Genomic DNA, 57671 nt, shown 5'->3' with positions numbered 1-57671 from the left:
AGTGCCGCCGGGTATGTGAAACACGAGACTTGGGTGCTTCCCGAAAACCGAAGCCTGCTCAAGCAAATGGAGAAACAGCTACGCCAACCGATTCTGGCTGGCTCATTCATGTCGGAGAATTACATGAGCGCAGGTAATAACTGGAACATCGATCGCCTCTACAGCGCCCTCCAGGCCCTGGATGAAGTGGTCGCGAACGACATCACTCTTTCCCTCGTCCAAGGCTCCGAGTCCAGCATCAAGCTGGAAATGAATGACTTCGGTGGCTTGCCGATCTACATCGCCGTGGTGGGTGATCAGATCATCGTCGATACCGTCCTGGTGGACGTTGAGTCGATCAGCGACGTCGCGGCCTTCAACGACGCCGTGCTGCGCAGCCGGGAAATGTTCCCGCTGTCGTCCATCGGCATCGAGACCATGCCCAACGGCCAGGTGGTCTACAACATGTTCGGCGCGTTGAGCTCCGATTCCAGCCTGACCAACGTCGTGACCGAGGTCAAAACCCTCGTCGACAACGTCCAGCGCGCCAGCGAAGCCTTCGAACGCTTCTTCATTTAATTCGCCGAATAGGAACCATCCAATGACTCAGTCCATCTGGAGCAAGTTGTTCACCGCACTGCGTGGCGGCGCCAACGAAGTCGGCGAATCGATCGTCGACCAACAGGCCCTGCGCATCCTCGACCAGGAAATTCGCGACGCCGACAGCGCGCTGGCCAATGCCAAGCGTGAGCTGGTCACCATCATGGCCAAGCACAAGCTGGCGACTGATCGCGTGGGTGAATACAACGCCAAGATCAAGGACCTGGAAGCCAAGGCCCTGGCCGCGATCCAGGCCAACCGCGAGGACCTGGCGCTGGAAGTGGCTGAAGCCATTTCGACCCTGACCAACGAACTGGACGCCGAGCAAAAGCACGCGACCGAATTCGGCGGTTACGCGGACAACATGCGTAAAGACATCACCAAGGCCGAAAGCCGCATCAAGAGCCTGCGTCAGCAAGTGGACATGGCCAAGGCGCGCGAAAGCGTGCAGAAGGCCCAGGTCAGCGCGTCGATCGCCAGTGGTGGCGCCAATGGCAAGCTGGAAACCGCCGTTGGTACGCTCAACCGCCTGCAAGCCAAGCAACAGCAACGCGCCGCTGAGCTGCAAGCCCAGGACGAACTGGCCGAGGCTTCGACCGGCTCCGACCTGGAGCGCAAGCTGCGCGATGCCGGCATCACGCCGAACGAAGGCAGCGCCAATGCGATCCTGGAACGCCTGAAGAAAAAATCGGCTGAGTGATCGCTGAGCGCACCGAACCCGTGGCGAGGGAGCTTGCTCCCGCTGAGACGCGAAGCGGCTCCAAAAATGGGGCCTGCTGCGTAGTCCAGCGGGAGCAAGCTCCCTCGCCACAATAGTGTCCGGCACGCCATGGATTTAATTGTGGTTCAGGTACTTTTATCCAAGCGCCGCAACAGGTTTAATGCTGTCCGGCCACTACGCTCGAGCCCTCAGACGCCAGAGCGATGATCCCGCCAGGAACCAAGCCCCACGGAGTCAGGGACGAAATGTCGATTTTCCTTTTGTTGCGCTCGTACGCTTCGTCCTTCTTCCATCGGTTCGGCTGGGCGGGCCTGGCCATTGCGTTGGGCGTGCACCTGTCTACGGCCTGGATCGGGCTGGTGCTGATAGGCGAGCAACACCTGATCGCCGCCGCCACGTTTACCTACTTCTATCTCACCACCACGCTCACCGTCGGCTATGGCGATCTCGCGCCACAGACAGCGGCGGGACGGGTGTTCGTGGCTACCTGGGTCATGCTCGGGGGTATCGCGCTGCTGACGGCAGCCATCGGCAAAACCACCAGCAGCGTCATCGATGTATGGAGAAAAGGCATGAAGGGAAAAGGCGATTTCACCGGCAAGGTCGGCCACACGGTTCTCATCGGTTGGGAGGGCGCCTCCAGCGAGCGGGTCATTGAATTGCTGCTGCAGGACGAAACCTCCAATGACAACCTGATCGTCATCTGTGATTGCGATCTCGAAGAAAACCCCATGCCCGGCAAGACCTCGTTCATCAAGGGCGACAGCTTGTCCTCCGTCGCACTGCTACAGCGTGCCGGCGTGCCTGGCGCCGAACGCGTGCTGGTGCGAACCCATTCCGACGACCTGACCTTGGCCACCGTACTGGCGGTCAATCAATTGGGCCCGGTCGGGCATGTGGTCGCCCACTTCAATGACAGCGAAATCGCCGCCCTCGCCAGCGCCTACGCGCCGAGCCTGGAATGCACCTCCAGCATGGCCATCGAAATGTTGGTGCGTGCCTCCCAGGATCCGGGCTCGTCCGTGGTCATCAATGAATTGCTCTGTGTCGGGCAAGGCGCTACGCAGTACCTGATGAAACTGCCCGAGGCGTTCGAGGCGACGTTCGGCGAGCTCTATAACCGGATGAAAGAGCAGCACAACGCTACGCTTATCGGCTACCGCGCCAAGGGCGCCCGACACCCGTCGATCAACCCGCCCGGCACCACGCGTGTCGTGGGCGGAGAACTCTTCTACATCGCCTCCACGCGTCTGAAGGAAATTTCCCATGGGGTGGTTTAAACAGTTGATGGGGCTCGAGGCCCCGAACGCGAACACGACAGCTAGCCATGGCGCGCCGATCAGCGGGCCGCTGGGCCTGGCCTCCGGCAAACAGGTCATGTTCGATTCCACACTCAAGTTGTTGCTCGATGGCAACAGCGCCGTGGTCATTCCCGGTTCTCAACAGATCTGGAGCCTGGGCATCGTCGACCTCGGGCAATCGAACTGGTTGACGCGCTGTTACATGAACGACGAAGACTACTGGCTGCAAGTGCACACCAGCGGCGACGTCGCCGGGCAGGTCGAGTCGGTGATCCTGTTCAACTACCTCAGCTACGTCACCCTCAACAGTGAAGCGGAATTGCGCCGGCTGGCCGGCCCTGAAAGCCTGATCGGCCTGCCGACCTACACCCACAACGGCGTCGAGTACACCCGCGAATGGGGCACCGAGGCGGGCCAGACCGAACTGGTGGGGTTGAGCGAACGCGTGAGCAATCCGGACGAGTCCTACAGTGTCGAGCACCGTTCGATGCTGTACGCCCGCGATACCGGCCTGACGGATCGCCGGGAGTTCCTGCTGTTCTCCGTCGAAGAGGACGCCGAAGGCACCGTCAGTCTGAGCACTTCGCTGGGTATTTCGCTGTACACCACTGACCTGAACACTCTTTGAATAAGGAAGAAGTCCATGCTTGAAGCGCTCTCCATTTCCCTGAACAAGGCCGCCGTGTTCGGCTTCGTTTTGTATCTCCTCGGCGCCGCCGTGCTGTTCGCACTGTTTCAGTTCATCTACATCCATGTCACGCCGCACAAAGAGTTCGAACTGATCCGCTCGGGCAACGTGGCTGCGGCCATCGCCCTGAGCGGTGCCCTCATCGGTTTCGCCATCCCGGCCAGCAACGTGATTACCTACTCGATCAGCATGCTGGACTTCGTCGTCTGGGCGGTGATCGCCGCTGTCGTTCAGTTGTTGGCGTTCCTGGTGACCAGCCTGGTGCTCAAGGGCGCTTCGGCGCGCATCAAGAACGGTGAAATCGCCGCCGGTATCTACATCGCCGCCGTGGCCATCAGCGTCGGCATGTTGAACGCCGCGTGCATGACGCCTTCCACGAACTGATCGCGCCACGGAGAACCCGATGAAACGAAGCAAGTACGTTCAGCTTTCGCTGGCCGCGTCGGTCGCCTTGGCGATATCCGGCTGCGGGCCGACGGAAAAAACCTACAAGTTGCAGAAGAAGTACAACTTCCAGTCCGTGCAGCAATGTGTCGATGAAAAGCTGCCGGTGGACATTTGCGCCGACGCCTACATGACCGCCATGAGCGAGCATCGTCGCATCGCGCCGACGTACGCCAGCCAGGCTGATTGCGATGCCGACTTTGTCCCCGATTGGTGCCAGCAGGACTCGGCCGGCCAGTTCATCCCCAAGCTGGGTGGATTTGAGCTGAGCGCCGATGGCGAGGTCACGCAATCCCAGGTCGACGCCGCCCGGGCCCAATTGCCGGCTTCGGAAGCGAACGTCGGTGGTTCGGGCTTCAGCAACCTGCTGACCGGACTGTTGATCGGCAACATGCTGAGTGGCAACCGCAACAGCTATTACTCCGAACCGGTCTACCGTTACCGCGATGATCGTGGCGACTACGGTTCCTCGACGCTCAGCCAGCGGGTTTCCAGCGGCTCGACCTTCACCAAGTCCAACCAGGCGCGGTATGGCAGCTATACCGATTCCATCAAGAGCAGCAAAGCGATGTCCGTCGCTTCCTCCACGTCTCGCGGTGGCTTCGGTAGCAAGTCCAGCGCCCGCAGCGGTTGGGGTGGTTCGAGCAGCTCCGGCGGTTGAGGAACCAGCGCCATGAAGAAGATCCATTGCGCCGAACGTCATGACTGGAAACAGACCGCCGAACAGCTCGGCTTTCTGTTCCACACCATCGATAACGAACCCTATTGGGACGAAAGCGCGTACTACCAGTTCACCCTCAGGCAGATCGAGGACGACCTGGAAGACCCGACCACCGAGATCCATGACATGTGCATGGACCTCGTGGCCCGCGTGGTACAAAGCGAAGAGCTGTTGGAGCGCCTGAGCATTCCCTCGCCGTTCTTCGATCTGGTGCGCACTTCATGGCTCGAAGGCCACCCGCACCTGTATGGGCGCATGGATTTCTCCTACAACGGCAGCGGCCCGGCCAAGTTGCTGGAGCTCAACTACGACACGCCGACCAGCCTCTATGAAGCCGCGGCGTTTCAGTGGGGCTGGCTGGAGCAATGCATCGAGCGCGGTTTGCTGCCCAAGCATGCCGACCAGTTCAACAGCATCGACACCAAGCTGCACCAGGCCTTTGCCCAGTTGCAGCTCAAGGAACCGTTTTACTTCGCTTCGATGAAAGGCTCGGTGGAGGACAAAGGCACCACGGATTACTTGCGGCTGATCGCGGAGAAAGTCGGTATCGAATCGCGGCACATCGATATCGAAGACATCGGCCTCAACAGTGACGGGCGTTTCGTCGACCTGGAGGAGCGCTGGATTCCGCACCTGTTCAAGCTGCACGCCTGGGAGTTCATCTTCCACGAGCCGTTTGGTGAAGCGATTGCCCAGTGTGATACACAGTTTTTCGAGCCGGCCTGGAAGTCGATCATCTCCAACAAAGGCATCCTGCCGTTGCTGTGGGAATTTAACAAAGGCCACCCGAACCTGCTCGCGGCTCACTTGGATACCGACACCAGCAAAGCCGTGCCCAAGGGCTGGGTGCGCAAGCCGTTCTTTTCCCGGGAAGGCGCCAACATCGAGCTGCAAACAGCGGATGGCCTGATCGTCAAAGAAGACGGGCCCTACACCGACGCGCCGTTCATTCTCCAGGAATTCGCGCCGCTGCCGAAGTTCGACGACAGCTACACGCTGATCGGTTCCTGGGTCATCGGCGACCAGGCGGCGGGCATTGGCGTGCGGGAAGACAACAGCTTGATCACCAAGGATTCAAGCCGGTTCTTGCCGCATCTGATCCTCGATTAATACATGGCGAGGGAGCGGTGTGCCAGTGGATCAAACGCTGAACCCCTGTGGGAGCGGGCTTGCTCGCGAAGACGGCGGCACAGTCAACATTGATGTTGCTTGATACACCGCCTTCGCGAGCAAGCCCGCTCCCACAGGTTAATGCTTCCGCCCCGAGGTTTTCAGGTCCACCAGTACCGAACCAGATGGAAGAAGATCGGCGCGGCGAAGCACACCGAGTCCAACCGGTCGAGCATGCCACCGTGGCCTTCGATCATGTGGCCCCAGTCCTTCACACCGCGGTCGCGTTTGATCGCTGACATGACGATGCCGCCGGCAAAGCCCAGCAGGTTGATCAGCAAGGCGATGAGGAACGACTGCCACGGATTGAACGGCGTGATCCACCACAGCGCGCCACCGATCAGCGAGGCCAGGAAAATGCCGCCGGCAAACCCCTCCACGGTTTTCGAGGGCGACAGGTTCGGCGCGATCTTGTGTTTGCCGAACAGCTTGCCGCAGACGTACTGCAACACATCCGACAGCTGCACCACGATCACCAGGTAAGCGATCAGCAACAGGTTGCGTCCTTCGAAACCAGCGATGTCCAGGGTCAACAGGGCGGGCACGAAGGAGATGCAGAACACCGCGATCATCAACCCCCACTGGACCTTGGAAGCGCGCTCCAGGAAGTGCGTACTGTCGCCACCCAAGGACGCCAGGATCGGCAGCAGCAGGAACACGTACACCGGGATGAAGATCGAAAACAGCCCGTACCAGTCGTAGTAGATCAGCAGGTATTGCAGCGGCAGCGCCAGGTAGAACGCTGCCACCAGGGCCGGATAATCACTGCGCCGGGTCGGCGTCAGGGTGAGGAATTCCCGCAGGGCGTAGAACGACACCGCGTAGAACAACAGAATCACCGCCGCGTTGCCGAGCCAGAACGCAATGCCGATCACCAGCACCATGATCCACCAGGCGTTGATCCGCGCGTTGAGGTTGTCGATGACCGAGTTTGGCGCGCCTTTGGTGCGCAGCTTGAGAATGAAACCAATCAGCGAAGCCAGCACCAGAATCGCGCCGATCCCGCCAAATAACATCAGGGTATATCGATCCATGTCAGACGTGCTCCGGGGCCAGTGCCAGCAGCGCGGCGCGGCTGCGTTCAAGAAATTGCTCTTTGCTTTCACCTTCTTCGATGCACAGCGGCGCGCCGAAGCTGGTGGTGCATAACAGCGGCAGAGGCAATACCCGGCCTTTGGGCATGACGCGGTTGAGGTTGGCGATCCACACCGGGATCACCTCGACCTCGGGATGAGCCTTCATCAAGTGATAGATCCCGCTCTTGAACGGCAGCAAGCCTTCGTCGGGGTTGCGCGTGCCCTCGGGGAAGATGATCAGCGAGTCGCCGTTCTCCAGGGCTTCGAGCATTGGCTGCAATGGGTTGTACGAAGGATCCTTGCGTTCGCGGTCTACCAGCACACCGTTGAACACCCGGTTGATGATGTAGCGCCGCACCGGGCTGGTCTGCCAATAGTCGGCACCGGCGACCGGTCGGGTCAGCTTGCGCAACGCCGGCGGCAGCGAGGCCCAGAGCAACACGAAGTCACCGTGGCTGCTGTGGTTGGCGAAGTAGATCCGCTGCACCTGCGTCGGCGCACAGCCGAGCCACAGGCTGCGAGCACCGGTGACCATGCGGGCGGCGGAGGTGATGAGGTTGGCGACCACGGGTTCGAACATGAGGATTCCTTATCCTGAAAAGGCTAGCCAGGGACTGGCCAGGATGAAGCCCAGCGTCAAGACAACTTGTGCGGCCAGCAATCGCGACTGTCGACGCAGCAGCAACAACGCGCCGTGCCGGCGTTCGGTCCAGAGACGGCCGGCGCGTGCGGCCGGTTGCAGGCCCAGCGAGGTGAGGGCCTGATCCAAGGTGTAGGTGCGCTCGGCCAGGGATTGAGTGCTGTCAGCCATGCGCTGAAACAGATCGGCATCAAATGCCACGCGCAACGCCCAGTATTTTTCCAGCACACCGAGCACGATCAGTACGGCGCTCAACAGCAGCAACCACGGATCGATGACCCCCACCAACCACTGCCCCAACCCCAGCAGCACCGCCAGCAGCGTCAGCCCGGTGGACAGCTGATCCAGCGATTGACCGCGGCGCAACAGACTCGCCACGGTGTGCAGTTCCATATCAGTGATCATGGACATTCTCCCGGCTTGATAACGGCTCCAACGCCCGACGATGCGCCGCATGCAAGACAATGCGCGGGCGAACGCGCTGGATTTGCACGATAGCCGCATCAACATTCGCTGCCCGACCACTGTGCAACAACCAGGCGACCACGGCAGTTGCGCTACGGGAATAGCCCAAGGCGCAGCAGACCAGCACCGGCCCGCGCTGACGAAGGCTTTCGATGGCCTCCGCCGCTTTCAGGCATTGCTCGGTGGTCGGCGCCGTCAGGTCGAGCACCGGTAGCGAGCGATAGGCAACCCCCGTGCTGTCTATGGACAGTTCTGCGCAGAGGTCGAGCACCCCGCTAAACGCGCTGTCCTTCAGCTCCATCGGCGTGGGAATGCGCCCGAGCCAGACGTTATCCGCTACTTGATCCGGTTGCGGATGTTGGCGCGTCCACCAGCGGGAATTGATCCACGCCGCCGCCAGATAAGGCGCCAGCAACCAACGCGCCGCCGGGCTCAAGCGGCCATCGACACGCTTCTGGAAACCGTCGGCACCGAACACCAGGTAATTCAGCGCCACCATGAGCACCGCCACCGCCGGCCAGATCAACCAGAGCCACGCGCCGCCCAAGGCAAACGCCGGGATGAACAGCGCCGCCGCGCCCAAGCCATAACGCAGCGCCAATCGCCGGCGGGCAGGGTCCGTCGCCAGACGCGCGCTCAGCAGCGGGCTCGACCGATCCAACGGCCACAACCACACACACAACCAACCGGCCAACGCCCCCGTGGGCAGGTCAATGAAGTGATGTTGATAAGTGGTCAGCACCGACACACCAATCAGCGCGAACCACCCGTGCATCAGCCAGCGCCAGACCCCCTGCAGATGCCGCTGATAACAGACCCACAGCACCACCAGCAACGCGATGTGCAGCGATGGCGCCTGGTTGAACGGCTTGTCGAACCCCGCCAGCACCTCGAACAACCAACCGAACACCCCGTCCATTTCCGGCCGGGGGAAGGTAAAGCGTAGCGGCCAGAGCAGAAAGCAACTGACTGCAATCACCTGGGCCGTGAGCAGGCGCAAGGCGTGGCGCTTGAGTTCGACACGGCTGGTGGGCAACAGCAGGGACAGGCCGTACAGCAGATCGATCGACCAGTACGGCACGATGGTCCAGGCCATGAACGGCATGTGGCTTTCCCAGGCGAACACCAGCGTGCCGACGTCGTCACGCTGGGAGGTGACCCAGGTGGCGAAGCCATAGGTGCTGAAGAACAGCGGCGCCAGCAACAGCAGCCACAGCACTGCCGGTTTCAGCAGTGCGGGCTCGCGGGCCGGAGCGATGACGGCGCTCATTACTGCACTCGCTGGGCCAGCGAAACGCTGAAAATGCCCCACTCATCGACCCGCAGGGTGATCTTGCGGAAGCCCGCCGCCTCAACCAATTGATCCATCTCTGCCTGGGTACGTCGACGCATCACCCAAGCCTGCCCGGCACGGTGGCTGGTGAGGGCGCGGGCGATCAGTTCCAGTTGCGGGTGCCACGGCTGGCCGGTGTAGACCAGGAAACCACCGGGCTCTACCGCTTCGGCCAATCCGGCGAGGGAGCCGCCGACCATCTGGTTATCGGCAAACAGCTCATACAACCCGGACACCACGGCCAGGGTCGGTTTTGGCTGCAGCGCCGCCAGATCCTGGCGATCAAACGCGTCACCTTTGACGAACCGGGCGATATCGCCCAAGCCTTTTTCGAGGATCAAGGCACTGCCATCGCGCACGTTGATGTCGCTGTAGTCGCGCAGCAGGATCGACTCCGGCAACGGGCTGACACCTTGCAGCGCTTCCAGGATGTAGCGGCCATGCCCGGCGGCGATGTCGACGATGCGCACCTCACGGTCCTGCTCGCGCAACTTGCCCATGGCCAGGCGCAGCAGTTCTTCAACGTGCACTTTGCGCTGACGAATGCCGCGCCAGCCGATGGAGTTCAGGTAGTTCTGGTCAATCATCTTGCCCACGGCCGAGGTGCCGGTGGGGCGATTGCGGTAGACGTAGTCCAGGGTACTGCCGGAGTCGAACCCGGTGTCGAAGCCCAATTTCACGCCCGCAGACAATTTGCTGCCAAAGCGCATGCTGGCGCGGGTCATGCGCCAGTACAGGTCGCGCAACGAGTTGTGCGGCAGCGGCGTCGCCAGGGTTTCGGCTTCGGCGCAGGTCACGCCCAGGCGATCGGCGTCCAGCAGGGAAGGGCGCTCCAGCGGGCGGGCGAAGTTTTGCAGGATGAAGCGGCGGGCACTGGCGATGGCCGGCGCGCGGTTCTTCTCGCCGAGGGTGTCGTGGAAGAACCCCGGCAGGATGTGCTTCTCCTTGTGCAAACTGCCCAGGCGATCGAAGAACTGTTCCTGGGGTTTGCGGTGCACGACAAAGTCCGAGCCGGAGATCAACAGCTGCGTCGGCACCTGGATCGCCTGGGCGTCGGCCACCACGCGGTCGGCGGCTTCGTACAGGCCCAGCAGTACGTTCACCGAAATCGCCTTGGTGATCAGCGGATCGCTGTCGTAGGACGCCACCCGTTCCGGGTCATGGCTGAGGAACTTCGCCTTGACGTAACTGTTGACGAAAAAATTGCCGCGAAACTTGCGCATCAGTGCCAGGCCCGGACGAGCGAACGGCACGTAGAGCTTGACCTTGAACGCTGGCGAGGCCAGCACCAGCGAACGGATGCGCGGTGCGTAATCGTGGACCCAGGTCGATGCGATCACCGCCCCGACGCTTTGCGCGACCACGGCGATGTTCGACTCGTCGATCTGATGCGTGGCGCCGATGTGATCGCAGAAGGTCTGCACATCCCGCGCACTGGTGGCAAAGCTCGGGCTGTCACCGCGGGCGCCCGGCGACTGGCCATGGCCCCGTGCGTCCCAGGCAAAGAAGTCGAAGCCGGGCAAATCCAGCTCATCCACCAGGTGCGCAATGCGCCCGGAGTGTTCATGCCCGCGGTGAAACAACAACACGGCCTGGCGGGGTTCACCCGCAGAGGCATTGACAGCCGGCCAGTGCCGGTAGAACAACTCCACGCCATCGTGGGTGGTGAACGTCAGTTCCTGGGCTTCGCGCATTGCAAGTTCCTTTATGCTGAGGGAGCGTTTTCCTTCACTTGGCTCAGGCCGTGACGGACCCGATTGACCAAGGTATAAACCAGCAGGGCGGCAACCACCGCCATCACACCATCAACCCACAGCGCCCCGAGCCAACCCAGGGCAATACCGGTCGCCAACACGCCCAACACAAAGGCGCGATCACTTTTGCCCATCGGCCCGTCATAGCGCCGCGAAGCCCCGACCATCGCCCCCAGCACGCCTGCGTATTCGCTGAACAGCGCCAACAGCGTGACCAACAACACGAGCAACAGACTGGCATCGGGAATCAGTGCAAAAGGCAGGATCAGGGCAGCGTCGGCGATGATATCGCATAGCTCATTGAGGTAGGCGCCCAGATGCGATTGCTGACCAAACTCCCGCGCCAACATACCATCTACCGCATTCAACGCCATGCGCAGGAACATCCAGATCGGCACCAGGACGAAGATCCACGGATGGCTGGCGAACCACGCGATCACCGCACCGACCAAGACTGAAACGATGCCCGCGAGCACCGTGATCTGGTTGGCGGTGACGCCGTTGTTGTAAAGGCGTTGAACCATGGGGCGCAGCAGGTTTTGAAAGGCGGGCTTGAGTTGGTAGATGGAGGGCATCGGGGTGAGATCTCGGCCGGTTGCGGGGCTAGGGCTTATACAGGTGCGAGATTACGATAGGTTGAGGGGTTGCTGGCGGGTATTTCTTGAGAATGAGCGCGGGTAGGCATCTAAAACGAAATTGCCTGGGCAAAAATAGCCAATGTGTGCGGGCCTGAACCCATCCATCCAGATCGGCCGATGCCATTCTTGTGGCGAGGGGATTTATCCCCGTTGGGCTGCGCAGCAGCCCCAAGAGCACTTAGCTTAATCTGTCTGTAATACCGAGGTGTGGATTTTTTGGGGTTGCTTCGCAGCCCAGCGGGGATAAATCCCCTCGCCACAAGAGCAGTGGGTGGTGTGTCAATTCAGGATCAAACTACAAAAATCCTGTGGGAGCGAGCCCGCTCGCGATAGCGGTACAACCAGAACAGACCAGCAGCCTGCTGACACTCAACCCTCCCCAGGACAAATAAGGAGTGTTTCAAATGCCACAAATGGATTGGCTCGCCAACCACATGGATAAATGCGACCAGATGGCCGAGTGGCTCCATCGTGAATTCAGCTATGAATTTGCCCAGCAATCCCTCGCCAGTTGGCAGCAGGAGTTCGCCGCAGGGCAGCGCGATGGGCGCTGGAAGTGCCTGATCGCCATGGAACACGGCCAGTTGCTCGGTGGTGCTTCACTGGCCAGTCACGACCTGCCGGATCGGCCAGAGCTGGGGCCGTGGCTGGCTTGCGTGCTCGTCGCCCCCAGTGCCCGACGCAGAGGGATTGCAGCGCAGTTGATCGAAGGCGTCTGCAGCCATGCGCGGGAGGTGGGAATCATCACCTTGTTCCTGCACACCCACAGCCAGCGCGACTATTACGCCAAGCTGGGTTGGGAGGTGCTGGAGCGCTTTGAGGCTTGGGGGAAAGAGCAGTGGCTGATGGCGCGGTGTTTATAGCCATCAGCGGGGCTCCCACGCCAAGCGTTTAAATTTAGCGAATCGCCCTACATGCTTTATCCCCTTTCCCTGACTTAATTCCCCTGTCATCCCCGGCAGAGTCTCGCGTTCGTCCCCGCATCGCGAGATTCCTGCATGTTTGCCCCCGACAAGCTCCTGGCCCTGAACAACACCATTGGCTTGCTGGTGGTGGCGGCCATGGACCCCGAACAGCCGGATGTCGATGCGGTTTTCCAGGATTTTCGAGCCTGCCTGAACGACTACGACGCCTGGGCTGAGAGCTTCTGGGCCGGTTGGGCGCTGGATCTTGAGCAAGTGTTCAAGGTTGGTAACGAGGTGTCTCTCGCGGCACCGAAAAACCAGCACACACCCGTCAGCGCCACGGTGGTGGCTTGCCCGGCAGGCGGGCCGCTGACGCTGGTGCACATGTTCCAGGCGGCGCGCTTTGTGCCGATCGGCGATACACCGGTGATGCTGGAGCCGGTCATCGAAGGCGTGCCGGGGCAGGAGACTTTCGGCGAGCCGATCCACCACGTGATCGGCCCCAGCGGCATCCTGGAAGTTCCTGAGTGTTGGCGGGGCCAGCGTTATCGCATCACCTTTTTTCCCCATGTAACGGCCGATCACGTCAAGGCGCTGTACGCGTCTTACCAAGGCGTGATCGATGAACTCGAGGATTGGCTGAAAGCGGAGTGGGAGCAATTTCAACCGCTGTGGGCAGAGTTTTCCGACGCCGGCTTTCTTGAACGCTACGGCGTATTGCAACAAGCCGATTGGCGCGGCTTCGAAAACGCCCTGCATCAGCTGTGGGACGACGTTAAACAGGTTTTCGAGCTGCTGGCCGATCTGCAGGCCAACAGCGAAAAGCTGTTGGAGTACCTGACCCGCGTCGAGCTTGAACAATTACTGAAGGCTTCCTCTGAGGCAATCGCCAGAGGGTTGATGGTGTTGAGCGACGAGCCGTTGCTCTTCATCCACATGGCGGCGTTCGCCAGTTGGCTACGGATGTTGCCACCCCAGTACCTGGCTGAAATCGTCGGGGAGCTGCGCGCTTCGGTATTGATCAATTTCCTGCTGATGCGTTTGACCGGGGGGCTGGGCCTGGGTCTTCGCATGAGCGGTAAAGTCTTGGGCCAGGTTCGCTCGGAGCGGGCCCGGGAGTGGTTGCTGGCGTCGAGCCTGAGATTGGGTCAACTCAGCCCCGACCGGCTCAATCAACATGCCGATGTGCTCAAACCATTGGTGGTCAGCCAGCGTGCGCCTTTAAAACCGACGCCTGTCGGACCTTTGCACATCACCCCTGAACACTCTGCACCACTGTCCGTCAGCAATCCGGCCGCTGTAGCGCGGGAAAAGTCTCAAGGGGCCACCCGGCTAAGCAAACACGAACCCCACGACGACGCCCCAACCCAATCGAAAAACCCCAATGGCGACAGCGCCGATACCGCGGCCCAGACCCAGACCAGCGGCTGCCCGGTGTCGATGGTCACCGGCGAAGAACTGCTGACCCTCGACGACGGCACCCTCGATGGCCGCTTGCCGTTCGTCTTCACCCGTTTGTACCGCACCAGCGCCGCCGACCTGGACGTCGGGCTCGGGCGCGGCTGGAGCCATGCCCTGGCCCATCGCCTGGAGCTCGACGGCGAGCAGGTCGTCTGGGTCGACCAGGAAAACCGCCGCACCACCTTTCCACTGCCCAACGCCCAGCGCCCGGCGATCCACAACAGCCTGGCCCGGGCGGCGATCTACCTCGGTACCGAGTCGGACGAACTGATCGTTGCCCAAGCCGGTGCGGACGCCGCGTTCCTGCACTTTCGCGACGGCCACCTGGTGGCCCTCAGCGATCGCCACGACAACCGCCTGACGGTCCAGCGCAACATCCATGGCGACATCAGCCGCCTGGACAACGGCGCCGGCCGCGCCCTGCGCCTGCGCTACGCGCATCGTCACCTGGTCGCCGTCGACTACCAGAGTTTCCACCCGGCCATCACTCTCGACGAAGCCTGGCGGACCGAGCAGACGCTGGTGACCTACCGCTACGACGGACGTTTCCGACTGATCGAAGCGACCAATGCCGCCGGCGAAAGCGAACGCTACGACTACGACGACCGACACGTCATCCTCCAGCGGCAATTGGCCGGCGGGGCGAGTTTCTACTGGGAATGGCAAGGCCTCGGGGCGGCGTCCCGCTGTGTCCGGCATTGGGCCTCGTTTGCGCAGATGGACAGCCGCTACACCTGGGGCGAGGACGGCAGCGTCACGGTCCGGCACCTGGATGGCAGCCAGGAAGTTTACGTCCACGACGACCGGGCGCGGCTGCTGCGCAAGGTCGAGCCCGACGGTGGCGAGCACCTCAAGGCCTATGACGAACAGGGCCGGTTGATCGCCGAACAGGACCCGCTGGGGGCGGTCAGCGAATACCGCTACGACGACGTCGGACGGCTGGTGGCGCTGATGCCGGCGGACGAAGTGCCGACGTCCTACGAATACCGCAACGGTTTCCTGCACGCCCGTTCGCGTGGCCAGGCCGTGTGGACCTACCGGCGCAATGCCCGGGGCGATGTGATCGTGAGCATCGATCCGGATGGCCGGCGCACGGAATATGCCTACGACGCCCACGGGCAACTGCTGGCGAGGTATGACCCGGACGGCGGCGAACATCGGTTCGCCTGGAGTCGCCTGGGCCAACTGACCGAAGAGATCCTGCCCGATGGCGGGCGTCGGTGTTTTTCCTACGACGCCCTGGGACGTTTGCTCAGCCGCAAGGACGAACACGGCGCCCTCACGCATTACCGATGGGACGCCGTCGGCCGACTGCTGCAAGTGACCTTGCCCAGCGGCGCCACCCGGACCTGGAGCTACAACGCCTACGGCAAGGTCACCGCCGAGCGCGATGAACAGGGCCGCCTCACTCGCTACGAATACGCCGACGACCTGCACCTGGTCAGCCGTCGCCTGAACCCCGATGGCAGCGAACTGAAATACCGCTACGACTCGGCGCGGCTGCTGCTGACCGAGATCGAAAACGAATCCGGCGAAAAATATCAGCTGGACTACACGCCCAACGGCTTGATCCGACAACAAGTCGGCTTCGACGGCCAACGCACCACCTACGCTTACGACCTCAACGGCCACTTGCGGGAGAAAACCGAACACGGCGAGGACGGTTCGCAGTGGGTCACCCGCTACCAGCGTGACGCGGCCGGGCGTTTGCGGGTCAAGACCTTGCCGGACGGCCAGGCCATCGAGTACCGCTACGACGAACTGGGCCGGTTGGTCCACGTCAACGACGGCAGCGATCGTCCGCTGGCCTTCGAGTACGACGCCCAGGACCGGCTGGTCGGCGAGCACCAGGGCTGGGGCACCCTGCGTTATCGCTACGACGCCTGCGGGCGCCTCAACCACCTGCGCCTGCCGGACGACAGCCAGCTCGACTACCACCATGCCCCAGGTGGCGCGCTGACCGCCATCGACCTCAACGGTTCGCGCTTGACCGAACACCGGTTTGACGCCGGTCGCGAACGGCAACGCCAGCAGGGCCGGCTGCTCAGTGACTACGCGTACGACGAACAGGGCCGCCTCAAGGCCCAGACCGTGTGGCAGAGCCAACAGCAGCAACTGTTCTGGCGCGATTACGCCTACAGCCCCCGGGGCAACCTGCAGACCCTTTCCGACAACCGCAGCCGGCGCCGCTACCAGTACGACCCGCTGGATCGCCTGACCCGCATCGACTTTTCCCACAGCGAGCCGCCGGAACACTTCTGCCATGACCCGGCCGGCAACCTGCTGATGCAGGACCGCCCCGGCCCGACCACCCTCAAGGGCAACCGCCTGCTCAAGGAAGGCGACCGCTACTACGACTACGACGCCTTCGGCAACCTGATTCGCGAGCGCCGCGGCCAGGCCCTGGTCAGCGCCTACCGCTACGACAGCCAGCACCGCCTGATCGGCGTCACCACGGCGGACGGCCGCGAAACGTCCTACCGCTACGACGCCTTCGGCCGACGCATCAGCAAGACCGTGGACGGCCTGACCACGGAGTTTTTCTGGCAGGGCGATCAGTTGGTCGCCGAAAACAGCCCGCGCCACCACCGCAGCTACGTCTACGAACCGGGCACCTTCCGCCCACTGGCGATGCTCGACGGCGAAGGCCTGAACGCCTGCCCGTTCTACTACCACCTCGACCACCTGGGCACGCCCCAGGAACTGACCAGTTACAGCGGACAGATCGTCTGGTCGGCGCGCTACAACGGCTACGGCAAACTCACTGAACTCAAGCACGGCGGCGGCGAACAACTGGAGCAACCCCTGCGCTTCCAGGGTCAATACTTCGACCCGGAAAGCGGCCTGCACTACAACCGCCACCGCTACTACAATCCCGAGACCGGCCGCTACCTGACACCCGACCCGAGCAAACTGGCGGGAGGGCTCAATGGGTATCGGTACACCCTGAACCCGACGGGGTGGGTGGATCCGTTGGGGTTGGTGGATTGTCCGGGGAAGGGTGGGTGTCGGCCGACGGTTGGGGAGCAGGATCCGGCGGCGAAGGTAGCTGTTGGTCAAACGGAACCTAAGCTACCTATTCCTAAAAAAGAAGAGGATTTTCTATATCGCGGTGATGAGCGAAATCCCGAAGATGTTTTTGAAAACGGTTTTAAAAGCAAAGGAAAAAGCAAGAATCTTTTCTTGCACTCTATGGATAGTGATTGGCCTCCTAGTTACTATATTAGTACCTCCTATTCAAGGGAGGTAGGAAAGAAGTTTGCCACCGGTGATTATACGAGAATAGGATACTTGTATACATTGCAAAAAATTCCAGGGCACGATTTGAAAAAAGAGCTAGGGGCTTCATATTTGTTCGGGGCTGAAAAAGAGATTGCCATTCCAGATCGCATAAAAAATGAAGATGTGCTTGGCGCGACCTTGATACTTGATAATGGAAAAGAGTTTGGCTATTCCATACCTAACCCTAATAGGAGAATAAAAAAATGATTTCTAAGGTGGAGGTGTGTGTGTCTAGGGGAGGAAAAAAAGAAAGGCTTTTTCTTGTGTGTGATTCTGAAAAAATTGCAATAACTTTTCCTGCGGCAGATGGTGTTGATAGAACTTATGTGGGCGGTAATTTTTATAAGTGTTTTGCGAGTCTTCGGCGAGACAATCCGGATGTGATATTTTTTTGTAAGGGTGCTAAGAAAAATGTTCATCCGTCCGGTATGTCGGCGCAGATGTCGCTTGGGCTAAAAGCGTATGAGTTGAATGTGGGTGTCACTCCATCTCTCGATGATGTTGTTTATATATTTGATTACGATGATAGCAACTTGGCGAGCGATCCGAGTGAGCAAGAGGTTTTTTTTAAAGAGTGGGTTGAATCTCGTTTGTCGTAGTTATGGATATGAGGGGGAAGGTAATGGTAGGTAAGGGTGACATGGTCAATATTTTTGATTATGAAGATAAGGACTTAACCAACGATATTACAGAGCAGGCTGATTACCATCGGCACTGGTTGCAGTCTTTGAGCGCTGGTTCGTGATTTGCTCCCGTTGGGCTGCGAAGCACTCTCTATCGATTTTCAGCGCCATGACACCTCGCGCCCTCCCGCACAGCAAATCAACGCCACCCCCGGTGCGGGAGCGAGCTTGCTCGCGATAGCGGAGTATCAGTCACCCTCAATGGCAGCTGACCCACCCTCATCGCGAGCAAGCTCGCTCCCACAGGTTCATCACTGACTTACACGTCGCTACTTCGTACTCAGCCATTAAAAAAACCACCCCTTTGGCACCGATAACATCGTTTCTCGGGCCGGCGGCTTTTCCCTATATTGGCCCCCAGATCCGGTGAATGGCTCAACGTTCACCCCTTGAGTGCGAGTAGTCCCAATGAACAATAAACCTGACAGCGCAGGGCTTGAAAATGCGGGAGCGGCGACCCGGGCGGTGTGGGGCGGGGAGCAAGTCAGGCATCCCTATAACGCCACGCAAACCCCAATCGTGGTCAGCGCCGCGTATGGCTATGACGACATCGATGTCTGGTACGACGTCGCGCTGGGCAAGGCACCAGGCTTTATCTACAGTCGCATGAGCAACCCCACCGTCGAGACCCTCGAAGCCAAGATCTGCGAGTTGGAAATGGCCGAGTCCGCCGTGGCGTTCAGCAGTGGCATGGCGGCGATCAGCAGCGTGCTCTACACCTTCCTGGCCCATGGCGATCGAGTGGTGTCGACCAAGGACAGTTACGGCGGCACCAACAAGATTTTCGAAGAATTCCTGCCGCGCATGGGCGTGGACGTGACTTTGTGCGAGACGTTCGATCACGAAGAGATCGAGCGGGAAATCGCCAAGGGTTGCCAGTTGGTGTACCTGGAAACGCCGACCAACCCGACCCTGAAAATCCTCGACATCCCACGCTTGGTGGCAGCAGCCAAGCGCGTTGGTGCCGTGGTGGTGGCGGACAATACCTTCGCCACGCCTCTCAGCCAGAACCCGCTGGCCTTGGGCGTGGACGTGGTGATCCACAGCGCGACCAAATTCCTCAGCGGCCATGGCGATGTGCTCGGCGGCCTGGTCTGCGGCAGCGCCGCCTTGATGGCCAAGGTTCGGCACTATCGGGAAATCAACGGCGCATCGCTCGATCCGTTCTCGGCCTACATGATCATTCGCGGCATGAAAACCCTGGTGCTGCGCATGCGTCAGCAGCAATGCAGTGCCCGGGCCCTGGCGGAATACCTCGGCACCGAACCCTTGGTGGAATCGGTGAATTATCCCGGCCTGCCCAGCCATCCGAACCACGCGGTGGCCTGCGCGCAAATGTCCGGCTTCGGCGCCATTGTCAGCTTTGTCCTGGTCGGTGGCATGGACACGGTCAAGCTGCTCTTGCCGCGCCTGCGCTTCGCCCATTGCGCGGGCAACCTGGGCGCGGTGGAAACCATCTACGGCCCGGCCCGCACCACCAGCCATGTCGAAAACACCCTGGAGGAACGCCTGGCCCTGGGCATCTCCGAAGGCTTGGTGCGGGTTTCGGTGGGCATCGAAGACACCGACGATCTATTGGACGATCTGAAACAGGCATTCGCCTTCGTCAAAAAGACCCTCAATCCGCACCTCAATGAAGTCCACATCGAAGCCGCAAACTGAAGTTTGAAAGTTGGTACCCCATAACAAGGCTGTGAATGGGGCGTTCATGAATAGGAATAATAATAAAAGCTCAGTGGCGCTTGTCTTACTCGCGCAGACGTAGATGCGCGCCCTGACATTTCATGAGAACAACCATGTCCATAACAGAACAACACACTCATACGCGGGCCGGCTTCAAGCAGGAAATGCAGACGCGCCATATCGTCATGCTGGCCTTGGGTGGCGTCATCGGTACCGGGCTGTTCCTGACCTCCGGCTACACCGTCAACCAGGCCGGGCCCATGGGCGCGGTGATCGCCTACATCATCGGCGCGCTCATGGTCTACATGGTGATGATGTGCCTGGGTGAACTGGCGGTGCAGATGCCGGAAACCGGTTCGTTCAGCACCTACGCCACGCGCTTTCTCGGCCCGGGCACCGGCTACACCGTGGCCTGGCTGTACTGGCTGACCTGGACCGTGGCAATCGGTTCTGAATTCACCGCCGCCGGCATCTTGATGACGCGTTGGTTTCCGGACACGCCCGTGTGGATCTGGAGTGCGTTGTTCGCCGGTTTGGTGTTTCTCACTAACGTGATCTCGGTGCGGTTGTTCGCCGAAACCGAGTTCTGGTTGTCGCTGGTCAAAGTGGTCACCGTGGTGGTGTTCCTGCTGATTGGCGGTGGCGCGATTCTCGGCCTGTTGGACATCGACCAGGCCCACAGCATCGGGTTGAGCAACTTCACTCGCGAAGGGCTGTTCCCCACCGGTTTCATGCCGATTGCGATGACGCTGCTGGCGGTCTCCTTCGCCTTCTCCGGCACGGAACTGATCGGCATCGCCGCCGGTGAAACCAAGGATCCGCAACGCAATGTGCCGCGCGCCATCCGCACCACCGTGCTGCGCCTGGCGGTGTTTTTCGTCGGGACCATTTTTGTCCTGGCGACCTTGTTGCCCCGCGATCAGGCCGGTCTGGTAGAGAGCCCCTTCGTCACCGTCTTCACCTACATCGGCATTCCGTACTCCGCCGACATCATGAACTTCGTGATCATCAGTGCCTTGCTCTCGGCGGCCAACTCCGGTTTGTACGCCGCTTCGCGGATGCTCTGGACCCTCAGTGACCAAGGCCACCTGCCCAAGCAGTTCTCGGCCCTGACCCGCATGGGCACGCCGCTCAACGCGATCATCGTGAGCATGGCCGGTGGTGCCGCTTCGTTGCTCAGCAGCGTGTTTGCCGCCGACACCATCTACCTGGCGTTGGTGTCGATCTCCGGCCTGGCCGTGGTGGTGGTGTGGATGAGCATTGCCGCCAGCCAGATTGCCTTCCGCCGCCACTACGTAGCCAACGGCGGTGACATTCGCAACCTCAAGTTCCGCGTCCGCGGTTATCCGTGGGTGCCGCTGGGGGCGCTGGTATGCTGCAGCCTGGCGTGTGTCGGGATCGCGTTCGATCCGGAACAGCGGGTGGCCCTGTACTTCGGCTTGCCCTTCATTGCCTGGTGCTATTTCGTGTATTTCATTACCCGCAAAAGCCGCGAGCAACGCTTGTCGGTTGCCCCCTTGGCACAGCCGTCCGATGCGTTCTAGCCAGCGCTGAGGCGTGGCCGATGCGCTCGGTGGAAGGGGTGTCAGCGAGGTCCGATCATGAAGCAAAAGCCGTTACCCCCATTGAACTGGCTGCGGGCATTCGAGGTGTCTGCCCGTTGCCTGAACTTCACCCACGCGGCCGAAGAGTTGTGCTTGACCCAAGGCGCGGTCAGCCAGCAGATCCGTCAATTGGAAATCCATCTGGGGGTGGCGCTCTTCAAGCGTTTGCCCCGTGGCCTGGGTCTGACCGAAGAAGGCCAGGCCTACCTGCCGGTGGTGCAGGATGCGATCACCCGGCTGGCAGTCGGCACCAACGAGATTTTCGGCCAGCACAAACGCCGACCGATCAAGGTGCGCGGCAGCCTGGCGTTTTTCGTGCACTGGCTGGCGCCCAAGTTGGTGAGTTTTCGCCAGGCCCATCCCCAGGTCGATATCCGCTACATCAGCAACATCTGGGTCAAGGAGCTGGACGGCGAAGACGACATGGAAATCCGCTGGGGCCACGGTCAATGGCCCGGCCTGGTGTCGCAGCGCCTGACCTGGGACACCTTGTTTCCAGTGTGCTCGCCAGAACTGATGGCGCGTTCGCCACTGCAGGTGCCGGCGGACGTAGCCAAGCATCCGCTGCTGCACGTGCTGGGTTACGAAGAAGGTTGGGGTTATTGGCTGAACATGGTCGGCGTGGACGGCGTCGATTCTTCGACCGGCATGCAGTTCGACACGCTGGTTTGCACTTTGCGCATGGCCGAACTGGGGCAGGGCATTGCCCTGGCTCGCTCGTCGATGGTGGCGGACCTGCTTGAAGAAGGGCGGCTGGTCGAACCCTTCACCCAGCGCATCGAGGCCAGCGAATCGTTCTACCTGGTACGCAGTTCCGGGGCCGACCAGCACCCCGACGCGGTGATGTTTTCCACCTGGCTGGTCGAGCAGGCACATCGTTTTAAATAAATGGCCGGAGCCAACCATGCGCTATGTAAGTACCCGGAATGCAGCCGTGCAGGTCGATTTCGAAAAGGTCGTGTTGTCGGGCATCGCTGAAGACGGCGGGCTGTTCGTCCCGCTTGAACTGCCGCAGTTCGAACCCCAGGACATCGCCAACTGGTCGACCCTGGCCTATGACGAATTGGCCTACCGAGTGATGCGTCCGTTCGTGGGCGAGGCCATCCCCGAGGCCGACTTCAAGCGCGTGCTCAAGGACGCCGGCAGCCCGTTCAGCCATCGCTCCTTGGCGCCGTTGCACCAGGTGGATCGCAACGAATGGGTCCTGGAACTGTTCCATGGCCCGACCCATTCCTCGAAGGATTTTGCCGCGCAGTTGCAGGCACGGCTGGTGCAATACTTCCTGCGCAAACGCCAGCGCCGCGCCGTGGTGATCGGTGCCACCAACGGCGACACCGGGTTGGCCGCCATCGAAGCCTTCAAGCACTGCGATGAAACCGACGTGGTGGTGATTTACCCGGAGGCTGGCGTGCCGCAAGAACAACGCCAGCACCTGCAAGCGGCGGCCCATCCGCGGGTTCATCAGTTCGCCGTCAATGGCAGCTTCGACGAATGCCAGACCCTCGTCACCCGCTTGTTCCGGCAGTGGCCGTGCACCGGGCGCGAGGCGATCAGTTTCAACTCCAGCAACTGGGTCAGCGTCATGGCGCAGTTGGTGTTTTACTTCCACGCCGTGCTGCAACTGGGCGGAGGTCAGCGCCCGATTGGTTTCAGCGTGCCGGCGGCGAGTTTTGCCGAGGTCTACGCCGGCTACATCGCGCAGAAAATGGGCTTGCCGATCACGCAGATGATCGTCGCGACCAACCAGAATGACGCGCTGCACCAGTTGTTCCTGAAGAACCACTACTCCCGCTTGCGCGCCAACAAGACCTTGTCGCCAGCCATGGACCTGTCGATCTTTTCCAACCTGGAGCGGTTTCTCTGGGAGCTCTACGGCCACGACGACCAGGCCGTGAGCGCGCTGATGGCGACCTTCGAAACCACTGGCGAGATGACCATTGCCAACGAGTTCTGGCTGCAGGCGCGGATGATCATCGACTCCTACGCGGTCACGGATGAACAGACCTTGGAGGAAATCACTTCGCTGTATCGCGACACCGGTTATGTCATCGATCCGCATACCGCCACGGGCGTGCTCGCGGCGCGCTTGTACCGCCGCAGCCTGGTGGCGCCGATGGTGACCTTGGGCGAGATTTCACCGGCCAAATCGGCGGTGCTGCTCGGTGAGTTGGGGATCAACATTGCGCCGCAACCGCGTCCCATGTCCGACCATCGCCCGGCGCAGATCCAGCGCATCCAGCCGGACGACCTCGGTGCCCTCCAACAACTGCTCGCTGCTCTATAACCGGAGGCCCCATGAAGCGAATCCTCGACCCCCTCGACGAACGCATCATCGCCGAACTACGCCTCAACGCCCGGGCCGCCCACGCCGAACTAGCGGCCAAGGTCAACCTCTCACGCAACGCCGTGCGCCAACGCATCGAACGCCTCGAACGCGACGGCGCGATCCAGGGCTACACCGTACGCACCGGCGAGGGCGGGCAAGCCTCCTCGAACATCAACGCCGTGATCTTCGTCTACCGCTACGACCGCATGCGCGGCGCGGAAGTGTTGCAAGCCCTGCGCGCGATGCCGGAAGTGCAGCAGTGCGATGTGATGAGTGGCGAGTTTGATTTGATGCTGCGGGTGGGGGCGGCGAATCCGGAGCGGGTGCATAAGGTGTGGAAGGAGATATCTGCGTTGCCTGGGGTGGAGAACACGGTGACGTCGTTTGTGTTGTCGTCGGTGGTTTAGGCACGCAGCCTGCCTAAAGTGTAAATCCTGTGGGAGCGGGCTTGCTCGCGAAGGCGGCGTATCAAGCAACATCAATGTTGACTGTGCCGCCGTCTGCGCGAGCAAGCCCGCTCCCACAGGGTCATGTGTCCTGCCAGTGGGGCCCAGCATGCTTGCCACCGCTGAGGGTGCCCGCAGATGCTCCAGCCACCCCAAACCCCGTGGCGAGGGAGCTTGCTCCCGCTGGGCTGCGCAGCAGCCCCAAGCAGCTTGAACTCAACCAACCAGACCCACCACCGCACGGGACAACTCCAGGGCCGCTGCGCAGCCCAACGGGAGCAAGCTCCCTCGCCACAGATACCCCCCACACCACAGATATATCCCCTCGCCAGAAATGGACCGCGCTAAAAAAGCCAACCCCCTGTTGGCTTTTTCCACACCTGACACCTCGCCCAACCCTTGGTCAAAACGCCCAAAAAATAGAGCAAATTGGCATATTTCACTGCCCAGCTCACCCCCCTAACCTAGATCCCAACAACCCATCCCCCGGATCAAGGACATAACAAAAATGACTGAATACAAACTGGCGCTGGTCGGCTTCGGCGGTGTGAATCGGGCGTTGGCTCAGCTCATCGCCGAGCGTAACGAAAGCTGGAAAACCGAACTCGGCTTCACCCTGAAAATCGTCGGCGTCACCGATCTGTTCCTCGGTTCGGTGATGGACCGCCACGGCCTCGACGCCGCCTCACTGGCCAAACTACCGGCCGTCAAAGGCGCCATGTCACAACTGCCCGGCGGCACCGTCGACGCCCTCAACGAAGCCGTGATCAAAGACTGCGGCGCCGACATCATCGCCGAAGCCACCTTCACCAACCCGGTGGACGGCGAGCCCGCCACTTCGTTCTGCCGCTGGGCACTGGAGCGCGGCAAGCACGTGGTCACCACCAACAAAGGCCCCATCGCCCTGCATGGCGCCGAGCTCAAGGCCCTGGCCCGGCGCAACAACGTCGCCTTCGAATACGAAGGCTCAGTGATGAGCGGCACCCCGGTCATTCGCCTGGCCAAACAATCCCTGGCTGGCAGCTCGATCAGCGGTTTCGAAGGCATCCTCAACGGCACCTCCAACTTCGTCCTCACTTGCATGGAAGGCGGCCTCGGGTTCGCCGAAGCCGTCAGCCAGGCCCAAGCGCTGGGCTACGCCGAAGCCGACCCCACGGCAGACGTCGAAGGCCATGACGTGCGCCTCAAAGTGGTGATCCTCGCCAACGAACTGCTCGGCGCCAAACTCACGGTCAGCGACGTCACCTGCAGCGGCATCTCCGCCCTCAGCCTCGACGACATCGAAAAAGCCCGACAAAACGGCGCACGTTGGAAACTCATCGGCGCCGCCACCCGCAAAGCCGACGGCTCCATCAGCGCCAGCGTCGAACCGCGCCTGCTGAGCAACGACCACCCACTGGCGAGCATCAGCGGCGCCACCAACGCCGTGTCCTTCACCAGCGAACTGCTCGGCGCCGTCACCGTTTCCGGTCCGGGCGCAGGCCGCACTGAAACCGCCTTCGCGTTGCTGTCGGACATCATCCACATCCACCAATCGGTAACCCGCAAACAGGAGCACACTCTGTGAACGTATCGCGCCTGGCCCTGGCGGTTGTCGAACCGCACATCGAAGTCCTCAACCCATTTGACGGCAGCGTCGTCGGCACCGTCGTGGACGTTTGCGCCTCAGAAGTCCCACACCTGCTGGAGACCGGACGCAGCGGCGTACAAGCTTGCGCCGCACTGCCGCGTCATCGCCGCGCAAGCATCCTCGAACAGGCTGCCTTGAACATCGAACGCGACGCCAAAGCCTTCGCCCGGCTGATCGTCGACGAAGCCGGCAAGACCCTCAAACAGGCCGAAAAAGAAGTCAAACGCTGCGTCAACACCCTCAAGCTCTCCGCCGAAGAAGCCAAGCGCAACGCCGGCGAAATCGTGCCGTTCGATGCCTACGAAGGCGCCGAATCACGCCAGGGCTGGTTCACCCGCGAACCCCTGGGCCTGATCGTCGCCATCACCCCCTACAACGACCCGCTGAACCTGGTCGCCCACAAACTCGGCCCGGCCATCGCCGGCGGCAACGCGGTGATCCTCAAACCGTCCGAACTGGCGCCGTTGTCGGCCCTCAAACTGGTCTCGTACCTGGTCGCCGCCGGCCTGCCACAAACCGTGGTCACCGTCGCCACCGGCGGCGCCGAACTGGGCAAAGCCCTGGTCGCCGCCCGCGACGTGCGGATGATCTCCTTCACCGGCGGCTTCGTCACCGGCGAACAAATCGCCCGCAGCGCCGGCCTGAAAAAACTCGCCATGGACCTCGGCGGCAATGCCCCGGTTATCGTCATGGGCGACTGCAACCTCGACGCCGCCGTCGAAAGCTGCGTCTCCGGCGCCTTCTGGGCCGCCGGGCAAAACTGCATCGGCACCCAACGCCTGCTCATCCACGCACCGATCTACGCCGCCTTCCGCGAACGCTTCGTCAACCAGGCCCAAGCCCTGGTGGTCGGCAACCCACTGCTCGCAGGCACCGACATTGGCCCGATGATCACCCAACAGGCCGCGCAGAACGCAGAACAGGTGGTAAACGAAGCCCTGCAACAAGGCGCCACGTTACTCTGCGGCCACCGTCGCCAAGGCAATTGCTACGCCGCCACCGTCCTGGAAAACGTCGATCATTCCAGCCGACTCTGGCGCAATGAAGCCTTCGCGCCGGTGGTGGTGCTGCAGCCGTTCGAGACGTTCGATGAAGCCATCGCGTTGGCGAACGAACCGGAATACGCGCTTCACGCCGGGATTTTCACCAACGACCTCAACACCGCGATGAGCGCTGCACGACGGATCGAAGCGGGGGGCGTGATGATCAATGACTCGTCGGATTTTCGCTTTGATGCGATGCCGTTCGGTGGTTCCAAATACGGCAGTTTGGGCAGGGAAGGGGTGCGGTTTGCCTATGAGGAAATGACCCAGCCGAAGGTGGTTTGTTTGAATACGCTGGGGTGAGGGGCGAGTCAGTCCGAAGGAGTCGCTTTACCTTTCATGTCGCTAAAACACCATTTTGACGATACGTTCTCTTCTCACTTGTCGCCGGCAGCGACATGCGTAGAGAACGTGTCGCAGAAATCAAAAAACAGCGAAACGTTGTGTCAGCCCTCTGTGGAAGCGGGCTTGTTCACGAAAAGGCCAGTAAACCCAACCCCGCAACTAAATCAAACCCTTGTGGGAGCAAGGCTTGCCCGCGATGGCGGCACACCAGTCAACATCACTGCCGCTGACTCTCCACCTCACGAATAGCTCACGACGACCCGCTTCCTTTCATATCGCCGACGGCGACAAATCAAAGCTTTTTTCGGCTCCCCACCTTGCATTGGCCTTTGCGCAAAACGCACAAGCTCAGTTGCCCCATCCTTCTATGCACTGCTTCCGCCGTTGCCCCGTTACGCGCGCTTTCCACCGAGTAACGTTCCGTGCGCCGAGCGTGCAGCCAACGTCGGCGATCTCCTCATGAATAAACTTCTGCAAACGCTCATGGCTGAAACGTATCAGCTTCAGTGAAAAACCAAAATATGCACAAATGCATTTTTTTGCTTGACCCGCATGCATGAGCCTCTATAAGGTGGCCTAACTGTATGTGCATACAGTATTTATAAATCGCTATTTATTTGAATCCATTCATGGACGAGGCAATAACTCATGAAAACCAACCCTGAAAAATTCGGTGTAACCCCCCATCAACCCAGCCTCTGGACCCGCGCCGACGCGTTGAAAGTCCGGGCAGATGACCCCACCACCACTCAGCCGCTGGTCCGCGCAGATTTCCCGGTACTGAACAACGACGTATTCATCTGGGACACCATGCCCCTGCGTGACTTGGACGGTAACGTGACGTCCGTCGATGGCTGGTCGGTGATCTTCACCCTGACGGCCGATCGTCATCCAAACGACCCGCAGTACCTCGACGAGGACGGTAACTACGACATCCTCCGCGATTGGAACGATCGTCACGGTCGAGCAAAGATGTACTACTGGTTTTCTCGTACCGGCAAGAACTGGGAATTCGGTGGCCGTGTGATGGCCGAAGGCGTTTCGCCGACCGCTCGCGAATGGGCCGGTACGCCGATCCTGTTGAACGACCGAGGTGAAGTGGACCTGTATTACACCGCCGTCACCCCGGGCGCGACCATCGTCAAGGTGCGCGGTCGGGTGGTGACCACTGAACATGGTGTCAGCATGGTCGGCTTCGAGAAGGTCAAGCCGCTGTTCGAGGCCGACGGCAACATGTACCAGACCGAAGCCCAAAACGCGTTCTGGGGTTTCCGCGACCCATGGCCTTTCCGCGACCCGAAAGACGGCAAGCTCTACATGCTGTTCGAGGGCAACGTGGCCGGTGAGCGCGGCTCGCATAAAGTGGGAGAGGCAGAAATCGGCGATGTGCCGCCGGGTTATGAAGATGTCGGCAACTCGCGCTACCAGACCGCCTGTGTTGGCATCGCCGTGGCCCGCGACGCGGACGGTGACGACTGGGAAATGTTGCCGCCACTGCTGACCGCCGTGGGCGTAAACGACCAGACCGAACGCCCGCACTTCGTGTTCCAGGATGGCAAGTACTACCTGTTCACGATCAGCCATACCTTCACCTACGCCGACGGCGTGACCGGGCCGGACGGCGTGTACGGTTTCGTCGCGGACTCGCTGTTCGGCCCTTACGTGCCGCTGAACGGATCCGGCCTGGTGCTGGGCAACCCGTCCTCCCAGCCGTTCCAGACCTACTCGCACTATGTAATGCCAAACGGCCTGGTGACCTCCTTCATCGACAGCGTACCGACCGACGAAACCGGCACGCAGATTCGTGTTGGCGGCACTGAAGCACCCACGGTGGGCATGAAAATAAAAGGGCTGCAGACGTTCGTGGTGGCCGAGTACGACTACGGTTACATCCCGCCGATGCTCGACGTCACACTCAAGTAATAGCGACGCAGGGGTTTCAGGCAGCGGGTTTGAGGTCGATGTCAAAACCGTTGTGGATATGATCGAGATATCCCGCCTGATTCATTGCGATGTTGCTCGCAAGCTCCATTGAACAACGAGTTGTAACCGTCTTCGCGACTGGCTGCAGGGATGCAGTCGGTTGCGAATGCATTTCCCGCGACGTATGTACACAAGCTCCTCTGTGGGAGCGAGCTTGCTCGCGATAGCGGTGCATCAGCAACATTCCGGCCCGCTGTTTATCGTGACTCCACGAGGCTAGCCACGACCGACATCGCCTTGCGCCATTGCCTACAACTACGCCAGAATCCGCCGGCTTGTGCGTCTTGGAGGGCGTCGGTAGTTTGAGTCCTGTCACTGAGCATCAGTGATCGGGTTTAGTCGCCCGTCTCAACCTAAGGCGTATCAAGTCCCCGTCGGACAGGCTGTGCTGTTCCTGTATTGATGGTGGCTGTGCGCAGGGCGCCCCCGGGCGCGCCGGGATTCTTAGGTTCACCGGTCGACTAACCTGCGCACAGCTGCCGCCCTCTCGTTTAGTCGCGAGATGGCTGCAGCATCACTTAAGGAACCTAAGTCGATGGCAAAAATTACACCGAACCCTCCGACTGCCGATGAGCATGTGTCTCGCGCTCAGTCTGCTCGTAACAACAAGCTTGATGACGCTGCCAACCGGGCGTTGGATTACTACCTGAAGCCTACGCCGAAGAACGAAACGTCCGACAAACCCAACACCATCTTCCGTATCGCACCGGATGTTGATTCGGAATGTCTGCTGGCCAATCTCAGTGAAAACCTGGCTTCGGCGAATGCCATGATCAGTGATTTGGCGTTTGGTCTTGAGGGATCACGACGGCATTTTGCGTTGGGGATCTTGCAGGTAATTGAGGTGAGTGAACTGTTGGCTAATCGGGCTTTGGACATTGTTGAGGTGAGGTAACAAGGGGCCGCGCTTACCCCGGATTGTGAAAAAAAGGTCTTGCATGACAAGGCCTTTTTTGTGGCCGTGTCTCGTCCTGAATAAGGTTTACACCTTCTGACCTATCCTCAGGAGGAACCAATGGATTCAGGAAGAAGGCGTAGTCAGCGTGATTACACGCTGGGCTTTAAATTGGCGGTTGTCGATCAGGTTGAAAAGGGCGAACTGAGTTATAAAGAGGCTCAACGGCGTTATGGGATTCAGGGCCGGTCGACTGTGTTGGTATGGTTACGCAAGCATGGGCGGCAGGACTGGAGCCAAGGCGCCTCCATTCGTGCCCAGAGGAACCGACCGATGGCCGAGCCAAATTTGCCGCTGACACCAGAGCAGCGAATCAAGGAGCTGGAAGAAAAGCTGGCCCTTGCCAACCAGAAAGCCCAATTTTTTGAAGCTGTCGTTGACGTGCTGAAAAACGATTACGGTGTTTCTGTCGTAAAAAAGCGATCCGGCAAGTCCTCAGCCAAGGGCAAATCGAAGGCCTGAGTGTCACCAGGGCTTGCCAGTTTCTGGGCATCTCACGGCAGGCGTATTACAAGCGCAATCGAGCTTACGACGCGCAAGCTAGCCATGCGCAAAAGGTGCTGGGGTTTGTGCTGGAGGCACGCCTTGAAATGCCTCGGTTGGGCACCCGTAAGCTGCATGGGCTAATGCAAGCCGAACCTGAACTAACGCAAACGGTAGGCCGAGATCGATTGTTCGATATTCTGCGAGACCATCGACAACTGGTCCCACGCAAACGCGCTTATCACAAGACTACCGACAGTCATCATCGCTTCCGTCGACATCCGAATCGGCTCAAGCCCGGCCCTGACCAAGTCACTGCCACCGGCCCGGAACAGGTGTGGGTGGCGGATATAACCTATTTACCGACCGAGCAAAGCGTCGCTTACGTAAGTCTGGTCACTGATGCGTTCTCGCGCAAAATAGTCGGCCATCATGTGCATGAAAGCCTGCATACCGAGTCAGTCATCCGGGCGATGACGAAAGCTCTTCGACACCGAAGAACCAATCAGCCACTGGTACATCACTCCGATCGGGGCTCGCAATACTGCTCTGATCTCTACCAAAAGCTGCACGCCAAGCATGGCGTCAGGTGTTCGATGACGGATGGCTACGACTGCTACCAGAATGCCCTAGCGGAACGAGTGAATGGGATTCTGAAAACAGAATTTCTTTTACACCGTCCCAAAGACCTCGCCCAAGCCAAGCGCATGGTTGAGGAATCGATAGAAATCTATAACCGTAAGCGACCTCATTTGGCCCTGAAATACAAAACGCCCGATGCGGTGCATCGGGCGTTTTGAGACTGAAACAGGTGTAAACCTATTTCAGGACTAGACACCGTTCGCCCGGCAGCGGCCAGCCACGAAACATGATTGATTGTGATGATGACACTCAATTTTTCGCTCAACATTTCGCCCAGCAGGTCGTTAGCCTTCTGTCCTCTCTTATCAAGGAAGTAGCCGTGTCCGAAAATGTTTACGCACCGCCTTTGGCTCAACTGGAGACCATCGCTGAACAGCCATCCGAGTTTTATGTGGTGTCGCCAGCAAAGCTCCTGACACTGGCGATTCTGACGTTTGGCTTCTATTTCTATTACTGGTCATACAAAAACTGGAGCCTCTACAAGCAATCTACCCAGGCCGATATCTGGCCGTGGGCCCGCGGCCTGCTATGCATATTTTTCATTCACCAACTGTATCGCCGAGCGAATGAGAAAATTCGCAGCAGTGGTCGTACATTTGAGTGGGATTATGAACAGTGGGCAACCGTATTCGTTGTGCTGACGGTCGGTGCCAATCTGTTGGATGCAGTGGCGAAGCGCGTCGATGGCTTTGCATTCCTGGCCGGTTGGTTACTGCTGGCGATTCCACTGCGGGCCTATGTGGTGAGCCGGAGTCAACCGATGATCAACTTCGCCGCCAATGATCCTCAAGCGTCGAGCAATTCGCGTTTCACCGCATGGAATTACCTCTTCATGGTGGCTGGAGTTTTGCTCTGGGCTCTGACATTGCTTGGTGCCTGGACCCTTTATCGTTGAACCGAATGAGGATGGAGGCGACTCAGGCGAAGGTGGTTTGTTTGAATACGGGTGAGGCGACGCGGTGTTTATTGGGGCGGGCGGGATTTAGGAGGGGCTGACGTCGCCTTGCGCCATTGCCTACAACTACGCCAGAATCCGCCGGCTTGTGCGTCTTGGGTCCCCTCGGTAGTTTGAATCCGTCACTGCTCATCAGTGATCGGGTTTCGCAGCCCGGACTCTATAGGCGCACAACGTCACCTTCGAAAGCAGATCGCCCATGTCTGTGATTTCGTCAGAGGTGGCTGTGCGTGGGAGACCTTCGGGTCTGCCGGTCCCTAGAGTCCCGGTCTGCGAACCCGCGTACAGCTGCCACCCCAACTTCGTTTCGCAGCGAATGGTGGCAGCTCCAACAGACTCTAGGAGCTTTACCATGGTCAAAATTACACCGAACCCGCCAGCTACCGACGAAACCGTGTCCCGCGTTCAGTCGGCTCGTAACAAGAAACTTGATGATGCTGCTAACCGAGCTTTGGATTTCTATCTGAAGCCTACGCCGAAGAAAGAAACGTCTGACAATCCCAACAGCATCTTTCGTATCGCGCCTGATGTTGATTCGGAATGTTTGCTCGCCAGTCTCAGTGAAAACCTGGCTGCAGCCAATGCCATGATCAGTGATTTGGCGTTTGATCTTGAGGGATCGCGAAGGCGTGTTGCGATGGGGATTTTGCAGGTGATTGAGGTGAGTGAACTGTTGGCTAATCGGGCTTTGGATATTGTTGAGGTGAGATAGGGCGGGGCGTTGGCTGCCTTTCTGGCGAAAAAAGGTCTTGCTTGGCAAGACCTTTCATATAAAAAGCTCCGAAACGACGAATGCCCAAATTGTCCAATCAGCAGGGCATCAGCGGGGGCGGTACTCGGCAAGCCGACTCTCAAAGTACTGTGCCGTTTCCTGATCAGTACAGTACAGGTAGCACCCTTTCATTCCACGGGTCATCAGTGTTCGGTACGTGTTTTTGATGATCAGGTCCGTCTCTTTCTGCGCGAAATCAGGTTGCTCTTTCATCAGTTTCTTCCAGCCACGAATCGATTTGTCGTGCTTGTCACGCTTGTGCGGCGATGTCAGCACTTTCCCATCACGGACGATCAAATCCGGGCCGATGATCACCCCTATATAGTCAACTTCCAGCCCTTGGCAGGTATGAATGCAACCAACCTGTTCGATGGAGTTTTCCGCGATGATCCACAAACTGCCGTCCTGATCCAGGTTCCATTGGCGCGCATAGTCATCGCCGATCACGATATCGGAAGCCTTGGAGTCTTTTTTACTGAGCCAAGGCCAGCAGTAACCCGCGACTACGCGAGCTTTGTTTCCGTGGTTTTTCTGCTCAATGGCCGCGTGCATTGCCTGCGGAGTGTTGAACACTTTAAATTCGTACTCGCTAGTATCGAGTAGCTGATTGGCGGTCAGTCGAATAGCCAATACGTCATCCAGCCACGCTAGATAACCATCAGACCCGCTGCAACGAAACTGAGAGGACAGTGTGTATTCCTCCACGGTTGCGCCTTTGGATTTCGCAAAGGTACGAATAGCCTGTTTGCTGCCAATGTCGCTCAAGGTCACGCGCTGATCTTCGTCGATGAAGAAAATCGAGCATTTCGAAGAGTTGATCAGTTCCTTAATTTGGTTCTCGCCCAGGTTTCCATACAGACCGCTTTTTTCATTGAGCCGGTGAGCTTCGTCAACGATCAGAGCGTCGAACGTGTTGGGCTCAGTTTCAATAAACGCACCCGAGCCAGAAAAGAAATTGGAAAAATGGCTGCGTTTGATCGTACCAACGAGCTTGCTTTCATACACCTTGCGAGGCGCTGCGTTTTTCGAGACGTATTTGCTAAGCAGCTTTAACGCGGTGAGTCTTACCAGCAAGTTGATCGCCAGAACGGTTTTTCCGGTCCCTGGACCGCCCTCAATGATCAGTACCTTTGGCGCTGCTATAGACGCTTCACCTGCCGCAACAAGTGCTGACTCGAAGACTTCTTTCTGGTCATCGATCAACACAAACTCAGGTTTGCCATCCATGAGCCCGGTAAGCGCTTCGGCTAGTGCTTTGGATGGCCGAATTTTTCCGTTGGAGAGTTCGTAAAGCACCTCTTTGTTGTCACCGTGAGTGATGTGCTTTTTCAGGAAACTTCGTAGTTTCGTCAGTTCCTCAGGGCCTTTGAGGAACAACGGAGCTTTACTGGTATGGGCTTGGTAGTGAGCGGAGTCGATGACGCCATCGCTGACATAGTTATGCAGATAGGCACAGGGGCGAATTTCGATGCTTTTGTCGTAGACCGCTTCGTTGAAGCCTTCTAACAGTGCCGCGTATGACCATACCTGATAGGACGGGTGAATGGTTTCAACGAGACCGCCACCTAAGGCAGTTTTGACAATTGCGTCCTTGGTGGTTGCGCTCGCCTTGCTCCATTGCTTCAGCTCGATCAATACGGCTTTTTTGGCTTGGTTCTCATCACGACCTGTGAGCAAAAAGTCGATACGCTTCGTGGACTGAGGGATGTGCAGCTCAATAGCCAGGCCAGCATTGCTAGGCAGGTCATCATCTCGAAGTACCTTGGCCATGTAGGTCAAGGATCCCTGCCACGACCTGATCTCTGATACGCCCACCTTCTTACCGGTGGCCTCTTTGAAGTGCCGCAGGATCACTTCTTCAATGTCGTCGTTATCATTGTCTTTCAGGAATTGCTGTTTGGTCGCCGCGTAAACGATCACAAGAGATCCTTAGAGCACTGAAGGTCAGAGTTGGTCGTACTTTTTGCTGGTGCTTTTGGCTTTGTCGACGGGGTATTTCTGGCCGTTCAGAGCAAGCTTGCTTGTAACCGCTTCGTTGAGATCGACGCCAAGCACGCTACTCAGGCGAACCAAGTACATGAGTACGTCGGCTAACTCGTCCCTCACTGATTGGGCGGTCGTCGGATGGTTAGCAGCAGCCAGTGAATCGGCTTCGCTCATCCACTGGAAAACTTCGCAAAGCTCACCCACCTCGCCTGTCAGCGCTAGCAGAAGGTTTTTGGGCGAGTGGAATTGCTGCCAGTCGCGATCATCTGCAAAGCGCTGGAGCGAAGCTGCAAGATTTTCCACGTCGATTAATTGTTTGGATGTGCCATCTGCCTTGCTCACAGACTTGCCTCTTGTTTGCCGACAGAAACGTGACCAACAGCCACGTCAGAAATTTAGGGATGGATTGTAAGAGTTTTCTTTTGGGGTAGTGGGCTTTTCACTGACCCTTCGACAGTAGATCCAGCTCAGGCTTTGTTTTTGGCTGCTTGATAGCGATCCTTGACCTCTGCAACGCTTAGCCATTTGCGGCGTGAATGCACCACACGATGACAATTGGCACATAACAATGCGAGGTCCGCGAGCTTGGTTTTATCGCCAGGTTGGAGCGTATGCAGTGGCTTAGTGTGGTGCACATCGATAACGCCATCGACGTCTGGGCCGTATGTTTTGCTGAAGTTGAAGCCACAGGCTTCGCACTGGAGAACACCGTGGTTCTTGAGGGCTTCGTCCTTTTTTCGTTTGACGAGTTTTTTGTCCCTTTCCCGTACACGGTGTACGCGGGTTAACACTTTTCCTTCCTCTGCTTCGAAGAAGCCCGGCTCTTCCTCCGCGCTTAGATCTATTGGCGTAGCAGAAGAAGTGGTTCCGACGTTCGCCTTGATGGCGGCTACGACTTCGGCTAGACGCTCGGGGTTATCCGCGAATTCCAGCCATACCAACTCCTCGTCTTTATTGCCTTTTGCAAGACCTGTGCGACCAGTGTTGGTATAGCTCGGATCCCAACGACGGAAATTGTTGAGCTTCATGCAGACACCATTGGTGTTACGAAAACTCTGGTTCTTGCTCGCACCGGTGGCGTTGCCAATGAGATTGAGGCTCTGTGATAGGGCTCGGACTTCTGGATGGTTAACGCCAGGTAAGCCATTGCGGTAAAGCAGGTACAGGTTCAGAGCTAGGACGAGTTCGTCACGGCTCCAAGGCGGATTGGATTGATTGCTGGTAGGTGAAGAGGACATGGCGGGGGCTATCCGTAGGTTTCCCGTTTCGCTGTAGGACGCAGCGCAATATGTCGTCAGAATATTCTCTTCTGATGGCGTTTGGGAATCATACGAGGTTCGATGGGCTTCGCTGTCGAGCACAGGGGATGCTCACGCGCAGCGTTGTTTGGCCATCAGGCGGAATTTTGCATGGGGATGGGATAAATTCAGACATTAAAAAGCCGGCTTATGGCCGGCTTCTCGTTGACTAACTCAGTTCGTTTTTGACAAACCTCACCAGCCTTCAAAACGTACATCCGGCTCTTGCGGCCGGCTGTGGGACTTGGTCAGAAAGTGATCTGCCTTGTCGGTGCGAGGTGTGGGCTCGCAAATGTGGGGCGGAGGATACGCGGGTTTTCTTCGGAAGCCCAGTGGTAAGTGGTGTGGAATCATTGGGTTATCGGTGATTCAGGGGAAAAGCCGGGGGCTGCTGCGCAGCCCAGCGGGAGCAAGCTCCCTCGCCACAAAAGCTTCTGCCACAGCTCCTGCCACAGCTCCTACTGCAGTTCCTGCCACGGTTTCTGGTCTTGGGTGGGTTAGTCGAATACCGGTGGTCTCTGTTTGTTGAGGGTTGACCACCAGAACACCCAGCCAATCACTCGGATATGTTGCGCATCGATCTGTTCAGCACTGAAGACTTCGTCCGGATACGCAGCCTTATTGTGGCTACGCAGCCGCAGCCGATTACCAGGAACGCGATGCAGGTATTTGATACGCAGCATCCCATCATGCTCAAGCGCATAGATCTGGCCATCAACGATTTGCGTCAGGCCGCGGTCGATGGCGAGGGTGGAGCCGTCTTCGATGCGTTCGGCCATGCTGTCGCCGACCATGGTGATGCAGATGGCGTCGCCGGGGTCGATTTCCAGGGATTCGAGGTGGCTGCGGGGCAGGCGGATGGATTGGTCGGGGATTTCGACGATGTGGGTTTTGGTTTCGCCGGGGGCGATGGGGACTTCCTTGTAGAAAGGCAGTTCGATGTCCGTGGGTTCCACCACGCTGTAGACGCCGTCGTTTTCGGCGGCTTCGTAGGTGGTGCCGGGGCCGAGGCCCAATGGGGTTTGGGGGCCTTCGCCGTGGGCGAGCCACTCCGGGCTGACCGTCAGCAGGCTGGCGATGGAATGGATGCGCCCTGGCGGGATGCCACGGTTGAACCAGTTGTTCACGTGTTGGGATTTCACGCCGTATAACTTCGCGAAGTCGGCGGAACGGATGTTCGCTTCTTTTAGAAGGGCTCTGAAGCGGTCGCCACTGGAAAGTATTTTCATAAACGGAAAGTTTAGGGGCGACTGTGTTTTCGGCAATAAACAAGTCGTGCAAATATATAAGACGATCTTTCCGTTTGCAGGATCTGAAAGGGGCGGGCTAAACGCTGTTAAACAGTATTAATACAAGTTGGTATTAAGCGCCATTAAGGCATAAAAAAACCCCGGTGCAAACCGGGGTTCTTCTGCAAATTCAGTTTCAGCCTTTGTAGGCGGCAACCGATTTGGTGATCGCTTCGCGGGCGGCGTCTGCACCGGCCCAGCCTTCGATCTTGACCCACTTGCCTTTTTCGAGGTCTTTGTAGTTCGCGAAGAAGTGCTCGATCTGCTGGATCAGCAGCGGTGGCAGGTCGGTGTATTCCTTCACGTCAACGTACAGTTGCGACAGTTTGTCGTGTGGCACTGCGATGACTTTGGCATCGCCGCCGCCGTCGTCGGTCATGTTCAGGATGCCGACCGGACGGGCGCGGATGACCGAGCCTGGGGCCACTGGGTATGGGGTCACGACCAGCACGTCGAGGGGGTCGCCGTCGTCGGCCAGGGTGTTGGGGATGTAACCGTAGTTGGCCGGGTAGAACATGGGGGTAGCCATGAAACGGTCAACGAACAGGCAGTCGCTGTCTTTGTCGATTTCGTATTTGATCGGGGCGTGGTTGGCCGGGATTTCGATCGCGACGTAGATGTCGTTCGGCAGGTCTTTGCCAGCCGGAATCTTGCTGTAGCTCATTGGGCGGTGCCCCCGTTAGTTGACCAAATGACTGGTCGGATTGACCAAAAAGTGGCGGCGATTATAGGCATATTCAGCCGCTGTTGCCACGTTAGCAGGGTCTTAGAGACCTTAGTATGACGCCTGATAGACCGGATCTTCGGCTTGAAGTTGCCGCAGCCGGGCCAAAGGATCCTGGCGGTAGAATGCCTGGAGCTGTTCGTAGACCTTGGGATAGGCCTGGTGCAGCAGGTCCGGGGCGCTGAAGAAATATTCGCTGGTGACGGCGAAGAATTCCGCTGGGTTTTCGGCGGCGTAGGGGTCGATGACGGTTTCTGCGTCGGGGTTGTGGTCGAGTTGGCGGTTGAGGTCATCGAAGGCCTGTTGCATGGCGTCGGCCCAATCCTGGACGCGCATGTCGGCGTGCAGCGGCGGCAGGCCGTTGGCGTCGCCGTTGAGCATGTCGAGTTTGTGCGCCAGTTCGTGGATCACCAGGTTGTAGCCGTCCCAGCCGCCGCTGGCGAGCACGCCGTCCCAGGCCAGGATGATCGGGCCTTGGGGCCAGGCTTCGCCGCTGTGTTCGCCGTCCCATTCGTGCTCGATGCCGCTGGCGTCGCGGTAGCGCTGGGGGCTGAGGAAGTCGTCGGGGTAGAGGACGATTTCGTGGAAGCCCTGGTACCAGTTCAGTTCGCCGAGGTGCATCAGCGGCAATTGGGCTTGGGCGGCGAGCAGCAGGCGTTGTTCCTGATGCAGTTCGACGCCGGGCAGGGCGGTGAGGTGTTTGTCGTGCAGGAACAGTACGCAGGCTTCCCGCAGCCATTGGTCCTCGGCGGGGCTGATGCCGTCGAGGAAGCTCAATTGCTGGCGCACGCGCTGCCAGGTGTCCTCGGCCACGGGGTGTTTGGCGAGGGTGCGTTGGCGGCGCCAGTTGCTCAGGGACCACATGGGCGATCAGGCTTTCGAGGCGCGCTGGCTCATTTTGCTGCGCACCAGGCTGATGATCATCGGCAGCAGCGACACCAGGATGATGCCCACCACCAGCAGTGACAGGTTCTGCTTGATGAACGGCACGTTGCCGAAGAAGTAGCCGAGGGTGACCAGGCCGCCGACCCAGAGGACGGTACCGAGGACGCTGAAGCCGAAGAAGCGCAGGTAGTTCATTTTGCCCACGCCAGCGACGAAGGGGGCGAAGGTGCGGATGATCGGCAGGAAGCGCGCCAGGGTCACGGTTTTGCCGCCGTGTTTGTCGTAGAAGTCGTGGGTTTGCTGCAGGTAGTCGCGGCGGAAGATTTTCGAGTTGGGGTTGCTGAACAGTTTTTCGCCGGCGGTGCGGCCGATCAGGTAATTGGTGCTGTCGCCGAGGATCGCCGCCAGCATCAACAGGCCGGCCAACAGCAGTGGGTCCATGGCGCCACCCGCGGCTACGGCGCCGGCGATGAACAGCAGGGAATCGCCCGGCAGGAATGGCGTCACCACCAGGCCGGTTTCGCAGAAGATCACCAGGAACAGGATGGCGTAGACCCAGGTGCCGTAGTTGGTCACCAGCATGTCGAGGTAGACGTCGAGATGCAGAATGAGGTCGAGGGGGTTGAAATCCATGCATAACACCTGTGGTGGCGGCCCGACTCGGCAGGCTGGTGGGGCTGGCTTTGAGTATGGCTACAGAGTGTGTAGCTTTTTCTTACAAGCTGGGAAGAGCGGCATTATACGGTGAGGATTGTGAAGCGCGTGTTGAGTTTGTAGCGGGGGATTTCTGAGGGGGTGGTTGGATGAGGCATCGGCTCGGACCGCTTTTGTGGCGAGGGAGCTTGCTCCCGCTGGAGCGCGAAGCGGTCCCCTAAAGGCTGACTAGGTCAGTCTGGTGTACCGCGTGCTCAGGTTTTGGGGCTGCTGCGCAGCCCAGCGGGGATAAATCCCCTCGCCACAAGGTTTCACCTAGCCACACAGGGTTGGTGGTGTGTCATTGGGATTTGGTTGGCTGGGTTGTGGGTGCTGCGCACCCAAGCGGGAGCAAGCTCCCTCGCCACAAGGGGTGCACTCAGCCACAGAGGTTTCACCCAGCCACCAGTGGGTCAGATCCCTTCGCTGATCGGCAACACGTAGTTCTTGAACTCGGTGTCTTCCTTGAAGCCAATCGATTCGTAGGTTTTCTGCGCGACTTCGTTGTTGCTGCTGGTGGAAACGCGCATGCGGACGGCGTTGGTTTCCTTGGCCATTTTTTTCGCGGTGCGGATCAGGTTGTCGGCCACCAGCTGGCGGCGGGCGTCTTCGGCGACGTAGATGTCGTTGAGGATCCACACGCGCTTGAGCGACAGCGACGAGAAGCTTGGGTAGAGCTGGCAGAAGCCCAGCAGCTTGTTGTCGTCGTCATCGGGCAAGGCCAGGTAGATCACCGATTCCTTGCGGCGCAGGCGTTTTTCGAGGAAGGCTCGGGACGAGTCCGGGTAGGGCAGTGAGCCGTAGAATTCCCGATACTTGACGAACAATGGGGTCAGCAGGTCCAGGTGTTCCAGGGTCGCTTGGATAATCCGCATGGTAGGTCTCGTCTGCAAGGGTCGACAGATATTCAGACAACAACTTCGCGCTGCCGTGCTTTTGATGCTGCCTGAAAGCGGATCAAAAACGCAACGGATAAACGGATCAGCTTTGGGGCGGCATGAGTAGGAAGTTACCTTTCATATCGGCGGTATTTTCCGAGTCTAGAGTTTGAACCTGGGCTTCGTCCTTCAGGTTGACCCCCGAGAGCTGGCGGCGACAGGCCTCGCGCATCAAGTAGATCAGGCGGTGGGCGGCCATGCCGTAGCTCAGGCCTTCAAGGCGGACGTTGGAGATGCAGTTGCGATAGGCATCGGTCAGGCCGACCTTGGGGTTGTAGGTGAAATACAGCCCCAGGCTGTCGGGGGAGCTGAGGCCGGGGCGTTCGCCGATCAGGATCACCGACATTTTTGCACCGAGCCGCTGCGCCACTTCATCGGCCACCGCGACGCGGCCTTGTTCCACCAGGATCACGGGCGACACCGACCAGCCGTCAGCGGCGATCTGTTCTTCCAATCGTGCGAGGAACGGCAGCGTATGCCGATGCACCGCCAGCGCCGACAAGCCATCAGCGACGACGATGGCCAGGTCCACGCCGCCGGGGTGAGCCGCTGCGTAGTCATCCAGGATTTTTGCAGAGGCCTCGTCGAGCCGTCGGCCCAGGTCCGGGCGTTGCAGGTAGCTATGGCGGTCGGCGGCGGCGCTATGGAGCAGCAGGCTTTCGCGGCCGCGCTCGGCCAGTTGTGCACGAATCCCTTGGTGATCGAACGCCAGGTGCACCGCATCGCGGGCCTGGGCGTGGGCGTATTGGAAGTCCAGTTGCGCCTGGGTCGGCAGGCTGGTGCCGGTGCGACCCAGGGCGATGCGCGCCGGGGTCAGGCGGCGCAGTTCCAGCCAAGGGTTTTGTGGATCGACAGGTTTGTTATCCATCGGCAGCTCACTTATCCCAAATGCGCCAGGGCGTGACGGAACGCCGGTGGCAGGTTGTCGCCGAACCGCACCCGGCCATCGGCCTGGGTGAAGATGCCCATGTTCGCCAGCCAGGTTTCGAATTCCGGCGCAGGCTTGAGGCCCAGGGTCTGGCGGGCGTAGAGGGCGTCGTGGAACGAGGTGGTCTGGTAGTTGAGCATGATGTCGTCGGAGCCGGGGATGCCCATGATGAAGTTGATCCCGGCCACGCCGAGCAGGGTCAGCAGGGTGTCCATGTCGTCCTGGTCGGCTTCGGCGTGGTTGGTGTAGCAGATGTCGCAGCCCATCGGCACGCCCAAGAGCTTGCCGCAGAAGTGGTCTTCGAGGCCGGCGCGGATGATCTGTTTGCCGTTGTACAGGTATTCCGGGCCGATGAAACCTACAACCGTGTTCACCAAAAACGGCTTGAAATGGCGTGCCACGGCGTAGGCTCGGGTTTCGCAGGTCTGTTGATCGACGCCGTGGTGGGCGTTGGCCGACAGCGCGCTGCCCTGGCCGGTTTCGAAGTACATCAGGTTGTTGCCCAAGGTGCCGCGATTCAGGCTGAGCCCGGCGTCGTAGCCTTCCTTCAGCACGTTGAGGTTGATGCCGAAACTGGCGTTGGCCGCTTCGGTGCCGGCGATGGACTGGAACACCAGGTCCAGGGGCACGCCTCGGTTGGCCGCTTCGATGGAGGTGGTGACGTGGGTCAGCACGCAGCCTTGGGTGGGGATGTCGTAGCGCTGGATGATGGCGTCGAGCATTTCCAGCATCGCGCAGATCGACGCGGTGCTGTCGGTGGCCGGGTTGATGCCGATCATGGCGTCGCCGTTGCCGTAGAGCAGGCCATCGAGAATGCTCGCGGCGATCCCCGCCGGTTCGTCGGTGGGGTGGTTGGGTTGCAGGCGCGTGGACAGGCGCCCGCGCAGGCCGAGGGTACCGCGGAACTTGGTGACCACGCGGATTTTCTGCGCCACCAGCACCAGATCCTGCACGCGCATGATCTTCGACACGGCGGCGACCATTTCCGGCGTCAGCCCCGGGGCCAGCGCCCGCAGGCTTTGTTCGTCGGCGGCATCGCTGAGCAGCCAATCGCGAAAGCCGCCGACGGTGAGGTGGCTGACGACGGCGAAGGCCTGTTTGTCGTGAGTGTCGACGATCAGCCGGGTGACTTCGTCGGCCTCGTAAGGAATCAGCATTTCTTGCAGGAAATGACTGAGGGGCAGGTCAGCCAGGGCCATTTGCGCGGCTACCCGCTCACCATCGTTGAGCGCCGCGACTTCGGCCAAAAAATCCCCGGAACGCGCCGGGCTGGCCTTGGCCATCAGCTCTTTGAGACTGTCGAAGCGATAGGTCTGGGCGCCGACGGAATGGGCGAATGCGGCCATGGGGCGGTGTCCTCCTGAGTCTCTAAATAATTCAACTACAGCGCAGACCCAACCCCTGTGGAGTAGCCCTGCTCCCACAGAGTTTCCCCACACAGGGCTAACCCTAAAACAGGGCTCTCCCACACAGGGAGGAAACTGCGTGCACTTCTATAAGGCAGGCACCGGACCCTCAGCCCGGCACCGGTGCAACTTTCAGATACCTGTGAGCATAGCGTCCGCCGGTGCATCGGAGCGTTGCTTGGCGGTCAGTTGGAAATACAGGTAGCCGACAACCATGAACGCCAGGAACACCAGGCCGATCAGCATGTTGAACCACGCCATCGCCACCAGGCACACCACCGCCAGGAACAGCGCGATGCCCGGTACGATCGGGTAGCCCGGGGCACGGAAGGTGCGTTCCAGGTTCGGTTCGGTCTTACGCAATCTGAACAGGCTGAGCATGCTGATGATGTACATCACAATGGCGCCGAACACCGACATGGTGATCATCGCTGCGGTCAGGGTCATGCCTTGCAGGTTGACCAGGCCATCGCTGTAGATCGCCGCGATGCCGATCACGCCGCCGGCCAGGATCGCCCGGTGCGGGGTCTGGAAGCGCGAGAGTTTCGCCAGGCCACGGGGTAGGTAGCCGGCCCGGGCCAGGGCGAAGAACTGCCGCGAGTAACCGAGGATGATCCCGTGGAAACTCGCCACCAGGCCGAACAGGCCGATCCACACCAGCATGTGCATCCACGTGGAATTGTTGCCGACCACGGCCTTCATCGCTTGGGGCAGCGGGTCGTTGATGTTTGACAGGGTGCGCCAGTCACCGACGCCGCCGGCCATGATCATCACGCCAATGGCCAGGAACACCAGGGTCAGGATGCCGCTGACGTAAGCTCGGGGAATCGTGCGTTTCGGGTCCTTGGCTTCTTCGGCGGCCATGGCCGCGCCTTCGATGGCGAGGAAGAACCAGATCGCGAAAGGGATCGCCGCGAAAATGCCCGGGATCGAGGCGAGGCTGAATTCATTGGAGCCGGCCCAGCCGTTGAGCACGAAGTTGCTGAAGCTGAAGCCCGGCGCGACCACGCCCATGAACACCAGCAATTCGGCGACCGCCAGCACGGTGACCACCAGCTCGAAGGCGGCGGCGATGCTGACGCCGAGGATGTTCAGGGTCATGAACACGATGTACGCGCCAACCGCGGCGAGCTTGGGGTCCAATTCCGGGAATTGCACGTTGAGGTAGGCGCCAATCGCCATGGCGATGGCCGGGGGCGCGAAGACAAATTCGATCAGCGTGGCGATCCCGGCGATCAACCCGCCTTTCTCACCAAAGGCCCGTCGGCTGTAGGCAAACGGCCCGCCAGCGTGGGGAATCGCGGTGGTCAATTCGGTGAAACTGAAGATGAAGCAGGTATACATCAACGCCACCATGAGGGCGGTGACCAGGAACCCCAGGGTCCCAGCGGTGCCCCAGCCGTAACTCCAGCCGAAGTATTCGCCTGAAATCACCAGGCCGACGGCGATACCCCATAAATGCAGGGTGCCGAGTGTGGGTTTGAGTTGAGTGGTAGAAGTCATAAGTCCTCTCTGTCTTTTTTATTGTTTGATCTGTTGGACTTTCGGGTTTGTTGTGGAGCGGGCACGCAAGGCTCATGCCAGAGCGGTGGGACGGCAATTTGATGTTGTCAGTGAGGGCGCCATCGCGAGCAGGCTCGCTCCCACAGGGGGTTTGGGCCAACCCACAGAAAAAGGGTCACCCACAGTCCCTGTGGGAGCGAGCCTGCTCGCGATAGCTATCTAAAGGGCGAAACAGAACCACCTGCGTCGCCCCAAAGGCTTAGAAGAACCCCAACGGATTGATGTCGTAGCTCACCAGCAGGTTTTTGGTCTGCTGATAGTGATCGAGCATCATCTTGTGCGTCTCACGACCCACGCCGGACTTCTTGTAGCCACCGAACGCGGCGTGGGCCGGGTAGAGGTGGTAGCAGTTGGTCCAGACGCGACCGGCCTTGATCGCCCGGCCCATGCGGTAGGCGCGGTTGATGTCGCGGGTCCACAGGCCGGCGCCGAGGCCGAACTCGGTGTCGTTGGCGATGGCCAGGGCTTCGGCTTCGTCCTTGAAGGTGGTGATGCTCACCACTGGGCCGAAGATTTCTTCCTGGAACACGCGCATTTTGTTGGTGCCCTTGAGCAGGGTCGGCTGGATGTAATAACCGCTGGCCAGGTTGCCTTCGAGTTTTTCCACCTTGCCGCCGGTCAGCAGCTCGGCGCCTTCGCCCTTGGCGATTTCCAGGTACGAAAGAATCTTGTCGAATTGCTGCTCGGACGCCTGGGCGCCGACCATGGTGTCGGTGTCCAGCGGGTCGCCGCGTTTGATCTGCAGGACTTTGTTCATCACCACTTTCATGAACTCGTCGTAGATCGATTCTTGCACCAGGGCGCGGGATGGGCAGGTGCAGACTTCGCCCTGGTTGAAGAACGCCAGCACCAGGCCTTCGGCGGCTTTTTCGATGAAGCTCGGCTCGGCCTGCATGATGTCTTCGAAGAAGATGTTCGGCGACTTGCCGCCCAGTTCCACGGTGGACGGGATGATGTTCTCGGCGGCGCATTTCATGATGTGCGAGCCGACCGGGGTGGAACCGGTAAAGGCGATCTTGGCGATGCGCTTGCTGGTCGCCAGGGCTTCACCGGCTTCTTTACCGAAGCCTTGCACCACGTTCAACACGCCGGGTGGCAGCAGGTCGCCGATCAGTTCCATGAGCACGCAGATGCCCAGCGGGGTTTGCTCGGCGGGCTTGAGCACCACGCAGTTACCGGCGGCCAGGGCCGGGGCGAGTTTCCAGGCGGCCATCAGCAGCGGGAAGTTCCACGGGATGATCTGCCCGACCACGCCTAGTGGTTCATGGATGTGATAGGCCACGGTGTTGCCGTCGATCTCGGCGGCGCTGCCTTCCTGGGCCCGCAGGCACCCGGCGAAGTAGCGGAAGTGGTCGGCGGCCAGGGGGATGTCGGCGTTGAGGGTTTCGCGCACGGCTTTGCCGTTGTCCCAGGATTCAGTGATCGCCAGCACTTCGAGGTTGGCTTCGATGCGGTCGGCGATTTTCAGCAGGATCAGCGAACGGGCCTGGGCCGACGTGGCGCCCCAGGCATCCGCGGCGGCGTGGGCGGCGTCCAGGGCTTTGTCGATGTCTTCGGCCGTGGAGCGCGGGAATTCGGCAATGGGCTGGCCATTGACCGGGGAAGTATTGGTGAAGTACTGACCTTTGACAGGCGCGACGAACTCGCCGCCGATGTAGTTACCGTATTTGCTCTTGAACGAAACGATAGCGCCTTCAGTACCGGGGTGAGCGTAACGCATGATGAGTTCTCCTTGGCTTTTGTGCTTATACGGGAGGCCGCGCAAAATTGAGCGCCGGTAATTAAGCCTAGAGCAAAGGTTGGGCCATTGCCTTGCAAGGCCCGTAAATCAAGACTTTAGGAGGAGTTCGCCGGACAAACGGATGCCGTGCGTGACGATTGCGATACAGCCGGTGTGACAGTTTGTGCCATCGGCGAGACAGTCTGTGACTGACAGGTCGCGCCAGCATTGCAAAGGTTGTTGGGCTGGAGGATGCTGACGCGAGTTGGCGGGAGGGCTGCTAAGCAGCCCAACGGGGATAAATCCCCTCACCACAGAGAACAATAAGAAATGCACAGCAACCACTTGAGTCGCCATGCCCAACAAGTCCTGACGGTCACCCAGGGCAAGGCCCACCTGCAGGGCCCCGGCAGCGATCCGTCGATTGCCCGTTCCTGGCTGCGCTGCCTCGAGGACTATCACCTCGACCCGGCCCAGAACCTCGCGCCGACGGTGCTCGAACATGGCCGGGTGCTGGAAAGCCGCGAACGCCTGCAACAGGTGCTGCACATCGCCGGCACCGAAATGACCAGCCTCCATCAGCAACTCTCCGGCGCCGGCCACGCGGTGCTGCTCACCGATGCCCGGGGCGTGATCCTCAATTGCGTCACCGCCCCCAGCGAACGCAAGATTTTCGAACGGGCCGGGCTCTGGCTCGGCGCTGACTGGAGCGAAGCCTGCGAAGGCACCAACGGTATTGGCACCTGCCTGGTAGAACGTCAGGCCCTGACCATCCACCAGGAAGAACATTTCCGTGGCCGCCACACCGGCCTGACCTGCTCGGCCAGCCCGGTCTTCGACCCTCAGGGCGAACTGTTGGCGGTGCTCGACGTGTCCTCGGCCCGCCCGGACGTGTCGCGCCAGAGCCAGTTCCACACCATGGCCCTGGTCAATCTCTCGGCGAAGATGATCGAGAGCTGCTATTTCCTGCGTTGCTTCGACAATCAATGGCTGCTGCGCTTTCACCTGCAGGCCGAGTCCGTGGGGCTGTTCAGCGAAGGGTTGCTGGCGTTCGACGGCGAAGGGCGGATCAGCGCGGTCAACCAGAGCGCGCTCAACCTCTTGGGGCATATTCGCGGCAGCTTGCTGGGCCAGCGGGTGGAAGACTTCTTCGATTGTTCGCTGGACGAGTTGCTCGGCCGCGCGAGCGTCAATGCCAGTGCGAGCTGGCCGTTGCGGACCCGTGACGGTCGGCCTTTGTTCGCCGTGCTGCGTGGCCAGCCGCGCAGCGTGCCGGTGCCGATCGCTCCGTTGCTTAAGGCCATCGAGCCTGCGCGGCTGCCGGGCATCTGCCTGGGGGATGCGGCGTTGCAGGAGCATTTTCGCAAGGCGCTGCGGGTGTTCGAGCGCGATGTGCCGCTGCTGATCCACGGCGAAACCGGCTCCGGCAAAGAAGCCTTCGCCAAGGCCGTGCACCACGCCAGCCAGCGCGCCGGCAAACAGTTCGTCGCCCTCAACTGCGCGGCCATCCCGGAAAGCCTGATCGAGAGCGAGTTGTTCGGCTATCGCGGCGGCAGCTTCACCGGCGCACGCAAGGAAGGTATGCGCGGCAAGCTGCAACAGGCCGATGGCGGCACGTTGTTCCTTGATGAAATCGGCGACATGCCCCTGGCCTTGCAGACCCGTTTGCTGCGGGTGCTGGAAGATCGTCAGGTGGTGCCCATCGGCGGCGAGCCCGAGACGGTCAACGTGCGCATCATCAGCGCCACCCACCGGCAATTGCTGGATCGGGTGCAGGACGGCAGCTTCCGCGAGGATTTGTATTACCGCCTCAATGGGTTGGAAATCCCCTTGCCGGCGTTGCGCGAGCGCAGTGACAAATCGCAGTTGTTGGATTTCCTGCTGGCCGAGGAGAGCGGCGGCGAGACGGTGATCATCGACGAACCGGCGCGCCAGGCGTTGCTGGGCTTCGACTGGCCGGGCAACGTGCGGCAACTGCGCAATGTGTTGCGCACCCTTGCTGCGTTATGCGACGGCGGGCGGATTGGTCTGGAGGATTTGCCGGCGATGATTCGCCAGCGTCCGGTGGCGCTGGTTGAAACCGTGGCAGAACGGCCGCTTGAAGATGCCGAGCGTGTGGCGTTGCTCGATGTGCTGGAGCGCCAGCGCTGGCACATGACCCACACCGCCGAACAACTGGGCATCAGCCGCAATACCCTCTACCGAAAGCTGCGCAAGCACGCCATCGCCCGCTGAACCGTGTCGCGGCCATTCGCGAGCAAGCCCGCTCCCACATTCTGACCGCATTCCTCCTGAAAGAACTCGGTCAACTGTGGGAGCGGGCTTGCTCGCGAAGGCGGCTGCACATTCAACATCACTGCAAGCTGATCCACCGCTATCGCGGGCAAGCCTTGCTCCCACAGAAGCCCGCCTGTGCATCGTGGCTTAAACACAAGGTGCGATTTCCCCCTCCCTACGCTAACCTGCGGCCATGTTTTACGAGGTCGACTATGCACATCCATATTCTCGGTATTTGCGGCACTTTCATGGGTTCGATGGCGGTCTTGGCCAAGGAACTGGGTCATCACGTGACCGGTTCCGACGCCAACGTCTACCCGCCGATGAGCACACAGCTGGAGGCCCAGGGCATTGAGCTGACCCAAGGCTACGACCCGGCGCAGCTGGACCCGGCGCCAGACCTGGTGGTCATCGGCAATGCCATGTCCCGTGGCAACCCGGCGGTGGAGTACGTGCTCAACAAAGGCCTGCCCTACGTGTCGGGCCCGCAGTGGCTGGCCGATCACGTGTTGCAGGGCCGTTGGGTCCTGGCCGTGGCCGGCACCCACGGCAAGACCACCACCAGCAGCATGCTCGCCTGGGTTTTGGAGCACGCCGGCATGAGCCCGGGCTTTTTGATCGGCGGCGTACCGCAGAATTTCTCGGTGTCGGCGCGCCTGGGCGGCACGCCGTTCTTCGTGATCGAGGCCGACGAATACGACAGCGCGTTTTTCGACAAGCGTTCGAAATTCGTCCACTACCGTCCACGCACGGCGATCCTCAACAACCTTGAGTTCGATCATGCGGACATCTTCCCCGATCTGCCAGCCATCGAGCGGCAGTTCCACCATCTGGTCCGCACTATCCCGAGTGAAGGCCTGGTCATCCATCCGACCACCGAGCCTGCGTTGCAGCGGGTGATCGAGATGGGCTGCTGGACCCCGGTGCAAACCACTGGCGCGGGTGGGCAGTGGCAGGTGAAGTTGCTCAAGGACGACGGTTCGCAGTTCGAAGTGATCTTCGAAGGTGTGTCCCAAGGCGTGGTCGAGTGGGACATGACCGGCCAGCACAACGTCGCCAACGCCCTGGCGACCCTCGCGGCGGCCCGTCATGTCGGCGTGGTGCCGTCCATGGGCATTGCCGCGTTGAGCGCGTTCAAGAGCGTGAAGCGGCGCATGGAGAAAGTCGCCGAGGTGCGCGGCATCACCATCTATGACGACTTCGCCCACCATCCGACCGCCATCGCCACCACCCTCGACGGGCTGCGCAAGCGCATCGGTGACGCACCGTTGATTGCGATCATCGAGCCACGCTCCAACTCCATGAAACTCGGCGCCCACCGCGACGGCCTGCCGGAAAGCGTGGTCGATGCCGACCAGGTGATCTGGTACGCACCGGCCAACCTCGGCTGGGACCTCGGCGCCACCGCCGCGCTGTGCACGGTGCCGTCGATTGTCAGCGATTCCCTGGAAGGCATCATCGAGCGCGTGAAAAGCCAGGCTCAGCCCGGCACCCACGTGGTGATCATGAGCAACGGCGGCTTCGGCGGCCTGCACGGCAAACTGGCCGAGGCGCTGAAATGAACACTCGCTTGGAGAGCAATGGCCCCGACCGCATTACGCTGGCGATGACCGGTGCCTCCGGCGCCCAGTACGGCTTGCGCCTGCTCGATTGTCTGGTGCGTGAAGACCGCGAGGTGCACTTCCTGATCTCCAAGGCCGCGCAACTGGTGATCGCCACCGAAACCGACGTGACCCTGCCGGCCAAGACCCAGATGATGCAGGCCTTCCTCACCGAATACACCGGTGCGGCGGCGGGGCAGATTCGTGTGTATGGCAAGGAAGACTGGATGTCGCCCGTTGCATCGGGCTCCGGTGCTCCGGCGGCGATGGTGGTGGTGCCGTGTTCCACCGGAACGCTGTCGGCGATTGCCACCGGGGCCTGCAACAACCTGATCGAACGGGCCGCGGACGTCACGCTCAAGGAGCGCCGCCAGTTGATCCTGGTGCCGCGGGAAGCGCCGTATTCGAGCATTCATCTGGAGCACATGCTCAAGCTGTCGAACATGGGCGTGACCATCCTGCCGGCCTCGCCGGGTTTCTATCATCAGCCACAGACCATCGACGACCTGATCGATTTCGTGGTCGCGCGGATTCTCAACCTGCTGAACATCCCCCAGGACATGCTGCCGCGCTGGGGCGAGCATCATTTGAGCAGCGATGAATAAGCTCCTGGTGGTGCTGCTGGCGCTGCAACTGACCGGCTGCGCCACCGCCCGCACCCTCGACGCCGCCAAGCCTGGCGCGCCGGTGGTGTACGCGGGCACGCGCCTGGACCTCTACGCTCTCAATGGTGGCTGCTGCGCCAAGGACCGCTTCGGCGCCGAAGCCCCGAGCTACCCGGGTTTGGATCTGCCGGGCAGTGCGTTGTTGGATACCTTGTTGTTGCCGTTGTCGTTATTCACGGCATTAGGCGTAGGGTTCCAGGCGACAGGCGGGTTGTAACAAGCACCACAGTGCTTGATCTGCTCAGAACCTGTGGCGAGGGAGCTTGCTCCCGCTGGGCTGCGAAGCGGCCCCAAGCTTTCTTTCATTCTGAAACTGCAGGCGACTGCTGCGCAGTCGAGCGGGAGCAAGCTCCCTCGCCACAGGGCTATGGGCTATTTGCCGAGCTTACGCAACTCATCCGACTCCACAACCCGCACTCCATTCTGCTCTTCCAGCGCCAGTCGCCACATGGCGCGGGCCAGTTGGCAGGCTTCGATGCCGTGGTATTTGCCCGGGATCAGCTTCGACAACGGCCCGGCCAGTTGTTCGGCCAGGCGCGGTTCGACGCGGTCGCCCAGCAGCAGGGAAGGGCGGCAGATGGTCAGTTGCGGCCAGTCCTGGGCCTTGAGCGCGGCTTCCATTTCGCCTTTGACCCGGTTATAGAAAATCGATGACTTCGGGTCGGCCCCCAAGGCGCTGATCACGATCAAGTGTCGTGCCCCGAGTTCCCGGGCGCGTTTGGCAAACGCCACCACCAGGTCCAGGTCCACCGCGCGAAAGGCTTGTTCGGAGCCGGCTTTCTTGATGGTCGTGCCCAGGCAGCAAAAGGCGATGTCGACCTGGCCGCTGAGTTGTGGCAGCACCTGGGCCGGTTCCCCGACCGGATTTTCCAGGCGTGGATGCTCGGCCAGCGGCCGGCGCGTGGGGGCCAGGACCCGGGAGATGGTCGGCTCGTTGAGCAGCCGGTCCAGTAGATGTTCCCCGGTCAGTCCGGTAGCACCGGCGAGCAAAACATGCTGAGGCGTCAAGTACATGGTGTTTCCCCCTTGATACGATTCAGCTTAGTTGCTCTTTATGGCTCCGTCGTTCAATGCAGCACTTTGCAATGCTTTACGGGCCTGCTGTTTGCGCAGCAGTTGCCAGTGGGAAAGGACCGTCCGGGGCGCCCACATCTGCGGTTCGGAGGCTTCGAAATTGTCCGCCTGCTCCCGTTCGGCGACGGTGGCCTTGGCCCGTTTGAAGGCCTGCTCCAGGTCATCGGTCTGGTTCAGCGCCTGGGCAAACAGCGCATCGCCGAAGTAGGTGAAGTTGGCTTCCTCGGAGCAGCCGAAGGACACACGGTCGGCCCGGGACGCGGTCATGATCAGGGTGCGTTCATCCTTGAGTGCCGGGATGAAACCGCCGGAATAACAGGCCGAGATCACCACGATCTTGTCGCGGTTCTTCAGCGGCGCCAGGACCACGGCCAGTTCATCGGCGGGCAGGTCGGCCAGTTCCATGCGCGGTTGGTCGAGCACCAGTTCATGCTCGCTGGTGCCATGGCTGGTCAGGTAGATGAAAATCAGGTCTTCCGGGCCGCTGCGCTCGGCCAGCGTGGCGGCGGCGCGGCGCAGGCTTTCGCGGCTGGCCATGGGCCGGTCGCCGAGGTGGTCACGATGGTTCACCAGGCGGATCTGGCCGAACGCGCCGAAACGGCTGGCGAGCATGTTGGCGACATAGTCGGATTCGCGCAGGAACACGCTTTGCTTGCCATCGCCGCCCACGGTCAGGCTGTACAGCTCCACCGCCGGGGTCGAGGCCGGGATATTGGCCAGGGCTTCCTCCAGCAGCCGGCCCTGGGCCAGCAGACCGAGTTCGAGCACATCCGGCAACAGCCTGCCGTCCGCGTCGCGCACCCGTTGGCCGTTGGCCCAGGTGCCGCTTTGTACCGTGCCGTCGGTCAACGCCAGGGTGCCACGGCCGTGGTAACTGTCGTTTTCGAACTGGCCGATGTAGAAGCTGCCGTCGGGCAGGTTCAAGCGGCCCTCGCCGGTAAAGCGCCAATCCTTGAAATGACCGAGATAGTGGCTGCCGTCGGCGCCGATCAGTTCGCCCTTGCCGGTCAGCGCGCCATCCTTGAACTGGCCGATCCAGACATCACCGTCGGCATTTTCGTAGCGACCGCGACCGTTGAGTTGGTTGTTCCTGAAACCGCCGATGTAGACATCGCCCTCGGCGCTGTTGAAGGTGCCCTTGCCCTGCAGTTGCCCATCGACGAAGTGCCCGGTGAACTGGTTGCCGCTGGCGTCGAAGCGCTGGCCTTCACCGTTGGGCTTGCCGTTGACGAACGGGCCCTGGTACTGGCTGCCGTCGTCGAGTTCCAGGCGTCCGAGGCCGGAATAGCGGTCGGCCTTGAACTCGCCCCGGTAGGTCATGCCGTTTTCCTTGAGCGTCCCTTCACCCTCCCGGCGCCCCAGCTTGAAGCCGCCGGTGTAGCTGCTGGTCGGTGTGGTCAGGCTGCCCTGGCCGTGGAACAGGCCTTGGTGGAACTGGCCGCGATAGACCTCGCCATTGCTGCCATGCCATTCCCCGGTGCCGTGCCACTGGCCCTTGTCGAACTGCCCGGCATACCAACTGCCGTTGGGGTAGTCGATGCGCCCCTGGCCTTGCAGCAGCCCGTCCACCAGGTCGCCGCGATAGCGGCCGCCGTCGGGCAGGCGCGCGTCGGGAGGCAGCGGCGATTCGCCGTCGCCACAGGCGGTGAGCAACAGGGTCAGGGTCAGTGGGACGAGTAAGCGCATAACGGGATCCAGGTCATCAGGCCACGAGTATGCCGCAGCTATGCCCCTTGGATACAGAGAAGCGATGCGAAACTGCCTGAGCGGTTTCGCGACCGCGCAGGTTTACACGAAGCAGAGCGACAGCGGCTCGGCGATGTAGGCCGGTTTTTCCGAGCCTTCGATTTCCAGGGTGGCGGTGGCCTTGAGCAGCCATTGGCCGGGTTTTTTCTCGGTGGCGTCCACCAGGTCGACCTTGAGCCGGACCTTGGAATCGACTTTCACCGGTTGGATGAAGCGCACGCTGTCCAGCCCGTAGTTGACAACCATCTTCACGCCCTCGGGCAGGATCAGGATGTCTTCCATCAGCTTGGGCATCAGCGACAGCGACAGGAAACCGTGGGCGATGGTGCTGCCGAACGGGGTCTGCGCGGCCTTGACCGGATCGACGTGGATGAACTGAAAGTCGCCAGTGGCTTCGGCGAACAGGTTGATGCGGTCCTGATCGATCGTGAGCCATTCGGAACGTCCAAGTTCCTTGCCGACATAATCTTTGAGCGCTGCAACGGGGACGTAAGGCATTGAGACTCTCCTTGGGTTCATCGGTTTTGCTTTTTCTGGAACGGGGATTGGTGTCCCCGGAGAACCACTGTAGATCAACATGGCGCGCCGGGAAGGTCATCGACCATGCTTTTTACGAATGCCGAACCATAGCGCGGGCATGCTTATAATGCCGGCGCATTCTTTGCAATTGCGTTCACTTAACGTGTGCGTTTGATTTCGTGGCGAGGGAGCTTGCTCCCGCTTGAGTGCGAAGCGCTCATAAAATGGGCCGCTGCGCAGCCCAGCGGGAGCAAGCTCCCTCGCCACACCATCACGTCGTGAACCGAATTGGCGCGTTCATTGGGTCTGTTGCGGGGGAAAGAGCGGATGTTGTTACGGGGCCTGACCTGGCTGGTGCTGTTTCAATTGCTGGGCACTGCGATCAATCATTTGTTCTTGCCGGTGCTGCCGGGGCCGATCATTGGCCTGCTGTTGCTGCTGGGCTATCTGGTGGTACGCGGTGAAGTCAGCGAACCGCTGAACCTGGCCGCCAGCAGCCTGCTGCGTTACTTGCCCTTGCTGCTGGTGCCGCCTGCGGTGGGGGTGATGGTTTACGCCGGGGCGATTGCCGCCGATTTCTGGGCCATCGTTGGCGCGTTGACGTTGTCCCTGGTGCTGTCCGTGGCGCTGACGGGGGTGCTGATGCAGCGCCTGGCCCGCCGTCACGTCGCCGCCCCGGAGGACCGCCAATGATGCTCGACTGGCAGGGCGCCTGGACCTCGGTGATCCACCATCCGCTGTTCGGCATCGGCATTACCCTGGGCGCCTATCAACTGGTGCTGGCGGCGTTCGAGAAGACCCGCTGGGTGTTCCTGCAACCGGTGCTGATGTCGATGGTGCTGTTGATCGGCGTGCTGGTCGGCTGCGGCATCGGCTATGCCGAGTACCGCAAGAGCACCGAGATCCTCAGCATTCTGCTGGGCCCGGCCACGGTCGCCCTGGCGGTGCCGCTGTATTTGAACCTGCGACGGATCCGGCAGTTGTTCTGGCCGATTTTTACTACGCTGGTGATAGCCGGGGTGTTTGCCACGGGCTCCGCGGTGTTGCTGGGCTGGGCCTTTGGGGCCGAGCACATGATCCTGATGACCATGGCGCCCAAGTCGGTGACGTCGCCGATCGCCATGCTGGTGGCCGAGCAGATCGGCGGCGTGGCGGCCATGGCGGCGGTGTTCGTGTTGATCACCGGTGTGCTCGGGGCGATCCTCGGCCCGAGCATTCTGACCCGGTTGGGTGTCCATAGCCCTGAAGCCCGGGGCATGGCCCTGGGGCTGGCGGCCCATGCGGTGGGCACGTCGGTGGCGTTGCAGGAAAGCGAGGAGTCGGGTGCCTTCGCGGCGCTGGCGATGAGTCTGATGGGCGTGGCCACGGCGGTGCTATTGCCGTTGGTGGTGTCGATGACCGTTTAAGGATCTGGTTATGAGCTTGCCGCTTTTCCCGTTGAACACTGTGCTGTTCCCCGGTTGCATCCTCGACTTGCAGATTTTCGAGGCGCGCTACCTCGACATGATCGGGCGTTGCATGAAAAAGGGCGAAGGCTTCGGGGTGGTGTGCATCCTCGATGGCGAGGAAGTCGGCATCGCGCCTGAAGGCTATGCGCGGGTCGGTTGTGAAGCGCGCATCACCGATTTTTCCCAGCAGGACAATGGTCTGCTGGGCATTCGCGTGCAGGGTGGGCGGCGCTTTATCGTCCATGGCAGCAGTGTCCAGGCGGATCAACTGACGGTCGCTGAAGTCGAGTGGCTGGAGGAAGAGCCGGAGCAACCGCTGCAAGAGGAAGACGCCGACCTGGTGGCGCTGCTCAAGGCCCTGGCCGAGCACCCGATGGTCGAGGCCTTGAACATGGGCACCGAAGCGACCGGCCAGCAATCGCTGGCCAATCAGCTGGCCTACCTGCTGCCGTTCAATGAACTGGACAAGATCGACCTGTTGCAACTCGATGATCCCCAGCAGCGGCTGGATGCGATCCAGGCGTTGCTCGATGAATTGCAGGGCGAGCTCTTCGCCTGAAACACGCGCATTCACCGGAAGGACTCAGAACCCTTGTGGGAGCGAGCCTGCTCGCGATGGCGCCGGGTCAGCATGCTTGATGTCGACTGACGCACCGCAATCGCGAGCAGGCTCGCTCCCACAGGGGGCTCCAGGTCTCAATAGGCATACCGCAACATCGCATGCGGCAAGTGCCGCAGCGCGAAGAAACTGAACACCGCCACCAGCGCCGGCAGGATCAGCCACCAGACCTTCGGCGGCATGGCCGGCAGCGGAGTCTGGCGCTGGCTCAGCCACAGGATGGCGGCGCAGATGCAGGCGGCGAGCATGGCGCCGGCGACGATATCGCTCGGCCAATGCGCCCCCAGGTAGACCCGCGACAGGGCAATGGCCAGCGCCGGCAGGCAGCCCAGCAGCAACCAGGTCAGGCGCAGGCGCGGTGGTTGACCGCGGCCGGCCAGGACGGCGAGGGTCAGGAACAGTGCGAATGCCCCGGAGGAGTGGCCGCTGGGCATGCTGTAGCTGGTCAGTGGGTCGGTGAGGATTTCCGGGCGTACGCGGGCGAAGAAATGTTTGCTGCCGGTATTGGCCAGGGATGTGAGCAGCATCGTGCCCCCGGCAAAGATTGCCTGCCGCCATTGCCGTGCCAACAGCAGTAGCCCAGTCAGCAGGCTGCAGACAATCAGCATGTAGCGGAATTCGCCGATCAGCGTGAAGGTCACGGCGATTTCATCCAGCGTCGCGCTGCGATGTTCCTGGACCAGCGCCATCAGGCCCTGGTCGAATGCCGTCAGGTAGCGGAAGCCAATGAACAGGCCAATCAGGATCACCAGGCCAAGGCCTGCGATCAGCGCCGTGGCATGGCGATGGCGGCGCAGGCTGCTGTTGACGCTCAGCCCGATCATCACTGCGATGCTGCCGATGACCACGCCGGCCTGTGGCCAGAAACCTTCGGGCAGCGGCAGGCGAAACGCCGCCCCGGTGGCCCAGCCCGGCAGCAGGTAGGCCACGGTCCAGCCCGCCGCGGCCAACACGCTGACGGCGGCGAAGCGCGGGAATGGCATGTCGCACATCCCGGCCACCATCGGCAGCATTGGCCGTAGCGGGCCGATAAAACGGCCCACCAGCAGGCTGGCGATGCCGTAGCGCTGGAAATAGCTCTCCGCAGCGCTCATCCATTCAGGGTGATGCCGCAGCCCCGGCAGGCGCCGGATGTTCTGATGGAAATGCCGGCCGAGGAAGTACGACACCAGGTCCCCCAGCAAGCCACCGAGCAGGCCCAGTAGCAACGTCTCGCCCAAGGACAACGCGCCGCTGCCGGCCAGTACCGCTATCGCAAACAGCAGCACGGTGCCCGGCACGATCAACCCGGCAATGGCCAGGCACTCCACACAGGCGACGATGAACACCGCCACCGCCAGCCACTGGGGGTTGACGGTCAGCCAGCTGGTGATGCTATCGAGCCATGGGCCCATAAGTACAACTCCATTGAATAGTGATTAGCATGCATTTTTTACTGTGGGGAGAGCTTGTGGGAGCAAAGCTTGCTCGCGACGAACGATGACGCGACCTTATTGTTGATCCGTGTCGCCTGCATCGCGGGCAAGCCTTGCTCCCACAGGCCCGCTCCCACAGGGGTATGCGG

51 protein-coding genes (1 of these 51 running past the window's edge) are annotated in these 57671 nt (G+C 60.4%); 29 read left to right on the top strand and 22 right to left on the bottom strand.

Features of this window, described 5'->3' with window-relative positions; genetic code table 11:
* From PSH86_RS26995 to PSH86_RS26965, 7 genes are all read left to right on the top strand, one after another.
* On the top strand, window positions 1–558 hold the 3' portion of the coding sequence (locus tag PSH86_RS26995) for a YjfI family protein (RefSeq protein ID WP_092258175.1). 24 nt of this gene lie to the left of the window's left edge; the window shows 558 of its 582 coding nt (coding positions 25–582); the start codon falls outside the window, past its left edge; the stop codon is at window positions 556–558.
* Window positions 559–580: 22 nt separating this feature from the next.
* Complete coding sequence (locus PSH86_RS26990) at window positions 581–1279, top strand: PspA/IM30 family protein (RefSeq protein ID WP_003185899.1); 699 nt, start codon at window positions 581–583, stop codon at window positions 1277–1279.
* A gap of 266 nt (window positions 1280–1545) precedes the next feature.
* Window positions 1546–2580, top strand: coding sequence for an ion channel (locus PSH86_RS26985; protein WP_109756456.1), 1035 nt, complete (start codon window positions 1546–1548; stop codon window positions 2578–2580).
* Window positions 2567–3229 carry a DUF2491 family protein gene (locus tag PSH86_RS26980; RefSeq protein WP_109756457.1) on the top strand — a complete coding sequence of 221 codons (663 nt, stop codon included), beginning with the start codon at window positions 2567–2569 and terminating at the stop codon, window positions 3227–3229. Before PSH86_RS26985 ends, PSH86_RS26980 begins: the two co-directional genes overlap by 14 nt.
* 15 nt (window positions 3230–3244) lie before the next feature.
* Entirely contained in the window at window positions 3245–3673 is a 429-nt protein-coding gene (locus PSH86_RS26975; RefSeq protein WP_305486132.1) for a DUF350 domain-containing protein, read from the top strand.
* Between the two features lie 19 nt (window positions 3674–3692).
* Window positions 3693–4394 (top strand): DUF1190 domain-containing protein, encoded by a 702-nt coding sequence (locus PSH86_RS26970; protein WP_109756458.1) that lies wholly within the window; start codon window positions 3693–3695, stop codon window positions 4392–4394.
* Between the two features lie 12 nt (window positions 4395–4406).
* Window positions 4407–5564 carry a glutathionylspermidine synthase family protein gene (locus PSH86_RS26965; RefSeq protein WP_249015611.1) on the top strand — a complete coding sequence of 386 codons (1158 nt, stop codon included), beginning with the start codon at window positions 4407–4409 and terminating at the stop codon, window positions 5562–5564.
* A gap of 161 nt (window positions 5565–5725) precedes the next feature.
* On the opposite strand, the gene PSH86_RS26960 is transcribed toward PSH86_RS26965, so the two are convergent.
* The 6 genes from PSH86_RS26960 to PSH86_RS26935 are packed head-to-tail and all read right to left on the bottom strand — an operon-like array spanning window position 5726 to window position 11467.
* Entirely contained in the window at window positions 5726–6658 is a 933-nt protein-coding gene (locus PSH86_RS26960; protein ID WP_109756460.1) for a phosphatidate cytidylyltransferase, read from the bottom strand.
* 1 nt (window position 6659) lies between these two features.
* The gene (locus tag PSH86_RS26955; RefSeq protein WP_109756461.1) at window positions 6660–7280 is read right to left on the bottom strand and encodes a 1-acyl-sn-glycerol-3-phosphate acyltransferase; all 621 of its coding nucleotides are present in this window, start codon (window positions 7278–7280) and stop codon (window positions 6660–6662) included.
* Window positions 7281–7289: 9 nt separating this feature from the next.
* Window positions 7290–7745 (bottom strand): hypothetical protein, encoded by a 456-nt coding sequence (locus tag PSH86_RS26950; protein WP_305486124.1) that lies wholly within the window; start codon window positions 7743–7745, stop codon window positions 7290–7292.
* Entirely contained in the window at window positions 7735–9075 is a 1341-nt protein-coding gene (locus PSH86_RS26945; protein ID WP_305486121.1) for a phosphatase PAP2/dual specificity phosphatase family protein, read from the bottom strand. Before PSH86_RS26945 ends, PSH86_RS26950 begins: the two co-directional genes overlap by 11 nt.
* Window positions 9075–10832 carry a bifunctional alpha/beta hydrolase/class I SAM-dependent methyltransferase gene (locus PSH86_RS26940; protein WP_305486118.1) on the bottom strand — a complete coding sequence of 586 codons (1758 nt, stop codon included), beginning with the start codon at window positions 10830–10832 and terminating at the stop codon, window positions 9075–9077. Before PSH86_RS26940 ends, PSH86_RS26945 begins: the two co-directional genes overlap by 1 nt.
* 11 nt (window positions 10833–10843) lie before the next feature.
* The gene (locus PSH86_RS26935) at window positions 10844–11467 is read right to left on the bottom strand and encodes a CDP-alcohol phosphatidyltransferase family protein (RefSeq protein WP_109756465.1); all 624 of its coding nucleotides are present in this window, start codon (window positions 11465–11467) and stop codon (window positions 10844–10846) included.
* A 467-nt stretch (window positions 11468–11934) separates the two neighbouring features.
* Between PSH86_RS26935 and PSH86_RS26930 the strand changes: the two genes are divergently transcribed.
* The 15 genes from PSH86_RS26930 (at window position 11935) to PSH86_RS26845 (ending at window position 32668) form a co-directional block, all read left to right on the top strand.
* Window positions 11935–12393, top strand: coding sequence for a GNAT family N-acetyltransferase (locus tag PSH86_RS26930; RefSeq protein ID WP_163856458.1), 459 nt, complete (start codon window positions 11935–11937; stop codon window positions 12391–12393).
* Window positions 12394–12528: 135 nt separating this feature from the next.
* On the top strand, window positions 12529–17385 hold the full coding sequence (locus tag PSH86_RS30760; RefSeq protein WP_370873696.1) for an RHS repeat-associated core domain-containing protein: 4857 nt from the start codon (window positions 12529–12531) through the stop codon (window positions 17383–17385).
* Window positions 17382–17777 (top strand): hypothetical protein, encoded by a 396-nt coding sequence (locus tag PSH86_RS26905; RefSeq protein WP_305486113.1) that lies wholly within the window; start codon window positions 17382–17384, stop codon window positions 17775–17777. The genes PSH86_RS30760 and PSH86_RS26905 overlap by 4 nt, the downstream gene beginning before the upstream one ends.
* Window positions 17778–18269: 492 nt before the next feature.
* Window positions 18270–19523 carry a cystathionine gamma-synthase family protein gene (locus tag PSH86_RS26900; protein ID WP_305486110.1) on the top strand — a complete coding sequence of 418 codons (1254 nt, stop codon included), beginning with the start codon at window positions 18270–18272 and terminating at the stop codon, window positions 19521–19523.
* A gap of 134 nt (window positions 19524–19657) precedes the next feature.
* Window positions 19658–21088, top strand: a complete 1431-nt coding sequence (locus PSH86_RS26895; protein WP_305486107.1) for an amino acid permease — start codon at window positions 19658–19660, stop codon at window positions 21086–21088.
* Window positions 21089–21145: 57 nt separating this feature from the next.
* Window positions 21146–22036 carry a LysR substrate-binding domain-containing protein gene (locus PSH86_RS26890; protein ID WP_305486104.1) on the top strand — a complete coding sequence of 297 codons (891 nt, stop codon included), beginning with the start codon at window positions 21146–21148 and terminating at the stop codon, window positions 22034–22036.
* Between the two features lie 16 nt (window positions 22037–22052).
* On the top strand, window positions 22053–23432 hold the full coding sequence (gene thrC / locus PSH86_RS26885; protein WP_305486101.1) for a threonine synthase: 1380 nt from the start codon (window positions 22053–22055) through the stop codon (window positions 23430–23432).
* A gap of 11 nt (window positions 23433–23443) precedes the next feature.
* Window positions 23444–23881 (top strand): Lrp/AsnC family transcriptional regulator, encoded by a 438-nt coding sequence (locus tag PSH86_RS26880; protein WP_109756321.1) that lies wholly within the window; start codon window positions 23444–23446, stop codon window positions 23879–23881.
* Window positions 23882–24428: 547 nt separating this feature from the next.
* The gene (locus tag PSH86_RS26875) at window positions 24429–25487 is read left to right on the top strand and encodes a homoserine dehydrogenase (protein WP_305486097.1); all 1059 of its coding nucleotides are present in this window, start codon (window positions 24429–24431) and stop codon (window positions 25485–25487) included.
* Complete coding sequence (locus PSH86_RS26870) at window positions 25484–26896, top strand: aldehyde dehydrogenase family protein (protein WP_305486094.1); 1413 nt, start codon at window positions 25484–25486, stop codon at window positions 26894–26896. Before PSH86_RS26875 ends, PSH86_RS26870 begins: the two co-directional genes overlap by 4 nt.
* Window positions 26897–27586: 690 nt before the next feature.
* On the top strand, window positions 27587–28861 hold the full coding sequence (locus PSH86_RS26865) for a glycoside hydrolase family 68 protein (protein WP_305486090.1): 1275 nt from the start codon (window positions 27587–27589) through the stop codon (window positions 28859–28861).
* A gap of 595 nt (window positions 28862–29456) precedes the next feature.
* Window positions 29457–29816 (top strand): DUF6124 family protein, encoded by a 360-nt coding sequence (locus tag PSH86_RS26860; RefSeq protein ID WP_123415236.1) that lies wholly within the window; start codon window positions 29457–29459, stop codon window positions 29814–29816.
* Window positions 29817–29936: 120 nt separating this feature from the next.
* A protein-coding gene (locus PSH86_RS26855) for an IS3 family transposase (protein ID WP_122568800.1) occupies window positions 29937–31159 on the top strand; the annotation gives its coding sequence in 2 pieces (ribosomal slippage) (window positions 29937–30288 and window positions 30288–31159; 1224 coding nt in all).
* Window positions 31160–31320: 161 nt separating this feature from the next.
* The gene (locus PSH86_RS26850; RefSeq protein WP_163856478.1) at window positions 31321–31896 is read left to right on the top strand and encodes a hypothetical protein; all 576 of its coding nucleotides are present in this window, start codon (window positions 31321–31323) and stop codon (window positions 31894–31896) included.
* A gap of 412 nt (window positions 31897–32308) precedes the next feature.
* The gene (locus PSH86_RS26845; protein ID WP_116833548.1) at window positions 32309–32668 is read left to right on the top strand and encodes a DUF6124 family protein; all 360 of its coding nucleotides are present in this window, start codon (window positions 32309–32311) and stop codon (window positions 32666–32668) included.
* A gap of 108 nt (window positions 32669–32776) precedes the next feature.
* Here the strand turns inward: PSH86_RS26845 and PSH86_RS26840 are convergent, their stop codons facing one another.
* From PSH86_RS26840 to PSH86_RS26785, 12 genes are all read right to left on the bottom strand, one after another.
* A complete protein-coding gene (locus PSH86_RS26840) occupies window positions 32777–34648 on the bottom strand; it encodes a DUF2075 domain-containing protein (protein WP_305486082.1) in 1872 nt (623 codons plus the stop codon).
* A gap of 24 nt (window positions 34649–34672) precedes the next feature.
* Window positions 34673–35056, bottom strand: a complete 384-nt coding sequence (locus tag PSH86_RS26835) for a nucleotide pyrophosphohydrolase (protein ID WP_163856482.1) — start codon at window positions 35054–35056, stop codon at window positions 34673–34675.
* Window positions 35057–35181: 125 nt separating this feature from the next.
* Complete coding sequence (locus PSH86_RS26830) at window positions 35182–35952, bottom strand: HNH endonuclease (protein ID WP_204334234.1); 771 nt, start codon at window positions 35950–35952, stop codon at window positions 35182–35184.
* A 557-nt stretch (window positions 35953–36509) separates the two neighbouring features.
* Complete coding sequence (locus tag PSH86_RS26825; protein ID WP_305486079.1) at window positions 36510–37241, bottom strand: helix-turn-helix transcriptional regulator; 732 nt, start codon at window positions 37239–37241, stop codon at window positions 36510–36512.
* Window positions 37242–37437: 196 nt separating this feature from the next.
* On the bottom strand, window positions 37438–37965 hold the full coding sequence (gene ppa / locus PSH86_RS26820; RefSeq protein ID WP_003205933.1) for an inorganic diphosphatase: 528 nt from the start codon (window positions 37963–37965) through the stop codon (window positions 37438–37440).
* A gap of 111 nt (window positions 37966–38076) precedes the next feature.
* Window positions 38077–38889, bottom strand: coding sequence for a zinc-dependent peptidase (locus PSH86_RS26815; protein WP_305486077.1), 813 nt, complete (start codon window positions 38887–38889; stop codon window positions 38077–38079).
* A gap of 6 nt (window positions 38890–38895) precedes the next feature.
* A complete protein-coding gene (locus PSH86_RS26810) occupies window positions 38896–39543 on the bottom strand; it encodes a DedA family protein (RefSeq protein ID WP_025569614.1) in 648 nt (215 codons plus the stop codon).
* Window positions 39544–40016: 473 nt separating this feature from the next.
* Window positions 40017–40478 carry an N-acetyltransferase gene (locus PSH86_RS26805; protein WP_025569618.1) on the bottom strand — a complete coding sequence of 154 codons (462 nt, stop codon included), beginning with the start codon at window positions 40476–40478 and terminating at the stop codon, window positions 40017–40019.
* 106 nt (window positions 40479–40584) lie between these two features.
* Window positions 40585–41409: an ethanolamine ammonia-lyase subunit EutC gene (gene eutC / locus PSH86_RS26800; RefSeq protein WP_176689073.1), complete on the bottom strand. Its 825-nt coding sequence runs from the start codon at window positions 41407–41409 to the stop codon at window positions 40585–40587.
* An 11-nt stretch (window positions 41410–41420) separates the two neighbouring features.
* A complete protein-coding gene (locus tag PSH86_RS26795; protein ID WP_109756305.1) occupies window positions 41421–42815 on the bottom strand; it encodes an ethanolamine ammonia-lyase subunit EutB in 1395 nt (464 codons plus the stop codon).
* A 192-nt stretch (window positions 42816–43007) separates the two neighbouring features.
* The gene (gene eat / locus PSH86_RS26790; RefSeq protein WP_232201656.1) at window positions 43008–44378 is read right to left on the bottom strand and encodes an ethanolamine permease; all 1371 of its coding nucleotides are present in this window, start codon (window positions 44376–44378) and stop codon (window positions 43008–43010) included.
* 259 nt (window positions 44379–44637) lie between these two features.
* A complete protein-coding gene (locus tag PSH86_RS26785; RefSeq protein WP_025569726.1) occupies window positions 44638–46158 on the bottom strand; it encodes an aldehyde dehydrogenase family protein in 1521 nt (506 codons plus the stop codon).
* A 330-nt stretch (window positions 46159–46488) separates the two neighbouring features.
* Between PSH86_RS26785 and PSH86_RS26780 the strand changes: the two genes are divergently transcribed.
* The 4 genes from PSH86_RS26780 (at window position 46489) to PSH86_RS26765 (ending at window position 50918) form a co-directional block, all read left to right on the top strand.
* The gene (locus tag PSH86_RS26780) at window positions 46489–48393 is read left to right on the top strand and encodes a sigma-54-dependent Fis family transcriptional regulator (RefSeq protein WP_163856491.1); all 1905 of its coding nucleotides are present in this window, start codon (window positions 46489–46491) and stop codon (window positions 48391–48393) included.
* Between the two features lie 254 nt (window positions 48394–48647).
* Window positions 48648–49997: a UDP-N-acetylmuramate:L-alanyl-gamma-D-glutamyl-meso-diaminopimelate ligase gene (gene mpl, locus PSH86_RS26775; RefSeq protein WP_163856493.1), complete on the top strand. Its 1350-nt coding sequence runs from the start codon at window positions 48648–48650 to the stop codon at window positions 49995–49997.
* Window positions 49994–50641, top strand: coding sequence for a flavin prenyltransferase UbiX (ubiX, locus tag PSH86_RS26770; protein WP_109756301.1), 648 nt, complete (start codon window positions 49994–49996; stop codon window positions 50639–50641). The genes mpl and ubiX overlap by 4 nt, the downstream gene beginning before the upstream one ends.
* The gene (locus tag PSH86_RS26765; RefSeq protein WP_217860409.1) at window positions 50634–50918 is read left to right on the top strand and encodes a YceK/YidQ family lipoprotein; all 285 of its coding nucleotides are present in this window, start codon (window positions 50634–50636) and stop codon (window positions 50916–50918) included. The genes ubiX and PSH86_RS26765 overlap by 8 nt, the downstream gene beginning before the upstream one ends.
* A gap of 155 nt (window positions 50919–51073) precedes the next feature.
* On the opposite strand, the gene PSH86_RS26760 is transcribed toward PSH86_RS26765, so the two are convergent.
* The 3 genes from PSH86_RS26760 to PSH86_RS26750 form a co-directional block, all read right to left on the bottom strand.
* On the bottom strand, window positions 51074–51715 hold the full coding sequence (locus PSH86_RS26760) for an oxidoreductase (protein WP_305486064.1): 642 nt from the start codon (window positions 51713–51715) through the stop codon (window positions 51074–51076).
* A 27-nt stretch (window positions 51716–51742) separates the two neighbouring features.
* On the bottom strand, window positions 51743–53461 hold the full coding sequence (locus PSH86_RS26755) for a C13 family peptidase (RefSeq protein WP_305486061.1): 1719 nt from the start codon (window positions 53459–53461) through the stop codon (window positions 51743–51745).
* Window positions 53462–53563: 102 nt separating this feature from the next.
* Window positions 53564–54019: a MaoC family dehydratase gene (locus PSH86_RS26750; protein ID WP_053125683.1), complete on the bottom strand. Its 456-nt coding sequence runs from the start codon at window positions 54017–54019 to the stop codon at window positions 53564–53566.
* A 348-nt stretch (window positions 54020–54367) separates the two neighbouring features.
* Here PSH86_RS26750 and PSH86_RS26745 point away from each other — a divergent pair, with 348 nt between their 5' ends.
* From PSH86_RS26745 to PSH86_RS26735, 3 genes are read left to right on the top strand one after another with little or no spacing between them, the layout of a single operon-like run.
* A complete protein-coding gene (locus PSH86_RS26745) occupies window positions 54368–54733 on the top strand; it encodes a CidA/LrgA family protein (protein ID WP_305486058.1) in 366 nt (121 codons plus the stop codon).
* Entirely contained in the window at window positions 54730–55446 is a 717-nt protein-coding gene (locus PSH86_RS26740) for an LrgB family protein (RefSeq protein ID WP_092444060.1), read from the top strand. The genes PSH86_RS26745 and PSH86_RS26740 overlap by 4 nt, the downstream gene beginning before the upstream one ends.
* Window positions 55447–55456: 10 nt before the next feature.
* Window positions 55457–56047 (top strand): LON peptidase substrate-binding domain-containing protein, encoded by a 591-nt coding sequence (locus PSH86_RS26735; RefSeq protein ID WP_014340384.1) that lies wholly within the window; start codon window positions 55457–55459, stop codon window positions 56045–56047.
* A 137-nt stretch (window positions 56048–56184) separates the two neighbouring features.
* Here PSH86_RS26735 and PSH86_RS26730 read toward each other — a convergent pair whose 3' ends face one another.
* Window positions 56185–57501: a bifunctional DedA family/phosphatase PAP2 family protein gene (locus PSH86_RS26730; protein WP_163856504.1), complete on the bottom strand. Its 1317-nt coding sequence runs from the start codon at window positions 57499–57501 to the stop codon at window positions 56185–56187.
* Between the last annotated feature and the right edge of the window lie 170 nt (window positions 57502–57671).

The organism is Pseudomonas sp. FP2300 (assembly GCF_030687595.1).
GTDB classification, from domain to species: Bacteria; Pseudomonadota; Gammaproteobacteria; order Pseudomonadales; family Pseudomonadaceae; genus Aquipseudomonas; species Aquipseudomonas bijieensis.
Note: the sequence above shows the minus strand (reverse complement) of the source record. Positions and strands in the feature narration are given on the sequence as shown.

Bases quoted from the DNA above. Each gene is read 5' to 3' on its own strand.
- PSH86_RS26990 (WP_003185899.1), top strand. From the start codon at position 581: ATGACTCAGTCCATCTGGAGCAAGTTGTTCACCGCACTGCGTGGCGGC.
- PSH86_RS26985 (WP_109756456.1), top strand. From the start codon at position 1,546: ATGTCGATTTTCCTTTTGTTGCGCTCGTACGCTTCGTCCTTCTTCCAT.
- PSH86_RS26980 (WP_109756457.1), top strand. From the start codon at position 2,567: ATGGGGTGGTTTAAACAGTTGATGGGGCTCGAGGCCCCGAACGCGAAC.
- PSH86_RS26975 (WP_305486132.1), top strand. From the start codon at position 3,245: ATGCTTGAAGCGCTCTCCATTTCCCTGAACAAGGCCGCCGTGTTCGGC.
- PSH86_RS26970 (WP_109756458.1), top strand. From the start codon at position 3,693: ATGAAACGAAGCAAGTACGTTCAGCTTTCGCTGGCCGCGTCGGTCGCC.
- PSH86_RS26965 (WP_249015611.1), top strand. From the start codon at position 4,407: ATGAAGAAGATCCATTGCGCCGAACGTCATGACTGGAAACAGACCGCC.
- PSH86_RS26960 (WP_109756460.1), bottom strand. From the start codon at position 6,658: ATGGATCGATATACCCTGATGTTATTTGGCGGGATCGGCGCGATTCTG.
- PSH86_RS26955 (WP_109756461.1), bottom strand. From the start codon at position 7,280: ATGTTCGAACCCGTGGTCGCCAACCTCATCACCTCCGCCGCCCGCATG.
- PSH86_RS26950 (WP_305486124.1), bottom strand. From the start codon at position 7,745: ATGATCACTGATATGGAACTGCACACCGTGGCGAGTCTGTTGCGCCGC.
- PSH86_RS26945 (WP_305486121.1), bottom strand. From the start codon at position 9,075: ATGAGCGCCGTCATCGCTCCGGCCCGCGAGCCCGCACTGCTGAAACCG.
- PSH86_RS26940 (WP_305486118.1), bottom strand. From the start codon at position 10,832: ATGCGCGAAGCCCAGGAACTGACGTTCACCACCCACGATGGCGTGGAG.
- PSH86_RS26935 (WP_109756465.1), bottom strand. From the start codon at position 11,467: ATGCCCTCCATCTACCAACTCAAGCCCGCCTTTCAAAACCTGCTGCGC.
- PSH86_RS26930 (WP_163856458.1), top strand. From the start codon at position 11,935: ATGCCACAAATGGATTGGCTCGCCAACCACATGGATAAATGCGACCAG.
- PSH86_RS30760 (WP_370873696.1), top strand. From the start codon at position 12,529: ATGTTTGCCCCCGACAAGCTCCTGGCCCTGAACAACACCATTGGCTTG.
- PSH86_RS26905 (WP_305486113.1), top strand. From the start codon at position 17,382: ATGATTTCTAAGGTGGAGGTGTGTGTGTCTAGGGGAGGAAAAAAAGAA.
- PSH86_RS26900 (WP_305486110.1), top strand. From the start codon at position 18,270: ATGAACAATAAACCTGACAGCGCAGGGCTTGAAAATGCGGGAGCGGCG.
- PSH86_RS26895 (WP_305486107.1), top strand. From the start codon at position 19,658: ATGTCCATAACAGAACAACACACTCATACGCGGGCCGGCTTCAAGCAG.
- PSH86_RS26890 (WP_305486104.1), top strand. From the start codon at position 21,146: ATGAAGCAAAAGCCGTTACCCCCATTGAACTGGCTGCGGGCATTCGAG.
- thrC (WP_305486101.1), top strand. From the start codon at position 22,053: ATGCGCTATGTAAGTACCCGGAATGCAGCCGTGCAGGTCGATTTCGAA.
- PSH86_RS26880 (WP_109756321.1), top strand. From the start codon at position 23,444: ATGAAGCGAATCCTCGACCCCCTCGACGAACGCATCATCGCCGAACTA.
- PSH86_RS26875 (WP_305486097.1), top strand. From the start codon at position 24,429: ATGACTGAATACAAACTGGCGCTGGTCGGCTTCGGCGGTGTGAATCGG.
- PSH86_RS26865 (WP_305486090.1), top strand. From the start codon at position 27,587: ATGAAAACCAACCCTGAAAAATTCGGTGTAACCCCCCATCAACCCAGC.
- PSH86_RS26860 (WP_123415236.1), top strand. From the start codon at position 29,457: ATGGCAAAAATTACACCGAACCCTCCGACTGCCGATGAGCATGTGTCT.
- PSH86_RS26845 (WP_116833548.1), top strand. From the start codon at position 32,309: ATGGTCAAAATTACACCGAACCCGCCAGCTACCGACGAAACCGTGTCC.
- PSH86_RS26830 (WP_204334234.1), bottom strand. From the start codon at position 35,952: ATGTCCTCTTCACCTACCAGCAATCAATCCAATCCGCCTTGGAGCCGT.
- PSH86_RS26825 (WP_305486079.1), bottom strand. From the start codon at position 37,241: ATGAAAATACTTTCCAGTGGCGACCGCTTCAGAGCCCTTCTAAAAGAA.
- ppa (WP_003205933.1), bottom strand. From the start codon at position 37,965: ATGAGCTACAGCAAGATTCCGGCTGGCAAAGACCTGCCGAACGACATC.
- PSH86_RS26815 (WP_305486077.1), bottom strand. From the start codon at position 38,889: ATGTGGTCCCTGAGCAACTGGCGCCGCCAACGCACCCTCGCCAAACAC.
- PSH86_RS26810 (WP_025569614.1), bottom strand. From the start codon at position 39,543: ATGGATTTCAACCCCCTCGACCTCATTCTGCATCTCGACGTCTACCTC.
- PSH86_RS26805 (WP_025569618.1), bottom strand. From the start codon at position 40,478: ATGCGGATTATCCAAGCGACCCTGGAACACCTGGACCTGCTGACCCCA.
- eutC (WP_176689073.1), bottom strand. From the start codon at position 41,409: ATGGATAACAAACCTGTCGATCCACAAAACCCTTGGCTGGAACTGCGC.
- PSH86_RS26795 (WP_109756305.1), bottom strand. From the start codon at position 42,815: ATGGCCGCATTCGCCCATTCCGTCGGCGCCCAGACCTATCGCTTCGAC.
- eat (WP_232201656.1), bottom strand. From the start codon at position 44,378: ATGACTTCTACCACTCAACTCAAACCCACACTCGGCACCCTGCATTTA.
- PSH86_RS26785 (WP_025569726.1), bottom strand. From the start codon at position 46,158: ATGCGTTACGCTCACCCCGGTACTGAAGGCGCTATCGTTTCGTTCAAG.
- PSH86_RS26780 (WP_163856491.1), top strand. From the start codon at position 46,489: ATGCACAGCAACCACTTGAGTCGCCATGCCCAACAAGTCCTGACGGTC.
- mpl (WP_163856493.1), top strand. From the start codon at position 48,648: ATGCACATCCATATTCTCGGTATTTGCGGCACTTTCATGGGTTCGATG.
- ubiX (WP_109756301.1), top strand. From the start codon at position 49,994: ATGAACACTCGCTTGGAGAGCAATGGCCCCGACCGCATTACGCTGGCG.
- PSH86_RS26765 (WP_217860409.1), top strand. From the start codon at position 50,634: ATGAATAAGCTCCTGGTGGTGCTGCTGGCGCTGCAACTGACCGGCTGC.
- PSH86_RS26760 (WP_305486064.1), bottom strand. From the start codon at position 51,715: ATGTACTTGACGCCTCAGCATGTTTTGCTCGCCGGTGCTACCGGACTG.
- PSH86_RS26755 (WP_305486061.1), bottom strand. From the start codon at position 53,461: ATGCGCTTACTCGTCCCACTGACCCTGACCCTGTTGCTCACCGCCTGT.
- PSH86_RS26750 (WP_053125683.1), bottom strand. From the start codon at position 54,019: ATGCCTTACGTCCCCGTTGCAGCGCTCAAAGATTATGTCGGCAAGGAA.
- PSH86_RS26745 (WP_305486058.1), top strand. From the start codon at position 54,368: ATGTTGTTACGGGGCCTGACCTGGCTGGTGCTGTTTCAATTGCTGGGC.
- PSH86_RS26740 (WP_092444060.1), top strand. From the start codon at position 54,730: ATGATGCTCGACTGGCAGGGCGCCTGGACCTCGGTGATCCACCATCCG.
- PSH86_RS26735 (WP_014340384.1), top strand. From the start codon at position 55,457: ATGAGCTTGCCGCTTTTCCCGTTGAACACTGTGCTGTTCCCCGGTTGC.
- PSH86_RS26730 (WP_163856504.1), bottom strand. From the start codon at position 57,501: ATGGGCCCATGGCTCGATAGCATCACCAGCTGGCTGACCGTCAACCCC.